Annotated in this window: 39 protein-coding genes and 9 tRNA genes (1 of these 48 cut by a window edge); 30 read left to right on the top strand and 18 right to left on the bottom strand. The window is 39.3% G+C overall.

What is annotated here, in order from left to right:
* Nucleotides 1–541: 541 nt before the first annotated feature.
* From DSZ37_RS15510 to DSZ37_RS15485, 6 genes are all read left to right on the top strand, one after another.
* Nucleotides 542–1486: a DUF6076 domain-containing protein gene (locus tag DSZ37_RS15510; protein WP_146198203.1), complete on the top strand. Its 945-nt coding sequence runs from the start codon at nt 542–544 to the stop codon at nt 1484–1486.
* Nucleotides 1487–1693: 207 nt separating this feature from the next.
* Nucleotides 1694–2815 carry a DUF2971 domain-containing protein gene (locus DSZ37_RS15505; protein WP_109727769.1) on the top strand — a complete coding sequence of 374 codons (1122 nt, stop codon included), beginning with the start codon at nt 1694–1696 and terminating at the stop codon, nt 2813–2815.
* 136 nt (nt 2816–2951) lie between these two features.
* Nucleotides 2952–3950, top strand: coding sequence for a DNA cytosine methyltransferase (locus DSZ37_RS15500; RefSeq protein ID WP_109727768.1), 999 nt, complete (start codon nt 2952–2954; stop codon nt 3948–3950).
* The gene (locus tag DSZ37_RS15495) at nt 3947–4903 is read left to right on the top strand and encodes a HaeIII family restriction endonuclease (RefSeq protein ID WP_109727767.1); all 957 of its coding nucleotides are present in this window, start codon (nt 3947–3949) and stop codon (nt 4901–4903) included. The genes DSZ37_RS15500 and DSZ37_RS15495 overlap by 4 nt, the downstream gene beginning before the upstream one ends.
* Nucleotides 4904–4909: 6 nt before the next feature.
* Nucleotides 4910–6103 (top strand): DUF262 domain-containing protein, encoded by a 1194-nt coding sequence (locus DSZ37_RS15490; protein ID WP_109727766.1) that lies wholly within the window; start codon nt 4910–4912, stop codon nt 6101–6103.
* Nucleotides 6096–7115, top strand: a complete 1020-nt coding sequence (locus tag DSZ37_RS15485) for an MAE_28990/MAE_18760 family HEPN-like nuclease (RefSeq protein WP_109727765.1) — start codon at nt 6096–6098, stop codon at nt 7113–7115. Before DSZ37_RS15490 ends, DSZ37_RS15485 begins: the two co-directional genes overlap by 8 nt.
* A gap of 180 nt (nt 7116–7295) precedes the next feature.
* On the opposite strand, the gene DSZ37_RS18245 is transcribed toward DSZ37_RS15485, so the two are convergent.
* Nucleotides 7296–7499, bottom strand: a complete 204-nt coding sequence (locus tag DSZ37_RS18245; RefSeq protein ID WP_431768070.1) for an AAA family ATPase — start codon at nt 7497–7499, stop codon at nt 7296–7298.
* Nucleotides 7500–7807: 308 nt separating this feature from the next.
* Here DSZ37_RS18245 and DSZ37_RS15480 point away from each other — a divergent pair, with 308 nt between their 5' ends.
* The 4 genes from DSZ37_RS15480 to DSZ37_RS15465 are packed head-to-tail and all read left to right on the top strand — an operon-like array spanning nt 7808 to nt 11279.
* On the top strand, nt 7808–9220 hold the full coding sequence (locus tag DSZ37_RS15480) for an ABC transporter substrate-binding protein (RefSeq protein ID WP_109727764.1): 1413 nt from the start codon (nt 7808–7810) through the stop codon (nt 9218–9220).
* Nucleotides 9221–9274: 54 nt separating this feature from the next.
* The gene (locus DSZ37_RS15475; RefSeq protein WP_109727763.1) at nt 9275–9835 is read left to right on the top strand and encodes a hypothetical protein; all 561 of its coding nucleotides are present in this window, start codon (nt 9275–9277) and stop codon (nt 9833–9835) included.
* Between the two features lie 59 nt (nt 9836–9894).
* A complete protein-coding gene (locus DSZ37_RS15470; RefSeq protein WP_109727762.1) occupies nt 9895–10695 on the top strand; it encodes a hypothetical protein in 801 nt (266 codons plus the stop codon).
* A gap of 11 nt (nt 10696–10706) precedes the next feature.
* Nucleotides 10707–11279 (top strand): DUF5028 domain-containing protein, encoded by a 573-nt coding sequence (locus DSZ37_RS15465; protein ID WP_109727761.1) that lies wholly within the window; start codon nt 10707–10709, stop codon nt 11277–11279.
* 617 nt (nt 11280–11896) lie between these two features.
* Here DSZ37_RS15465 and DSZ37_RS15460 read toward each other — a convergent pair.
* The 6 genes from DSZ37_RS15460 to DSZ37_RS15435 form a co-directional block, all read right to left on the bottom strand.
* Complete coding sequence (locus DSZ37_RS15460) at nt 11897–13126, bottom strand: site-specific integrase (protein ID WP_109727760.1); 1230 nt, start codon at nt 13124–13126, stop codon at nt 11897–11899.
* 103 nt (nt 13127–13229) lie between these two features.
* Nucleotides 13230–13421: a helix-turn-helix domain-containing protein gene (locus DSZ37_RS15455; RefSeq protein WP_028518030.1), complete on the bottom strand. Its 192-nt coding sequence runs from the start codon at nt 13419–13421 to the stop codon at nt 13230–13232.
* Nucleotides 13422–13542: 121 nt separating this feature from the next.
* Nucleotides 13543–13821, bottom strand: a complete 279-nt coding sequence (locus tag DSZ37_RS15450; protein WP_109727759.1) for a DUF6809 family protein — start codon at nt 13819–13821, stop codon at nt 13543–13545.
* A 118-nt stretch (nt 13822–13939) separates the two neighbouring features.
* Nucleotides 13940–14077 carry a hypothetical protein gene (locus tag DSZ37_RS17815; RefSeq protein WP_181380339.1) on the bottom strand — a complete coding sequence of 46 codons (138 nt, stop codon included), beginning with the start codon at nt 14075–14077 and terminating at the stop codon, nt 13940–13942.
* A gap of 58 nt (nt 14078–14135) precedes the next feature.
* Nucleotides 14136–14414, bottom strand: coding sequence for a hypothetical protein (locus tag DSZ37_RS15440; protein WP_109727757.1), 279 nt, complete (start codon nt 14412–14414; stop codon nt 14136–14138).
* Between the two features lie 135 nt (nt 14415–14549).
* Nucleotides 14550–16331, bottom strand: a complete 1782-nt coding sequence (locus DSZ37_RS15435) for a hypothetical protein (RefSeq protein WP_109727756.1) — start codon at nt 16329–16331, stop codon at nt 14550–14552.
* A 1736-nt stretch (nt 16332–18067) separates the two neighbouring features.
* Between DSZ37_RS15435 and DSZ37_RS15430 the strand changes: the two genes are divergently transcribed.
* From DSZ37_RS15430 to DSZ37_RS15390, 9 genes are read left to right on the top strand one after another with little or no spacing between them, the layout of a single operon-like run.
* Nucleotides 18068–18304: a methionyl-tRNA formyltransferase gene (locus tag DSZ37_RS15430; protein ID WP_109727755.1), complete on the top strand. Its 237-nt coding sequence runs from the start codon at nt 18068–18070 to the stop codon at nt 18302–18304.
* A 19-nt stretch (nt 18305–18323) separates the two neighbouring features.
* Nucleotides 18324–19799, top strand: coding sequence for an ATP-binding protein (locus DSZ37_RS15425; RefSeq protein ID WP_109727754.1), 1476 nt, complete (start codon nt 18324–18326; stop codon nt 19797–19799).
* Nucleotides 19792–22551, top strand: coding sequence for a Z1 domain-containing protein (locus DSZ37_RS15420; protein WP_242978645.1), 2760 nt, complete (start codon nt 19792–19794; stop codon nt 22549–22551). Before DSZ37_RS15425 ends, DSZ37_RS15420 begins: the two co-directional genes overlap by 8 nt.
* Nucleotides 22538–23476: a PD-(D/E)XK motif protein gene (locus DSZ37_RS15415; RefSeq protein ID WP_109727753.1), complete on the top strand. Its 939-nt coding sequence runs from the start codon at nt 22538–22540 to the stop codon at nt 23474–23476. The genes DSZ37_RS15420 and DSZ37_RS15415 overlap by 14 nt, the downstream gene beginning before the upstream one ends.
* A 23-nt stretch (nt 23477–23499) precedes the next feature.
* Nucleotides 23500–25620: an AIPR family protein gene (locus DSZ37_RS15410; protein WP_109727752.1), complete on the top strand. Its 2121-nt coding sequence runs from the start codon at nt 23500–23502 to the stop codon at nt 25618–25620.
* 19 nt (nt 25621–25639) lie between these two features.
* On the top strand, nt 25640–27259 hold the full coding sequence (locus DSZ37_RS15405; RefSeq protein WP_109727751.1) for a DNA cytosine methyltransferase: 1620 nt from the start codon (nt 25640–25642) through the stop codon (nt 27257–27259).
* 21 nt (nt 27260–27280) lie between these two features.
* Nucleotides 27281–27718 carry a very short patch repair endonuclease gene (locus tag DSZ37_RS15400; protein WP_109727750.1) on the top strand — a complete coding sequence of 146 codons (438 nt, stop codon included), beginning with the start codon at nt 27281–27283 and terminating at the stop codon, nt 27716–27718.
* Between the two features lie 28 nt (nt 27719–27746).
* On the top strand, nt 27747–28421 hold the full coding sequence (locus DSZ37_RS15395) for a hypothetical protein (protein ID WP_109727749.1): 675 nt from the start codon (nt 27747–27749) through the stop codon (nt 28419–28421).
* A 39-nt stretch (nt 28422–28460) separates the two neighbouring features.
* Nucleotides 28461–31589, top strand: a complete 3129-nt coding sequence (locus tag DSZ37_RS15390) for an SIR2 family protein (protein ID WP_109727748.1) — start codon at nt 28461–28463, stop codon at nt 31587–31589.
* A gap of 72 nt (nt 31590–31661) precedes the next feature.
* On the opposite strand, the gene DSZ37_RS15385 is transcribed toward DSZ37_RS15390, so the two are convergent.
* The 7 genes from DSZ37_RS15385 to DSZ37_RS15355 all read right to left on the bottom strand — a co-directional run bounded on the left by DSZ37_RS15385 (nt 31662) and on the right by DSZ37_RS15355 (nt 33861).
* Nucleotides 31662–31756 (bottom strand) — tRNA-Ser (locus DSZ37_RS15385).
* 181 nt (nt 31757–31937) lie between these two features.
* A complete protein-coding gene (gene rhuM / locus DSZ37_RS15380) occupies nt 31938–32879 on the bottom strand; it encodes a virulence protein RhuM/Fic/DOC family protein (RefSeq protein ID WP_109727747.1) in 942 nt (313 codons plus the stop codon).
* A gap of 125 nt (nt 32880–33004) precedes the next feature.
* Nucleotides 33005–33099: transfer RNA gene (locus DSZ37_RS15375), tRNA-Ser, on the bottom strand.
* Between the two features lie 97 nt (nt 33100–33196).
* Nucleotides 33197–33270, bottom strand: a tRNA-His gene (locus tag DSZ37_RS15370).
* A gap of 115 nt (nt 33271–33385) precedes the next feature.
* Nucleotides 33386–33462 (bottom strand) — tRNA-Glu (locus DSZ37_RS15365).
* A gap of 36 nt (nt 33463–33498) precedes the next feature.
* Nucleotides 33499–33585: transfer RNA gene (locus DSZ37_RS15360), tRNA-Tyr, on the bottom strand.
* A gap of 12 nt (nt 33586–33597) precedes the next feature.
* On the bottom strand, nt 33598–33861 hold the full coding sequence (locus DSZ37_RS15355) for a helix-turn-helix domain-containing protein (protein WP_347504744.1): 264 nt from the start codon (nt 33859–33861) through the stop codon (nt 33598–33600).
* A 553-nt stretch (nt 33862–34414) separates the two neighbouring features.
* Between DSZ37_RS15355 and DSZ37_RS15350 the strand changes: the two genes are divergently transcribed.
* The 4 genes from DSZ37_RS15350 to DSZ37_RS15335 all read left to right on the top strand — a co-directional run bounded on the left by DSZ37_RS15350 (nt 34415) and on the right by DSZ37_RS15335 (nt 36922).
* Complete coding sequence (locus DSZ37_RS15350; RefSeq protein ID WP_109727746.1) at nt 34415–34927, top strand: AAA family ATPase; 513 nt, start codon at nt 34415–34417, stop codon at nt 34925–34927.
* A complete protein-coding gene (locus tag DSZ37_RS15345; protein WP_109727745.1) occupies nt 34924–35550 on the top strand; it encodes a methyltransferase type 11 in 627 nt (208 codons plus the stop codon). The genes DSZ37_RS15350 and DSZ37_RS15345 overlap by 4 nt, the downstream gene beginning before the upstream one ends.
* A 6-nt stretch (nt 35551–35556) precedes the next feature.
* A complete protein-coding gene (locus DSZ37_RS15340; RefSeq protein WP_109727744.1) occupies nt 35557–35946 on the top strand; it encodes a hypothetical protein in 390 nt (129 codons plus the stop codon).
* Nucleotides 35947–36052: 106 nt separating this feature from the next.
* On the top strand, nt 36053–36922 hold the full coding sequence (locus DSZ37_RS15335; RefSeq protein ID WP_109727743.1) for an AraC family transcriptional regulator: 870 nt from the start codon (nt 36053–36055) through the stop codon (nt 36920–36922).
* 50 nt (nt 36923–36972) lie between these two features.
* Here DSZ37_RS15335 and DSZ37_RS15330 read toward each other — a convergent pair whose 3' ends face one another.
* Nucleotides 36973–37446, bottom strand: a complete 474-nt coding sequence (locus DSZ37_RS15330; RefSeq protein WP_109727742.1) for a GNAT family N-acetyltransferase — start codon at nt 37444–37446, stop codon at nt 36973–36975.
* A 189-nt stretch (nt 37447–37635) separates the two neighbouring features.
* Entirely contained in the window at nt 37636–38085 is a 450-nt protein-coding gene (locus DSZ37_RS15325) for a GNAT family N-acetyltransferase (protein WP_109727741.1), read from the bottom strand.
* A 182-nt stretch (nt 38086–38267) separates the two neighbouring features.
* Here DSZ37_RS15325 and DSZ37_RS15320 point away from each other — a divergent pair, with 182 nt between their 5' ends.
* A complete protein-coding gene (locus tag DSZ37_RS15320; protein ID WP_109727740.1) occupies nt 38268–38888 on the top strand; it encodes an MBL fold metallo-hydrolase in 621 nt (206 codons plus the stop codon).
* Between the two features lie 51 nt (nt 38889–38939).
* Here the strand turns inward: DSZ37_RS15320 and DSZ37_RS15315 are convergent, their stop codons facing one another.
* The gene (locus DSZ37_RS15315) at nt 38940–39437 is read right to left on the bottom strand and encodes a methylated-DNA--[protein]-cysteine S-methyltransferase (protein ID WP_109727739.1); all 498 of its coding nucleotides are present in this window, start codon (nt 39435–39437) and stop codon (nt 38940–38942) included.
* 7 nt (nt 39438–39444) lie between these two features.
* Nucleotides 39445–40335 (bottom strand): Fic family protein, encoded by an 891-nt coding sequence (locus tag DSZ37_RS15310; RefSeq protein ID WP_109727738.1) that lies wholly within the window; start codon nt 40333–40335, stop codon nt 39445–39447.
* Nucleotides 40336–40782: 447 nt separating this feature from the next.
* Here DSZ37_RS15310 and DSZ37_RS15305 point away from each other — a divergent pair, with 447 nt between their 5' ends.
* From DSZ37_RS15305 to DSZ37_RS15280, 6 genes are all read left to right on the top strand, one after another.
* Nucleotides 40783–41013 carry a helix-turn-helix domain-containing protein gene (locus DSZ37_RS15305; protein WP_028519945.1) on the top strand — a complete coding sequence of 77 codons (231 nt, stop codon included), beginning with the start codon at nt 40783–40785 and terminating at the stop codon, nt 41011–41013.
* Nucleotides 41014–41046: 33 nt separating this feature from the next.
* Nucleotides 41047–41120, top strand: a tRNA-Gln gene (locus tag DSZ37_RS15300).
* A gap of 119 nt (nt 41121–41239) precedes the next feature.
* Nucleotides 41240–41313, top strand: a tRNA-Cys gene (locus DSZ37_RS15295).
* Nucleotides 41314–41318: 5 nt separating this feature from the next.
* Nucleotides 41319–41394: transfer RNA gene (locus DSZ37_RS15290), tRNA-Phe, on the top strand.
* Nucleotides 41395–41469 (top strand) — tRNA-Gln (locus tag DSZ37_RS15285). It begins immediately after the preceding tRNA gene.
* A 27-nt stretch (nt 41470–41496) separates the two neighbouring features.
* A protein-coding gene (locus tag DSZ37_RS15280) for an RNA ligase family protein (protein WP_242978644.1) crosses the window boundary here: on the top strand, nt 41497–42479 show its 5' portion. The gene runs 64 nt beyond the window's last position; 983 of the gene's 1047 nt are visible here — the first part of the coding sequence; it begins with the start codon at nt 41497–41499; the stop codon falls past the right edge of the window.

Genomic DNA, 42479 nt, shown 5'->3' with positions numbered 1-42479 from the left:
GACCTGCTGTGAACTCACAGTGGTATCCGCCGCACTCCTGCCTGACCGAATCAGAAGCCGCCCGACTGCACATCGGACTCATAGACAACCTAAATGCTCGGCTGCCCCGGCACACTCCCATTGCCTGCGACGGTTTTATCACGCTCGGACTGTGGCTGAGTGTAAGTATCCGTTCCCGACTTTCATCGCTTACTTCACATCTGCGCTATGTGAAACCAGAGATGTTATCGCTCGCTCTTTCGAGGTCATCGCGCATCTCTGGGCTGGTACGGCTCACCGCCCCACCATCGGAAACAACGTAACTCCTGATCCCATATTCAATTTTCAAGTTGCTGTCTAAGTCCGAAGACTCTTCCTCAGTTCCAATCATAACAGACTTTTTTCACATAATAAATGCGAAATGAAACTCAATTGTTTATTTATACTTCCATTTCAATATGATGTGTGCTATAATAGTGGTAACCTATCTTTGGAGGCAAAACTTATGTATCTGAGCCGTGGACTGTACGTTTTCCCAAATAAACATACTATCAGGCGCTTTATGTACGATGGAGAGGAAGCGACTGAGCTGCCTGAGATAACTTTTGAGCAGCAACTGATAGACTTTCTTGAGATCGATCTGACGCCATTCAACAGACTTCTTGACAAACTGAAAGCATATACCAAGGAGAACACGACTCCTGATGAACTTTTGAGCGTGTGCCGAGCTGTTGGATATACCGCTGAGATCTTTTGTCAGGAAGAACCAGTGTACAGCTTTCTGCTGTGTACAAAGCTGTATGTTGACAGTTATGATATATCAAGTTATGAAGAGCTTTTTGAGTATAAGGATCACGCTGTTGAAATGCTGCGAGATATGGTACACACTCAAAACATCTTCTTTACTATCGCCGATGCGTATTGCAGGTTCGAGGGTAGTCACGAAGAGAAGACAACCAAAGCATTCTTAGGCAGGGAAACAATTTTCAAGTGCCAGTTTGAACAAGTCATTGCTCATACAGATGTCGGCACGGAAATGTTTCAGATGACAAGACCTAAGCTGCCATATAGCAGAGGTTACCGTTTTGACAACCTGCCTGCCTATATATGGTACATCTTCCTGCACGCAATGGAATATGATACGAGTTTCAGTCAGTGCGACTACTGCGGACATTTTTTCAAGCCCAAGACAAAGAAAAAGACCCGATACTGTGATCGGGTCAGGGATGATGACGGGCGCACCTGTAAACAGATAGGTCCGCAGCAGATATATAAATTCAGGATAAATCACAGCGAGCTCCTCGCGGACTATGACAGAGCTATCAATCGCAATTATAGGCGTGTCGAGCGGTACGAACTTAAACTCGATGACGAAAAGCTGGGCAAGGACTTGTCCTATAACGATTATGCCGACTGGCTTAGAGATCTCCATACTTCAAAGGTAGCGTTTATGTCAGGGGAGATGTCGGAGGAAGAGTTCAAGGAGGTTATTCATCTGCTTGACTGAATGGGGAAATAGCGCGCTGCAAAACGAGCGTTCACTCCAACAAAAAAGGAGATAAAGACCTTTTTTATTACGGAGGCATAAATGAACACATCAAACAATGAGAACAAACGTTGCTTTTTCCAATTAGCTATGGTATAATTATCTTAGATATGCCAGACAAAAACAATAATCCTACTTAATTTATAGGATTCAAGAAAGAGGTGTAATATGTCATATTTTTATATTAGAGATATACAGTATAATAAGCAACAAATTGCCGGATTAACAATATATAATCATTCCGCTGCATTAAATAAGCCAAACGTTTTATTTAAATATTTTCCAAATACAATTAAGGATATGAACGGTGTTGATCGTAACTTTTCTAAAGAGGCTCTTGCTAATAATACTGTTCACCTTTCAGCACCATCTGAATTTGACGATCCTTATGATTGTAATGTTTATGTGGATTACAACGAGTTTGCGTTACAGAGGGTACGATACTATGCATTATTATGCGGCGTAAACATAAAGCAAGAGTGGGATTATGCTGAAGTTTCACGAAATCTTGCAATGCGCATTTTTATGCATATTTCTTCAGGAGGGAAAGTTGCATCATTATTCGAGTTGGATAAAAGCAATGAGCTGGTCCGTGTTCATCAGGAGTATTTTCTAATTTCGCTGGAAAAAGAACTTTTACAAGCACGGTTAAATCCAAATGCAGATGGCGAATTCTATTATAAAGCGATAAACCATGTAATCGACACTGAATACAATAATATGCAGAAGACCGCAAATCGCTTCAGAGTTTCTTGCTTTGCTCAATCGCCTTACTCTATGCTTATGTGGTCACATTACGCGAATAATCATCAAGGATTTTGCATCGAATATGAAACTCCTGACTACTCTAAAGAGAACGAAAATATATATTTTAATCTTTTCCCTGTTATCTATACAGATACAAGAACGTCACTCACTAAGTTGAGTTTGAATTGGAATGCAACAGGATCACTCTCTCATTCCGATATTTGGGACTTCTATAAATATTGTTTGCTCAGCAAAAGCCTTGATTGGAAGTATCAGCAGGAATGGCGCTTGATTTCTTGTGACACACTTCTCACAGACCAAAACTATAACTGTAAATTCTTCAAAATCAAGAAAGTCTACCTGGGCAATAAAATGTCTGCGAAGGACAGATTGGAAATTATTGATATTTGTAAAAAGCAAGGTATACCTTATACTGGTGTGACAATTGCTTCTGATCAATTCAATATGAGCGATTGTGGCATACTCTGCGAAGATTGTGATAGAGTGAAGCAATACATACAATCTAATTCTTCTACAGTTTAACTTTAAATTCATGGGTTCCAAATTAAACTGCAATTTTTGAAGGATATAGGATAATCATGTCAAAGCTTCTTGCTTTTTCTGCTTTTTTGTATTATACTATATAATGGTATATAGTAACGAATTGGAGTTGTAAAGAATGAACATTATCAGTTTGTTTTCCGGCTGCGGTGGGCTTGATTTAGGCTTTGAACGTGCAGGTTTTGATATTCCGGTGGCAAATGAATATGATAAAACAATATGGGAGACTTTCAAGATCAATCACCCTAAGACGCATCTAATCGAGGGTGACATCAGAAAAGTGAATGAAGCAGATTTCCCTTCTGATGTAGACGGTATCATTGGCGGTCCACCTTGTCAGTCATGGTCTGAAGCTGGTTCTCTGCGTGGTATAGATGATGAGCGAGGACAGCTATTTTTTGATTACATAAGAATACTCCGCAGAGTACAGCCTAAGTTTTTCCTTGCGGAGAATGTCAGCGGTATGCTTGCCAACAGACATAATGAAGCTGTGCAGAACATCATAAAGCTCTTTGAGGAGAGCGGATATAATGTCACTCTCACGCTTGTAAACGCAAAGGACTATGGTGTTGCAGAGGAACGTAAAAGAGTGTTCTACATTGGTTTCCGTAAAGATTTAGGCATTGACTTCAAGTTCCCTGTAGGCTCAACAGTCGATGATAATAAGAAACTCACGCTTAGAGATATTATATGGGACTTGCAGGAAACGGCAGTTCCCTCCGCAGAAAAAAATCATCGTAATCCTGCTGCCGTTAATAACAATGAATACTTCACTGGGGAATACTCACCTATATTCATGAGCCGTAACCGAGTAAAATCATGGGACGAGCAAGCATTCACTGTACAGGCATCTGGCAGACAGTGCCAGCTTCACCCACAGGCTCCCAAGATGATAAAGGTCGGCAAGAATGATTGCCGATTTGTGGAAGGCAAGGAGCATCTCTATCGTCGTATGACAGTCAGAGAGGTGGCAAGAGTGCAGGGCTTCCCTGATGACTTCAAGTTTATCTACGAAAGCGTGAATGACGGTTACAAAATGATTGGAAACGCCGTACCCGTTAATCTTGCATTTGAGATAGCAACAGCGATCAAAAAAGAATTGGAGGCAGTGATATGAGTTCCAAGAGCAACGATCAGGGCAGAGCGTTTGAATATGCCTGCATAATAGAACTGAAAGACAGAATTGAGGACAAGCGTCCTGTCACAGTTGATGAAGAATCAGTCATGGCATCTCTCAGAGCGTGGGAAACGCTGAGCAAAGTGGAACATCAGACTTATCTTCGTGCTGCCGATGCGTTTATTGATACTTTATTTTCAGCCGAACCGCTTATCCTTGAATGTGACGGAGATGATGATATAGTTGTCCTCTCTATCAACAAGGATTCTGATGCCGAGGGCGGTGATGTCCGTGACATCGTAATCACAAGGAAGTCTATCCGCTGGGATATTGGTCTTTCCATGAAGCACAATCACTTTGCGGCGAAGCATTCTCGTCTTAGCCCTAAGATCGACTTCGGAGCTAAATGGTATGGTCTGCCTTGTGATGACAGCTATTGGAATGTCATTAGACCGATATTTGTACGATTGCAGTCGCTCAAAGAAGAAAAAGTGGCTTGGCATGATATGACAGATAAAGAGGATAGCGTATATCTCCCGATAGTCGATGCTTTCATCAAGGAAATGAACAGAGCATATAAAGCTGATAGCACCATTCCGGCAAGGCTTATCTCATATCTACTCGGTATCCGTGATTTCTATAAGGTCGTAGCCATTGACAAGAAGCAGCTCACTGAGTTCCAGTCCTTCAATCTCCGAGGAGAGCTGAACAAGGACGGCAAAAAGACTAAGGCGACACTTATCATACCCAAGGCAGACCTGCCGACAGAGATTATCTCTCTGCGTTTCAAGCCTGAATCAAAGAGTACAGCGGAACTGTATCTGAACAACGGCTGGTCGCTGTCATTTAGGATACATAATGCTTCGACTATCGTTGAGCCTTCGCTGAAATTTGATATTCAGTTCTTGGGTGTGCCGGCTAATATTATTACGGTTAATTGTATGTGGAGGTAAAAAACTATGATTATTGAAAAATACGATAACGAAACATTTCCTGAAAACGAAAAGGTACAAAGTCCTGAAAGTAATGCGACTTTAATTAACGAAAAATACATGAAAGGTGAAACCCGACTTGTCACTGAACAGGCGAGATACCCTCTTCCGACCTTAAAAGAATTGTTTAGCAAAGAATCTACTTATGAATTACAACCCGACTTTCAAAGGAGAAAAGGCAGATGGTCTATCGAGAAAAAATCCAAACTCATTGAATCATTTATAATAAATGTTCCTGTTCCGCCAGTTTTTTTATACGAAGTTAGCTTTGCTAATTATGAAGTAATGGATGGTTTACAAAGAATTTCCACAATAATTGATTATTATAACGACGAATTTGAGCTTGTCGGTCTTGATCAATGGGCAGAATTAAACGGCATGAAATACAGTGATTTGCCAGAAAAAATCAAAGAAGGTATAGACAGAAGATATTTATCATCAATCATACTTCTAAACGAATCTGCATCTAACCCCCAAAAGGCCATGCAAATGAAACAGCTCGTATTTGAAAGGCTCAATACAGGTGGAGAAATGCTTTCAGGTCAAGAAATCAGGAACGCCATATATAATGGCAAAATGAATGAACGTTGTATTAAACTATCTGACAATCCAATATTTAAAAAGCTATGGGGATTAAAAGATAATAATGCTACAAGCGTTGATAAAGATCCTCTCTATAGGAATATGGGAGATGTTGAATTAGTTTTACGCTTCTTTGCAATGCGTTTCTTTGATAAGTTCACTGGCAAACTTGATATATTTTTAGATACATACCTGAAAAACGCAAATTTATTTCCTGACAAAACACTCGATATGTTGGAAAAACTGTTTTTAAGAAATATATCAGTTGCTTATGAACTGCTTGATGATAAAGCATTTAAAATTTACAAATACCGCTATACTTCCTTAGATTGGAGTTCAGAAGCACAGCGAACAATTTATGATCCTATGATGCTCGCACTAACGCAATTACAACTAACTGATGATGAAATAAAGAACGTTAATAAAGATAAACTGAAGCAGGAACTCCAAGATTTTTACAGTAATCATGAAGCTGATTTTGATGGAAAAAAGCAATCACGTTCTGACATACAACATAGAACCGTATTACTTTACAATTTCTTTTCCAATTATTTCAATAGAGAGGTTGAAAATGCTTAATTCATTTAAAATATCTCTTAAACAGTTAGATGCACAACTCAATGAAATAGTAAATTTCATTGATAGTATTAATTCATCTGTTATTTCACGTTCAACAGTATCTTATAATGCAGTTATTATTAGCCTATATGGTTGTTATGAAAATTATGTAAATTCACTTATTGGGGAATTGATTCGTCAAATATCTGACAGTTCAAGTGATTACAATGAAATTCCTACGGACATGATAATAAGAAATTTAAACCTGTCTTCAGACTTCTTAAATGCTCCACAGCGTTATAAAAACTTCGATTTGCAAAATGAAGATGTAATCAACAATATTTACTCTGGTAGAATAACTAATAAATTGTTGTTAAAACATGGCGGAAACCTCTCTATAACCGTTTTGTCGGATTATATGAAAAATTTGGGCATAAAAAATGTTGCCCAATCAATAAAGAATAGTGATGATTACCATAAATACTATTCAGAAAAGAATATGATTTCAGTTGAAAACGCAAAAACATATCTCAATGGACTAGATAACAATACTGTCTTTGCTTCATTAGATGATATTATTTCACAAAGAAATGCCATTGCTCATTCATGGAAATCCGATGAAAAGGTTGATTATTCGATAATAAAAGATGAGTGGATTAAGTTTATTAAGATTTTTTGTAAGTGTCTGTATAATATAGTTATTCAGTTTTATTCAGAATGGCTTGTTAAACACAATAAGCTATTTTGTCCATTAAAATTTCAAATATATGGTTCTTCTATTGTTGGTTTTTTTGATGTTATACCTCATTGGAATGGAAATAAGGAAACTATACTCATAAAATCAAATGACAAAATCCACGTTGGCAAAATAATGAATGTTAAAATATTCGAAAGCCATAAAGCATCAATGGAAATTGAAGGTTGTAGTCTACAAAAAGAAAAACCTGATAACTATTCATTTTATTTTGATAAAGCATTTCTTGAAGGATATACAGACAATATCAAACAATTAGAAGAACAACCAGCAACTTAATGCATAAGAAAAAGCAAGGATAAATGCTTTTTAGGGAAGAATCCCCGCTTTATATTCATTGAACATCGGTTTACAACTTTTTTGGGGGAATACTCCACTTTTGGCACTAATTTGTACTAAAATCGCCTGAAATCGTTTGAAGTTACTATAATCGGTGCTTCAATAATTTGAGAAATACTGCTATTTTCGCCTTTTACTAGTAACAGACAAACACACGTCCAGTGCTAACCAAGACTTGCCTATCTTCGGCGCTCCTGCAAGAATATACAGTTCCGGGTGCATCATTTTGTAGATAAAGTACTCCTGCTTTTTTTCAACGGTGTTGTCACAATGTACTCGCTGTTGAAGAAGACGAACCTGTACGTAGCTTTCTGCTCTGTACAAAGCTGTATACTTCAATTGCAAATCCTTTTAAAAAGAACATTAAACAGAGGTGAGCTTTATGCCCAAACCATGGAAAGAAACTCCTTATATGTAACGCTATGCTACAATTATTATTGGATTAATCTTGACATTAGTAGCATATTATGATAGAATAAAAAAGTATTCAACCTAATTATGTATTATACAACTCAAAAAACGTTTCAATTATTTTTAAAAAACATCTTAATTTGTATGTAAGTTAATATGAAGACTAAAGGTGTATTTTATAATCAGAATACACCTTTTTTATTTTATGCAAGGAGATCACTATGTTAACTTTATCAAAAAAAATCTTTCTAATTTCATCAGTAATTGTTCTATCATCTTGTAGCTTTGTTAAGAATAGCAGTTCTAACATCAGTCAGCCGAATGTTTGTAAAATAGTTGATGAAAACATTCCAGAAAATGACATTATTATAAATATGGCGGTACTTGATTTTGATAATTATAAATTAGAACAGGAAGTTTTAAAGGAATTCAATGAAGCAGATAATGGATATCATATAAATGTTATTGACTATGCAGAATTCTATGATTTTAATCCTGAAGAATCGTCCGATATTGGTGAATCATATACAGCTGCTGATATGAGAATTGTTCAGGATATTCTCAACAAAGACGATATAGATATGACATTGAATTTATTAACCATTGAAAGAGTGTTTTCATTAGCGCAGAAAGGCGCATTTGTGGATTTCAATGAATTAATAAAAAGTGATACTGATAAAAATGCTATAAATTTAAATGAACATATTTTAGAATTATGCGAAATTGATAGTAAATTATATTATATGCCTTTTGGTTATTCTATCAACACTTTATATGGATATGAAGAGTATGTTGGCAAAATTGATGATTGGAACATCTCATCAATGAAGGCAAATTGGGAAAAAATGCCAGAAGGTTCTTTGTTTAGTAAGCAACACATGGGTGGAGTTGATACTGCATCAGGCATTTTTTATGATCTTTGCATGAATTGCGTCCCTTCATTTATTAATTACAAAAATAATAAATGTAGATTTGACTCAGATGAATTCATTGAACTTTTGGATTTTACAAAGGAATTTAAAGCAGATGGACTTATAGACAAATCCAAGTTTGTAGCAGAGGAATACTTTTTATCAACTGCAAAAATAGATAGCTTTGAATGTTTTCAAGAATATCTTTATGACTATGGAAGAAATAAAAAGATCTCATTTGTTGGTTATCCCTCAACAGATTGTAGCAATTCTTTTGTATCACTGTATGGCGATGCAGAAATATGTGCAAAAGCTTCTAAGGAAGTCCAAAAAGGTGCGTGGGAATTTATTAAGCTTTTGATTTCTGAAAAAATACAGAATAAAATGTTCTTCCCTGAAATTATTGAGGATAATAATATAAGCTTAGGATTCCCGATAAATAATGATTCTTTAAAAAACAAAGCAGATGAGCTTATTTCAAATAATAATTATAATACAGTTATATATATAAATGGAAATGAATGTAATATGGGGAATTTTACAAGCGAACAATATGATATATTAAAAGAAGTCATAAATAATACAAATCATCTTGAATTTGAAATAGGCGGTTTATATAATATTATTTATGAAGAAGTGGAATTAATGATCGATGGCGATCAATCTTCAGCACAAACAGCAAAAAACATCCAAAGCAGAGCATCTATACTACTTAGTGAATAAAAAGCATATATGGACCTTTTTTTATTGTTGATGCATTTTCATAAAGGAGAAAAAATGAAAAAAAGAATTATTAAAATTGTTGCAACTATCACATCATGCATAGCCATTGCTTCAAACGGAATAATGATTGCATCAGCATCAACTAACGATCAGGGCTGGTCTACCAATAATTATTCCTCAGCATGCCGGTCCCATGGACCCAAAGATGATTATTCCAGTGTCTATATTTGTAATGATGGATACAATTATGCAAAAGGAAGAGGATATTATTATGATATAGGTCCTAGCGATGTGAAGGTTACTATTCAGGGTGCAGTGGAATATTATCGTCCAAAACAGCGTGATTGGGTAATTGACAATAAATATGATTGTGAACATTATAATGGCGGATATATAAAATGCAATAATCTGGACTTAGGCGCTGGTTATGTAAGAAAAATCTATCAGTATGTAAAAGAAAACTATTGGTCAAAGGGATATAAAAACTCAAAAGTCAGTGCAAATTCTAAAAGATGTGCAGTTTATTTGTGTGTGACTAGTTATGATGGTTCTGCAGGAACATGGAGCCCGGATACAGCCGGTGAATGGTATTACTCGCCGATTGGAAATCAGTAACAAACCCAAAAATAAATTCAACTAACAATAAAATGCATCAACGATAAAAAGAGGTTCATATGTATAAAAATAAAACAAGAAATAATCTTATAATTGTTTTTTTCTGGATCATTCCCTTGGTAATACAAATATTCTTATCTTTAGTCTATACTTATCATGCAGTAAAAGACTATCATGATTATATTGGTATAATAACTAAAGATACTTTGATGAATCCGCTTATTCCACTTAATAGTGCTTTTACATATTGGATTGGCGGATTAAATAGCAGCTACGTAAAAAATATTTTTATCTATATAATGTTTTTAGGAGCAATAATACCTGTTCTTGGCTTTATATTATTAAAAAAAGAAAACAAGACAAATAAAAATAATTCATACTTGAAAATTTTTTTTATTAGTGGAGCGTTTTCTTTTATTCCTTTTTTTATTAATTTTATTAGTATTCTGTGCTTTATCCCTGCAATTACTCCAGATTCGGTATATGATATTTACTATGATGTAATAAAAAGAGATTTTTTAAGTGACTTATTTTATTCTAATCCTTTTATTTATGAAATGATATATATCTGCTTAATATTTTTATTATGTGGATTATTAGGTATGTTAAGTTATAATTGCTATAAGGTTTTTAATGAGTTTTGGCTTGCTTATTTTATTCCAGAATTACTATTATTTATAATTCATGTAATAAATATTCATTATTCTTTTTCAATAAATATCTCTCCATTAATATATTGTAGTGCAGCAGTTACAACATTTAAGAATATAAAACAATACTGTATTGAAATAGGAGTATTGTTGATTTTTACAATTGCCACTTTTATAATAAATAAAAAACGTTCAATATCAAATAAATAAGGTGATTAAAAATGTGGAAAAAAGTTCTTTTGGGTTTATTGCCCGTTATCACTGTAATTTGCAGTATTCAAATACATTATGTTAATTCACACAGTATTAATGTACCAATATTCTATTACAAGATGAATGAAGAAGTAAGATTCGATGATAATTATAATGACACTAGCCTTGAATCATCTGATGGTTATTCAATAACTGTACTTGGACATGAACAACTGAATATTGACTCTTTTATAAAAAAATATAATATCATAGAAGAAATGGGGCTAAATCACTATGATTATATAAGTATCATACATGTAAAAATAAAGAATTGCAATAATACAAATGGCTCTAGATCTGGCATAGATATGCGAAATCTTATACTTCAAAACGGTTCATATATCAACTTTTTTTCTCAAGTATTATATTCATACATTAATACTTATCCCGAAACCAAATTTTCTTTATCCGAAAACAACGAAATGGAATTCTGGATACCTTTTGTTCTTACTAACAAAGATATAGATCCTGAAGATTTTAATTCAGGTGATTCTTTCTTGGTAATTTCTTTATACCCCCATAAATGTATGATAAAACTATAATTTTAGTTATTTAACATGCGTATTTACATAATCTTTTTATTAGTAGAAAAAGCTACATAAGATGCCGCCATTGCATTTAACCGCATTAGAATATAGGTATAAGTTCTCGTTTATCAATGGAAACATAAGCTATGTATATCGAGCAGTTCGGCTTTTGAGCAAAACAATAAGAGCATTAAGGTATTCCATGATTATGCAATAGGCAACTTGATATATAAGAAAAAAACAGGGATAATGCTCCTATTTCAGATTCATTATCCCTGAATATATTCATTGAACATTGGTTTACTATTTGGAGAGAATGCGCCACTTTTGGCACTTGTTTGGCACTTATCGGTACTAAAAATCGTCTGAAATCGCTTGAAGTTACTATAATTGAAGCTTCAAAAATCCGCAAATTACAGCCTTTTTCGCATTTTACTAAAGACTACTAAAATGCTCAGAATTAATTCAATTCCCGTACGGGTCACCATTAATTGGTTACTGCAAATGGCTATTCTAAGCCATTTGCAGTTTTTTATTATTTTAACCAACTACCCGTAACCACTTACTGACCACTTATTACCACTTTTAACTATTTTCAGGTGTGCCGCAGAGTTCTGGCTCTGCGGTCATTTTTATGTCCTGAACTGCTCGCCGCCGCGGTTCTGAACGTCATATTTCACGCACTCCGCAGGCTGATGAGCGAACTTCAGAGCGTTGGTGATAGCCTCGCAGTTGCGAGCCCTCGCCTCCTGGAACATATGGGAATACAGGTTCAGAGTTGTTCCTACGACGCTGTGTCCCATATCAGCCGAGACCGCCACCACGTCCACTCCCTCGAATATAAGCAGACTCGCGTGCAGGTGACGCAGGGAGTGTATATTTTTGAAGGGCACTCCCACACGTCCGCAGTAGCCCTTCAGCCACTCAAACGGTGTCTGCGGATTCATAGGCTCGCCATTCCACTTCGTGAACAGCCTGTCATTCTCCACCCACTTTGTCCCGAGCCGTCGTGCCTCGATAGTCTGCTCCGTTCTGAACCGCCTCAGCAGGTCCATTATTATCTCGGGCATCTTCGATACACGCTTAGAACTCCGCGTCTTGGTGGTGTCCGTGTATATTCCCTTCTCCGCGGTATACTGAGAGGTACGTCTGACGTGGATGAGGTCATTTTCAAAGTCGATGTCCTTCCACTCAAGCCCCAGCATCTCGCTGCGGCGGAATCCGCTGTATATCGCAAGCATAAGGTACAGCTGATACTTCATCGGCTCATTGTCCAGATTGGCGAACAGCGTCCTCACCTCATCCAGCGTGAATATCTCCTTTTCGAGCTGCTCCTGCTTCGGTACGAACACTCGCCTGCACGGATTGTCGCTGAGCATACCCATTCGTATCGCATATGTAAACACATCGCTGATGAAGCTCAGGTGGTGGACCGCTGTCTTACGCGAGAGTGGTTTGCCTGTAGTCTCGTTCCTGCCGTTTATCATCATGTCGGTGATGAATCGCTGAATGTCGCGCGCAGTTATCTTGTCGATCCGCTTGTGTCCCAGAGCAGGATAGACACGCTTGGTGAGCTGTTTCATTCTTGCGTAGGAAGTTGGTCTGAGGTTGATCTTCGCGTACTCCTCGAACCACTGCTCCGCAAATCGCTGGAACTTTATCGCCGAGGTTATCTGTCCCCTCATGCACTCTTCCTCGAACAGCACCGCCATTTTGTTGACTTCCCTCTCAATCTGCCGCGGAGTCATTCCGGGCTCGGGATAATAGCTCCTGTACTGGTTGTGCTGTTTGCCGTCGACTCCGTAACCGCAGGAGACTCTTATTTCATACGAACCGTTTTTTCTTTTTCTGATAGCCGCCATATATAAAACCTCCGTTCAATAATACGGCGCGTTTCTACCAAGGACATCATACCACAACGCGGCAGAAAAGTCCAGCGGAAACGCGCCTTTTCTTATTATTTATTTACGCAGTCTCCCCACGCAGATACCTGAGGAACAAGTCCTTGTTGATTAGATATTTCTTGCCAGCCATGATGTGCGGCACCTGATCGTTTATGCACATCTGACGCACACGGTACTCTGTCAGCCCCTCCACAAGAGCCGCCGCCTCCTTTATGGTCAGCATAACTATTCTTTCCTCGTTGTTTTCACCCATTCTATTCTCCTTTCGCCGAACGTCAGTTGTTCTCACGAATGAATACTGTGGTCATTATTCTCACTCCCTTCAAAGGTCAAATGGGCACGGCGACGACCGTACCCATGCCATTGCTATAATTCTATTTCAGATTATCGCTCCTGCCGAACAGCACATCTATGACAAGTTCGGCGCAGTCGCGGAAGCCCTGTATGTAGCTCTCCGCTACCATCGTCTCGGACAGCATTCCCTGCATATCCGTTATCTCGTTAAGCAGTTTCTTATCGTCAGCCGACAGCCGTTTCTCCAGTGTGTCGCACATTTCAAGCAGCTCCAGACTTCGCTTTGCATAGTCAGAGTCCTTTCTTACATCGTGCTGACACGGTATGACGTTTCCATAATACAGATCCTGCAACTTCATCGCCGCGTTCACCTCCTGACCAACAATCATACCACAGCTCGCCGTCGAAATCCATTCACCAGAACCACCGAATGTTCGCTGTTGATTTCGAGCAGAAGCACTACACAACAATCAGCTTTTATTCTTCCTCACTGCGCTGATATCTGACAGCACTCTCGAAGTTTATGATACCGTTGATACGCCGCACCTCGTCTGTGACCATTTCACGGAGCTTGAAAAGTGTACTGTCCTCGATATCATTTATCGCCGCAAGCATATGCGTCTGCGCACCGACTTCAACAGCAAGCTTGAATATCGCACGAGACACCCTCTGCTCAGTCCCCCATGATATATCCCTCAACGATATGCTCTATATGCGGCGCAAGGTATTCGATAAGTTCAGGTTTGTTCTGCATAAGGTGTGTGCAGTAGAAGCGGATAGCTTTCTCCATGAACTCAGTTTTTGTGCTGCAATTATCCGACTTATATATGCTCTCCACCGTTTTCATAGTCTCGGGATAAACGTACAGCGGAAAGAGTATTTTCGGAGCGTAGACTCCATCATAATTTGCCGAAACATCGGTATTTTTCTTGCTTTTTGTATTTTTTGACATCAGCATTTTTCTCCCTTTTTGATTTTGACTCCAATCCAGTAAACTCACAACCTGTGAAATATCGGCGGGCACTGCCCGTCCGATGTGGAACGGCGGGCGCTTTGACGCCAGCCTTTATCCTGCAACCCAAAAATCTCAGCGATTTCCGTTGTTTTGGGCTTCTTCCATATCGGGAGACATTTTCGACTTATCAAGCACCGCAACGCTCATCTGACGGTCATCGGTCACACGGACAGTGGTCGTGTTGCGTTTACCCTTCACCACCATGATACCGTCATCGACCAGCTGCTGTATCAGACTATTCTTGCCAATGGAGAAGCTCTCACCCATTTCCTTCGACAGCTTCACCACCTCTGACAGCGCCGCATTCATGATTAGGTAATAGTAGTTGTCGTCATCGAAGCCGATGAAGCCTTTTCGGTTCATATCGCAGTCGCTGCCAATGACGTTGACACTGCACCTGCCGCTGTCGAGCAGACTTTTCAGCTTGTCGCAGAACTGATACGAATAGTTTTCGTTCTCGACTATGCTGTTGTTTCGCACAGAGCTTGTAACTATTATGTTCCGGAAAGAGCTCTTGTAGTTCTCCATGTCCTGCACACCTATTTCTTCTTTTGAATTCAGGAACGCAAGCAGAAAGTCGAAGCCTATCATCAGATGCGCGAGAGTATCGGGAACTCTTGTATGGAAGTTTTCACACCTTGCAGACAACTCCGCTGTTACTTTGGCGCGGTATTTTTTGAATGTATCTGACAAGCCCTGCACGAAAGTATTTTCATCGCAGAGATATGTTTCGCGCAGCCAGTCAACGTAGTTGTGCATTATCGACGCAAGCACTCCGTCCGCTGCAAGCTGCTGATACTCAGTCATCAGAGCAAGATCTATGTCGTCTGCTTTCATCTCGACGATGAAGTATCGCGCAAGACCGCTCTGAGAAATCTCAGGAACGTACTCCGCAGTGACAAGACACATACCCGTCGGCGGACGTGACGGCTGCAGCTCTATTTTACTGTTCAGCCTCGCGCGACCGATTCTGTCACCGTAGAAGCGCGCGAGGTTCTGCGCAGTGCTTTTCATTTCAGAGTCGCCGTACACACCATTCGGGTGCAGGTCATCGACGCAGGTGAGAACGTCCTTCAGCGAATAGATGTTGCTGAGAATGCTGTTTGCCGTATCGTGAAACGACATCGGGAGCGTACTTGCAGTGAAGCTCCCGAAGAACGAACACATCAGCGCCGCAGTCGTTGACTTGCGCGTACCTGTTTTTCCGACCAGTGCAGTTATGAATTTCGGTTCGCAGCTTGCCGCTTTCAGAAAGTGCTCCAACGGAGACAGGAACGTTACCGCAAGCAGCGGAAGCATTACTCTCTGCGGCAGCAGACCGTTTTCGAGCATTGCTGTAAGATAGAACAGCTTGTCCGCACTGGCACTTCCGCTCCAATGGTAAGCATTCAGCTTGCCTTGCAGCTCCACGGTGAACTGACTATCCGCAGACGGCATCAGAAACTCGTACCGATTATCTATTTGCCGCCAGCCTGTCTGACTGTACACCGTCCTGAACTCGACATCAGCTTTCGTGCTCATTATCGCATGACGTATCTTGCCGAGAGTATTGTTCGCAGGCGAATACGAACCCAGCGAGCCCCACTTCTCTATGAGCCATTTCATGCTGCTCATCTCGTCTGCGGTGACTGTGACTGTCGGCATTGTTGTTCCGTTGGAATGTACTGCTCCGACCTCGAACGCTTTGCGGCACTCACTTCCGTCATCGAAAGTTATCTCAGATTTCAGTACGGGAACGTAATCGCACAGCCTGACCATTGTGACCTTTCCCTTCCGCTCGACTGTTTCGTAAAGGCAGCCATCTTTGACACAGTACGGCTCGTTATAAATGTTGTTGTCGTAGTTTTCGGTCATCCTATCATCCTTTCTTTTCAAACTCGCTTTATTTGCCCTCAATTTCGCTCCGAGAGCTCGGGTGGTGTAGTTATTCCTCCTTCCTCCGCAGAGCGGCACAAATCGCGCACAAATGCGCGACACGGCGCCTGCCTCAATTATTTTACTAACAAACTACCAAACACTGTCAAAGCACCTGATACAGAGCTTTTCCGGCGTTAGCAATTTACTATCGCAGAACTAACAACTACCGATTTTGCTATCGGCAGAAGTAAAGATATATCGGCATTTAGACGCTCTTGGTAGCAAGTTAGCAAATATTATGGTGGAGTTCCTGATGTAATCATTTTTCACCTCCTGAGCAAACAAAAAAGCGCACAGCAGTCCGTGACGAACCACTGTGCGCTTTAAATTTATTTTTTGACAATATAAAAAGGCAGAGTGATGCCTTCGCATTACTCTGCCTTTATCAACTTAAACACGAGCACGATAGTCTGCAAAATGGCATAGTTAGCCCCTTGATCACCATTTTTGTAAACTAAACATCTAACAATTGAACCATCATAAGTGACGGTTCGTACCCCCGCGGAGGTACCTTATCATGACTATGCGCCATGACGTTTTCCTCATTCCGAGGCTTCTGATATTCTCCTACAAGCATACGCCTGCACCCTCCGAAGCCGGGAACACATCAGCCGAAGGTCGGCCTCAACCTTCACATAGCTCTTTGTCTCTCTGCCCTTACGGAGTCAGAGCCGCACGTGCGGATGGGCGCGCAAGCCAGCTGTCATTGCCATAATAGGAGCGGGTGGGGAGCCCCCATGGGCAGTTTCGTTGGATACATAATACGAGCTGTTGAATTACTGCTCGGTAGCCTACAAAACTGGAATTGGGAGTTCCAAGGTACTCAGCTAAGTTCTGTTGGTCTTCCTTGACACGACTCGCTGAGTCTCTCCTACCGCCTTCACGCATTTATCGCTCGCTCTTTCGAGGTCATGGCGTACGGAAGCTCGCGGCTTGTCGGTTTTTGCCGGCACCGGTCTTGCTGCACACTGATGTGTTGATATTCAATTTTCAAGCTGCTATCCCATTAAGGGACATTATCATAATAGCACAGAACGTAAGTTCTGTCAAGGGCATTGAAGAAACTTTGTTCGGTTGCACAAATGTTCGATTTTTTAGGTAGGTCCTCAATGTGCATTGCGCACAAGCACCTGAAATACGCTCCTATTATTTTGCCCTCTACTTATAGGGGAATGGGAGAGGCATTTTGCACAGTCATTTTTCAAATCTTTGGATAAACGCACAAAAAACAGCACCTGCAATTGTTTATGTTGCAAGTGATGGTACAATAATTATTCTTTTATAGCGGTTGCAGTTGTTGCAAAAAACGCAACAACTGTCCTCCTTATTCTCACACTCAAGTCGAGAGTAATGTGCAATTTTTGCATCTTTCTTCTCGTAATCACTGCTCTTGAACTGTTGCATATTTTGCAATAGTTCATTTTAATAATTATCACCGTCCAATTATTCTCATAGAATGATTTGATAACAGCCTATGAGTTTCGTGACATATTAAGAATTGGTTTATACCCCTTCGATAATTCATTCCCTAATTTATACATCGCAATATCAAAAACAAGCTATTTCAAAGCTCGCATTGTTGACATAAAAACCTGTTTGTGATATAATATATTTTGAGATATTGTACAAATTGTGCGGCGATATTTATCTTTTTTGCTTGGAGGTGCACGAATATGGCTCAATTAGATATAAACAACATTAACAAAATTGAGAAACAAAGGAACTCTGTTCACGAAAAGGTCTATACAACGTATACATCGTTTGAAATGTATGGAGAAAAATACATTCAAATTGACACATATGGAAGATCAGATCGTGAAAATCCTGGAAAAATAAGTCAGTCATTGCAATTAGACAAAGAAACAGCTAAATATTTAATTGATCTTATTCGTAGAGAACTAGATCTATGACCACATAGAGGTTAATAATATGAAAATTATTGAAATGCCCCCTTTCGCACCTGTTCTCATGGAATCTACAAGAGCTATAGGCTATAATTTAGAAGCGGCTGTCGCTGATATTGTTGATAATAGTATTGCTGCTTCAGCTGATAAAATCAGCATATCTTTCTCTCCTTATGACGCTGTTCCGTATGTTTCAATATTAGATAACGGAATAGGAATGAGTGAAATAGAAATTGATAATGCTATGAGATACGGCAGCCAAAGTTCATTAAAAGTTAGAGCTGAAACAGATTTAGGAAGATTTGGTTTAGGTCTAAAAACTGCTTCTCTTTCACAATGCCGGTGTTTGACAGTTATATCTAAACAGCAGGACTGTCTCGAGGGGCGAAGGTGGGATTTGGACGAAGTTTATAGAAACGGTTCATGGTCTTTAATTAAGCTTGAAACGGCGGACATCAATAAAATCGCTCAATATACCACACAATTAAAAGATCTTGATCACGGTACATTGGTAATATGGGAAAAATTAGACAGAATGCTTGAAGGTACTACATCGACAGATAAAACAATGAATAAACAAATGGATTATGTGCGAAATCATCTTTCCTTAGTTTTTCATAGGTATTTATCGGGAGAGACCGGAATTAAAAAAGTTGCTATCAGCATTAATAAGCAGCCGCTCATCCCTAAAGATCCTTTTCTTATCGGTAAAAGCACTAATTTTCAGGCTGATGAAAAATTCATAATTGAAAATCATCCTGTCCATGTTTCGTGTTATATGCTGCCTCATATCAGCAAACTGACACGTCAAGAAAAAGATGAACTTGGCGGAAGCGAAGGTTTAACAAAGAATCAAGGTTTTTACATATACAGAAATAAGCGTTTATTAGTATGGGGAACCTGGTTTCGCTTTCACAGGAAAGACGAATTGTCCAAATTAGCCCGAATAAGAGTAGATATTCCTAATGCTCTTGATCATTTATGGACACTTGATATAAGGAAGTCTTCCGCAATTCCTCCAGATGTAATAAAAAAGAATCTTGAACGTATTGTTGAGCGTATTTCAGAAGGAAGCAAACGTGCTTGGACTTTCCGCGGCAAACGAGAGATAAGTGATAAGGGAAATCATCTTTGGAATAAAACACACATAAGAGACGGCGTCGTATATAATCTTAACCGAGATCATATTTTCCTCAACACACTATGTGAATCTTTAGATTCAGCTCAAAAGTCATTGCTTGAGAATTACCTGAAACTTGTTGAAGGAAATCTTCCATTAAATCAGCTGTATGTTGATTTGAATAATGAAGAGCAGGTAAATGTCAAAAAAGAAAAAGATGCTGAAGCGGAAGCCTTGGAATTTGCAAAAATTATACTTAATAACATTAAGGATAACCCGTTGCGCAGTCAGCAAATTCAAATAATGATACAAACAGATCCATTTTGTAATTATAAAAGAATAGTTGAGTTTCTTACAGAGGAGTTAAATAAAAATGGCTGATTTAATGTTTTTTGAAAAGCTTGTTCGAACATGTATAAGCACTATTGCTCCCAATAGGGCTCCCAAAGAAGACGAGTTGCTGCAGGCATGCAATATGGTAAGACCTATGCTTCCTGATATTACAGATACCGAAATAGATGCAGTTATAAAAAAACTGCAATCAGCTTTAGATGTTGAAATGGATATAGGTATTTCAATTGAAATGCCTTATACTCCGTGGCTCAATGCATTAAAGGCCAAAGAAAGCAGCGATTACTGGTATTATTGGAACAGATATGTTTTATATCTCGAAGAAGATATGCAGCGTCCGTCTAATATTATTGCAACAATTGACAATGTATCTGATAAAATAGTTGATCTTGCCGGAAATCCTAAATCAGAAGGTACGCTTCACAGGCGCGGTCTGCTCATTGGTGATGTTCAATCTGGTAAAACAGCGAATTACATAGCAATCATGAACAAAGCCGCTGATGTCGGATATAGAGTAATAATACTTCTGACAGGAACAGTTGAAAGTTTAAGACGTCAAACACAGGAACGTGTTGACGAGGGATTTATAGGTCGAAGCAGCAAGGCTTATTTGCAGCGAAACAGCCAGACTCTTCGCAAAGGAGTTGGTTTAAAAGACGCCAACAGATTTGCTACAGGTTTCACTACGGAAGCAAGCGATTTCAAAAAAGCGACACTTAACAGCATGAATGTCAATCTTGACAACATGACAAAGGAACCTGTTGTTTTCGTTTTAAAGAAAAATGCCAAAACTTTAGAAAACCTTATTGGCTGGCTTGAAGATAATAAAAAGAGCAACGGAAAAATAAATTATCCCCTGCTGCTTATAGATGATGAGGCTGATAATGCCTCTATAAATACTAAGGATGACAATAATCCTACAACTATCAACCGTCATATCAGAACTTTGCTCGGCTTATTTAAGTCAAGTTCGTATATTGCAGTTACCGCTACTCCTTTTGCAAACATCTTCATTCTTCCGGAAAAAACTGAAGAGATGGAAAATGATGATCTGTTCCCATCAGATTATATATATTCACTTGATGCTCCAACAAATTATATAGGCAGCAACGAGCTTTTTGGCGATGATGCTGCTTATTCTAAAGCGCTGGAAACCCTTAATGATGCTGGTGATTATTTCCCATATAAGCACAAACAGGATATTCCTGTAAACTCACTTCCTGAGAGCTTATACTCTGCACTAAGATACTTCGTATTGGCAAATGTTGCACGCGATATTAACGGTGATAAAACTGCCCACAGATCAATGTTAGTTAACGTAAGCCGATTTGTAGCAGTGCAAGATAAAATCAGCAAAAAAATAAATGAATGGTTATTCGAATGCATGCAGGATATCAAGCATTATTGTATGCTTGATGAAGAAGAAGCCTGCAAGAATCCTTTTATCGCCGCTCTCAGAGAGGATTGGTATAATACTAAGTATCCGTTCTTTGAAAAATATGCGATTCCCTGGGAAACAATTCAAAAAGAATACCTTTACAGCGCTGTTTCCCCTATTGAAGTCAGAACCATAAACCAGAAAAGCAGTACAAAGATGCTGGATTATGCTATGTATAATGATACCGGGCTTAGAGTTATCGCTGTTGGCGGCCTCAGCCTTTCCAGAGGCCTCACACTTGAGGGGTTGATGGTAAGTTATTTCCACAGGAATACCCAAATGTATGATACTCTGATGCAAATGGGCCGATGGTTCGGATATAGAGCTGGATATGAAGATTTGTTTAGAATTTGGATGCCTGATGACGCAATAGGCTGGTATGCTCATATAACACAGGCATCCAATGAACTCCGCGAAGAAATATCCAGAATGACCCGTCTTGGAGCTATTCCAAGGGAATTCGGATTAAAGGTGCGTGCACATCCAACAACTCTTATTATAACCGCAAAAAATAAAATGAAACATTCAGAACGCGTTGAGCGTTGGATAACATTAGATGGCACTTTCTTTGAAACGCCGCGTTTTCGCCCAAATATTGACACTATTAGAAGCAATCGCAACAAAACTGACAGCTTCTTGAAAGACATTATAACACACTGCGGAAATCCAGTCGCAAATGGTAAACAGCCTCTGTTTTGGAATAACGTTCCAAGTGATATCATCTGTGATTATTTAAGCAAGTATAACAATCATCCGATGAATATGGAGGCCAACTCAGACACTTTAATAAATTATATTAAAAAGAATGAAGAATTCAAAACATGGGATGTTCTTGTATACACAAGCAAATCTTCAGAAATATCACACAAAATATGCGGTTGGCCAATACGCCCCACTAAAAGACCATTCTCAAGAAAACCCGTCCCATACAGTGTATATGGAACAAAACTTAGAATTGGCACAATGGGATTAACTAAATATGGACTTACAGAACAACAAAAAGCTGAAGCAGAAGATGCTTTCCGCGAATATAAAAGAAGTGAATACGAGAATAAGTATGGCAATGCTGCTGAAGAAAAGCTTAAGAAAATGAGTTTCCCTGACAGGGCATATCTCATCAAAGGCAGAAATCCTATCATTATAATTCACTATTTGCTTCCTGATTCAGAAAATGCTATCGATGATTTTGACATTAACAATGATCTAATTGTTGGATATGGCATGGGATTCCCAAGATCTGCAGGATCAGAGCCAATGTATGCTGTATATTATCTTAATCTTGTTGAGCAAAGAGAATTTATGGATGATGAGATAGAGGAGGATCAATTCGATGACGAAGACTGAGTTGAGTTCTTTATGGAAATCTGTCAATTCTCACGGCCATAACAACGTAGGGCGCAGAATCGATCCAGCACATCCACTAAGTTTTTTTGTATCGTATGACGAAGATGAAAATATGCAGATAATGTTAATCTCACCCTACCTGCCCCAAATGCCGTTATCAAGCAAACAGATAAAGGTTAGAGCAAATGAACGAGCTGATCATAAATATGCAATTTGTCTTTCTCTGACCGATAATTCTTTGAAGGAAATGTTTATAGCCTTATGCTGGGACTTAGTTGACTGTTCATATAACATTCCTGATGACAAAACAGGAGTTGTCCGAGTTATAAACAGATTTAAAAAATGGCAAAAATTGTTCGAAAAAGAACGCTCCAACGGCATGAACGCTAATCAGGTAAAAGGACTTATTGGTGAATTAACAGTTCTTAAGGACATATGCATTCCTAAGTATGGAGCCGCTGCTTCTGTCGAAGGATGGATGGGTCCATTATATTCAGATAGAGATTTTACATTATCAGATGTATGGTATGAAGTCAAAACCGTATCGTTAAGCAAAGACACCATAACTATATCATCTCTTGATCAGCTTGATATATCAGATGATGGTCTGCTTATCATATGCAGAATAGAAAGGGCATCAGAATCCGAAAATGGTGCTTTTACATTAAATACTCTTATCGAGGAAATAGAGCGTATTATTGCTACAGATCAAAGAATTTTAACTGTTTTTAGTAATCGGCTTACATTCTGCGGATATAATAAGGATGAAGAAACATCAAAAGAATATTACAAGAGTTATGAATTAGAAAAGTACACAGTTAACACATCATTTCCGAGACTTAGACGCAGTGAACTTCCTAATTCTATCACTAACGGAAGTTTTGAACTAAGCATACCTGCAATAAAAAACTGGAGAACAGATTAAAATCTCCATTGGGGGGGAAGACTATGCAAAACTTTGAAGAATACAGAAAAGATTTCCTTGAAGATACTCTTGCAACAGAAGAAAGCGAAGCAAATGGAACTGTAGCGAGTTTTGTAAAAATATGTGCTCTTAAGCTGTTTGAAGGAGATGTCCTTCCTGAATACACTCCCTGCTACTATCAAGGCAGCGGATATAGAAATGCTGCATTAAACGTTAATGGTTACGCGTTTGATGAGCACGATGGAGCTTTTTATTTACTCGTTGCGGCTTTTTCTGGCAGTACTGAAAGTGAAACTCTTATAGGCAGTGAAGCAAAAACAACATTAGATAGATGCAGAGCCTTTGCTTCCAATGCTATCGAACATGATCTTGCATCAAGAATTGAAATCAGCACTGCTGCCTATGATCTTGCCTCATACATAGCCGATCAGGCAAAGTATATTTCAAAATTTGTAGTCATTCTCTTAACGGATATGTCTCTTAGTGAGAGAGCTAACATCTCTGAAGGTACATCATCAAAACGAAAAAAGAGCAAACGAACTGGTGTACTTGATGCAGAACCGATACTCGATATTGAAGTTGAATACCGAATATGGGATATGCCAAGATTTTACAGAATTTTTGGCAACGGAAACGGACACGAAGAAATCGAAATCAATTTCAATGATTATATAGAAGGAGGCGTTCCTTGTCTTCTTGCAAACTCTGGTGAAAGCAATGATGAATGTACAAGCTATCTTTGTACTGTTCCTGGAAATGTCATTGCGGATCTTTATGATGAATACGGAAGCAGAATGCTTGAAGGTAATGTTCGATCTTTTTTAGGTAAACGCGGAGTCAACAAAGATATTAGAAATACGGTGTTAAATGAGCCAGAGCGATTCTTTGTTTACAACAACGGCTTAGCCGCAACCGCTATTGAAACAGTTGTTGAAAATGGGAGACTGATTTTTGCTAAAGACCTCCAGATTGTAAACGGCGGTCAAACAACTGCAACGCTCTCATCGGTAAGACGAAGCAATGGTGCCGACTTATCTAAAGTGTTTGTTTTGATGAAGCTAACGCAAGTTAAACCAGAATTGGCAGCTACCATGGTGCCGGTTATCTCTAAAAGCGCCAACAGCCAAAATCAAATCAAACCCGCTGATTTCTTTTCAACTCATGAATATCACATTAGGTTGGAACAAATTTCAAGGCGTAAGTTTGCTCCTGCAAAAGATGGTGCACAGCATGAAACTCACTGGTTCTACGAACGCGCAAGAGGTCAGTATATACAAGCAACCATGAATATGACAAAGTCTGAAGAAAGGAAATTTGCAACACAAAATCCTAAGGACCAAGTTGTGACAAAAACTGATTTAGCGAAAGTTCTTAGTGCTTGGGATGAATTTCCTCATATTGTCAGCAAGGGAGCGGAATCTAACTTTTCCGAATTTGCTAAAAGAACCGAAGCACAGTGGGAAACAAAAAAAGATGATTTTAATGATAATTATTTTATGAATGCTATATCATTAGTCATAATTTATCGAACTACTGATAAACTTATACCTAAACAGGAATGGTATGAGGGTGGTTATAAAGCAAATATAGTAGCATATTCTACCGCACTGCTTCATCATTTGATTCACGAATGGTTTCCTGAAAAAACAATTGACTTGCAGAAAATCTGGCAAAAACAAAAGTGTCCGGATGTGTTAATAACACAAATGATGATTATAGCTGAAAAAGTCTATTATTCCATTACAGCTGATGATAGGCCTGTAGAAAATGTTACACAGTGGTGTAAACAAGCTGCTTGCTGGGAAAAGATTAAAAATATAGACATCCTCCCTGTAAACGGATTAAATGCTATTCTTCAAGGATATGAAGAAGAGAAAAATACTAAACGCGAAGCAAGAGAGCTTCGTAAAATTGAGAATACTATTGATTCACAAAAAAGTGTACTCGAACTCGGTGAAGAATACTGGAAACAATTAAATATCTGGATCAAGCAGCACAATTTAGCAACAGCTACTGAAGCAAAAGCTCTCAGCATTACGATAAAGATGTCTATGGGTTATTTCCCAGATGACAGACAATGCAAAAGTTTGCTGTCACTGCGCGAAAAAGCTGTTGGAGAAGGTTTCCCTCCGAAACTAAAATAAATAATAGGTGATAAACAACATGGGTAAATATAAAGTAGTTGATTTATTTGCAGGTGCAGGCGGACTTAGTCTTGGATTTGTAAAAACCGGAAAGTATGACATTAAGGTTGCATTTGAAAACAATCCAAATATGCAGGAAACATACCGCCGCAATCATCCTAAAGTAGATGTTAGAGGTGATGTATGCGCTGCAGATTACAACGAAATAAAAAGCAAATACGGCAATATAGATGTAGTAATAGGTGGTCCTCCTTGTCAAGGTTTTTCAAACGCAAACAGACAAAAAAATACTGCAGTTAGCCAAAATAATATGCTAGTAAAGCAGTATGTTAGAGCAATAGTTGAACTTCAGCCTAAAGCATTTATTATGGAAAATGTAAGTATGCTTAAATCCGATGTACATAGATTTTATTTAGAAAAGGGCGATGAAAACCTCATCAAAAAGTATAATATTAAAGTGAAAACTACTCCTTTAAAACTGCTTGACGAGAAGTTCGCCTTTGATGGTATGCTTGATATTATCGAAGATAGATACGCTGTTGTTGAACGTATTTGGGATAATGAACTATACTCCGAACTAAATATAATCTATAAATCTGCCAAGAGTAATAATTCTTCTAAAGCAGCCGAAAAATTCAAAAAAGTATTAACTAATCATAAGAAAAAGATATCAAAGCTATCCGAAACATTTATTAATGAAAATGAAAATATTGATGATTACATAAAAGGCGTATCATGCAACGCATTTCATGCAGTTCTGAATTATTATAATGGCTCATTAGCCTTAAGCTCCATAAAAGAAGCAATTGAGCCCGCTATAATGATTCAGAGAATGTTAAGCAAAACACTCGAAATATTTGATAACAACTTGCTTGTTGACGAATACAGGACAGAAAATGGCTTGTCAGCTGTTATACGGTCTTTTGCGGTATTTGATTATGTAAAGTCAGTTTTAGAATCCGATGAAAATGGATATATTCTCAAAGATAATGTTTTATGTGCAGCAGATTATGGAGCTCCTCAAAAACGAATGCGTTTTGTTGTTATGGGAATAAAAAAGAGCATTTCAAATAAAGCGGTATTGCCAAAGCCAAAATTTGACGAAGATGAGTACAAAACAGTTCGGGACGCTATTGGGGATTTGGAAGAAGTTGAACCTTTTATAACGGTGACTGATGACATTGGCAGAACATTAAATGATACTCCAAATATGTCTGATCTTGCAAAGAAACTTCATGATACTGACTTGGTTATGAACCACATCATTACAGCTACAACCGAAACTGCGCTGAAGCGCTTTGAAGCAATAGGTCAAGGACAGAATTTTCACTCTCTATCAGACGAAATGAAATCTAATACTTATACTGATCCTCAAAGAACTCAAAGCACTATCTATATTAGACTTCAATATGATGAGCCAAGCGGAACAGTTGTTAATGTAAGAAAATCAATGTGGATTCATCCTACTAAAAATAGAGCAATAAGTGTTCGTGAAGCAGCTCGCCTCCAAACCTTCCCGGACAGCTTTGTTTTTTGCGGAACTAAGGATGTACAATACCAGCAAGTCGGCAATGCCGTCCCTCCAATAATGGCCTATGCAATTGCAAAAAAACTGGCAAAGCTTTTAAAACAAAAATGAAATAAATTAGCAGGAGAAAAAATGGCTGATAATCATAGCAAAGAAATTCGAAGCATGAATATGTCTCATATTCGCAGCAAAGATACAAAACCTGAAATAATTGTCAGATCTTTCCTTCACCGCAATGGCTTCAGATTCCGAAAAAATGATAAAAGATATCCTGGAAAGCCTGATATTATTCTGCCAAAATACAAAACTGCCATTTACATTAATGGCTGCTTTTGGCATATGCATGACTGTGAAAACTTTGTATGGCCTAAATCCAATACAGATTATTGGACAAACAAGCTCATTAACAATAAGAATCGCGATGTAAAATATCACGAGCAAATGAAGGAGAACGGCTGGCACGTTATTGTTGTATGGGAATGCGAAATTAATGAAAACAGACTTTATAAACTAATTAAGGAAATAAAAGGGATATCAGTTTCTGTTGAAACAGATACTTACTCAAATTGATTGTATTATTCTAAGGGGGGGATAATCTATGAGAATACTTTTTTGCAATATTGCTTGGATGGAACGATATGACGGCAATGAAGACGGTACAGATAAGCCTCATGGCGGAGGAGCGTATGTTGAGCTAACAGGCGACGCTCACGAAAAATACAATTTTACCTCGGAAGAGCTATTATTATCAGACAGCAGTACTGCTGATGAATATTGCCTTGGTTTTGTTGAAACTAAATCAACCAACGGTACTACAATTAACCAATTAAATATCGAAAAAATTTCTGGCTGTGAACATATGAAAAGAGAAGCAGCAGTTAATGATGTTCTTGTTGTTTATTGTGCTAAATATCCTTTTTCAAGCACAAATGAAACATATGTGGTTGGATGGTACAAACATGCTACAGTGTATAGAAATTATGAAACCTGCCAGTTCTTTTCAGATAATAATGAAGTTGTATACACTCAATCATATAATGCACTTGCAAAAAGTAAAGACTGTGTGCTCCTTCCGAAAATAGAAAGAAGGAATCAAAAATGGCGAGTGCCGCGAAAGAAAAAATGTATGTCTTATGGTTTCGGTCAGTCTAATGTTTGGTTTGCTCAAGGGGCAGACACCAATCCAAAGCTTAGAGAATTCCTTGATCGTATCAATAAACAAATCGAAAACTACGACGGCGATAATATGATAAAAGCCGTTAAAAGTCTATAACTTATTGGTCTTGTGTTCATTTTTTGGGGGATAAAAAATATGGATAAAATAATAGAACAGATTGAAAAAATACGTGAAATCAACAAACAGCATAAACTTGTTATTTTTGTAGGTGCTGGAGTGTCACGCAATTCAGGTGTATGTTCGTGGCTTGATTTAGTTAAAGACATTGCAATAAGAATTGATTATAACGACATTTGCGAAAACTGTAAAATGAAAAATTTAATATGTTCTGAGTGTGGAGAAACACTTGAGTTATGCAGTTTTGATAATTATAAATGTCAATACAAACGCAATTATTCGCCAGACGAATTTTTAAAAATACCTCAATATTTTTATGAAGAGAAAGGCGAAGAACAATATATCCAACTATTAAACGAAAAATTTGGAGGAAACTATACACCAAATATAATCGACGATATAATTTTTGAAATTAAACCTGAACACATTATAACAACGAACTATGATCATTTACTTGAAGACACTAAGAATATAAATGTTTCAAAATATACCATTATAAAAAGTGATAAAGAATTGCTAACTAAGCCTGGAAAGCACTATATTATAAAAATGCACGGAGATAAGGACGATTTTGATAAGTGTAGAATTAATAATATAGTTCTCAAAGAAGATGATTATCTTAAGTATTCACACACACATGAAATAATTGAATCTTATATTAAATCACTTCTGTTTGATAAGACATTTATGTTTGTTGGCTATTCTCTAAGCGATAATAACTTAAAACTTATAATGAGCTATATAGATTATTATGCTAAGAGTCAAGGTATTAAGAATCGCAGCCCACATTATTTGATTACAAATAAAATCGAACATAAAGAACGTGATAATAAATATTGGAAAAATAAAAATGTTGAAGTTGTGGATTTATCTACACTATCAAACTTTATGAAGGAAAAGACCCCATGTGAGCTTAGTATATATGGTAAACCGCTTTTTTCTTTTCTTACCTATATTAAAAATTATAATCTTCCGTTTTATGAAGATAAAAAAGAGCAATTAAAATACACACTATTAAAAAGCGTTAATTCTGTAGAACCATTCAACCGAATCAGCTATACCACATTATTATCAATCTGTGCTTTCTCACACGGTGCAGAATTACAGAATGGATCATTAATTATTTTTGATGAAACAGAATATAATAACTTACTAAATATTCTTGAGCAAAATGATTTAGACAGCTTAAAAATAAAAAATTGTTTCATTAAGTCAGGCATATACTCGATTCATCATAAAAGTAATTTCAACGCTCCTTTATTCTATCGTTTTGCAACAGATGAAGAAAAAACAGACGAGCTATTAAATTTATCCATGATGTGGGCATATCCGGAAATCATAAACCGATTGCCTACTATAAACAATAAATTTGAAAGAGCATATTACAATTCTTTAATTTTTAAAACAAAAGACAACATCTGTCTTGATTTATTATCAAACATTGAAGCAGAAGTAAACAAACGAGATTTCAAATACTTGACACTTAGGGACAAGTATGAAATATCGATACAAAGATTTAATCAATTTGCAATTCGTACTTTAGACGAATACAAATATCGTGAATATTATTTTGAAAAAGAACGAAAAAAAGAACTAAGAAAAATTAATGATTCTGAAAAATCAAAAAAAGAAGTAGAAAAAAATGAATCAAAACTTTCAGAGAAATATGACAAAAACTCGGATAATTTAAAAAATGAACAATGGAATAAACTCAATATCTTTCTTGATATTGCTTCAAAAGAAAGTAGAGCATTTGAATCTATAAAAAAAATCTGTGGCAATAACGGAGAAGAAATAAACAAATTAAATAACCTTCTTCTTAAACACGAAGAATACTATATGCGTAAATCCACAATTGCAAAATATGGCGGAACAATCTATGGAGATTTATTTAAACTTCAGGCAATTGTATATGACTATTATTACTTCTATAAGAAGAACTACCTGATACTTGATTGGTTTAATAATGTTTCAAAAATGTGTGAACCTTACATAAAAGCCATTCTATGCACATATTATCCGGATGAATATCAATTTTCAAATCCTGCTTTTGGAAGGACACGTGTAAAACCATACCCATTTAATCTCACAGATATTAATATGATAATACGCCATGTAAAGTATAAAGATTTTGATTCTTGGCTATCATATTATAAAGTATTTAATTTATCTTTAATTGATGATTTACCAATTACTGAAATATTTGATAATTTCTGTATATCGATACGTTCTTTTTGGCTTACAGAATATGCAGAGCATATTAATCTGTTCGGTAAGATACTATCATTGATTGAGCTTTCAAAAGATGACTGCCACAAAATACTACTTTCATTTTTAAAACTTGTAACACCTGATGATAAGATAAGCATCGCAATGCTTCGGACTTGCCTTAAAGCATTATGGCTTTTTGTAAACAAGCATTATGATGCTGACGATTCTTCTTACCATCAATTACTGGAGCTACTTATAGATGAGTATTTATTGACAGATCCTCTTAATATGAGAAATGATTACATCAATCTAATACACACACTTTCACCTCAAGCAGATAAAAAAATATATGATAAATGTTGTGCTATAATTGACCAAAATGATTCAGAACGTAACAAAGCATATTATCCGTATGTTTTTAAGGACATTCTTTTAAAACATGAGCCCACTAAATGGAGTAAATGGATAATTGACAATCTTGAACATAATTGGACTGACGAAGTATTTGATTATCTTGAGAAAAAGATTATTCCTTATGACGAAGTTGTTTCAAAGTATTTTGAAGATAAACTTAATGGTATAAAAGAAACTCCTGGTGTAAAAACGTTTCCTGACAATAAATCAGAGCTTATTAATTCGATAGTGATTCTTCACATTCTTGGAATTATACCTGATTTGGACAATATGGGCTATCTCAACCAATATTGCAACGAATATGCTTATCTTGATTTTTTGTTGAATCCAGAATCATTTGATTATAGTAAAATAAATACCGCTGATTATATGTGGTGTAATTTTATAGCAAATGATAAATTTAGAGAAAGAATACTAGAGCACAAATCTGAATTCTGGAGTAAAGAAGATGAAAAAAGGATTGAGTTAGGCTTTGGTGGGCCTTTTGAGAATCAAATAGCCTACAAATATTTATTCGATTAATTACATTTTTCTTGTCTTATATCAATATGACAAATGCTCCGCCTGATACATCATCAAACGGAGCATTCTTTTTGGCGGTCACACTGAGACTTGAACTCAGACATCGGAATGTTCCGATTACTCACAGTTTAGCAAACTGCTACCTTACCAGTTAGGCTTACGCGGCCGTATCGAAGACAATATCATGCATGTATCAAGTAAAGCTATCATAACCGAATTATTGGAAATTACCTTTAATAATGGGAACAAATTGCATGAATACCAATTGCCGCTTGATGCTCCGTAGCATTTAAGCAGGAAACAAACGAACGGCTGCACCAAACAGTACAGTCGTTTCATAAACATATCTTATTTTATCATACAATTCATAATAACGCTTATCATCATTTCCTTTTCAGCAGGCTGAGATTCAGCTATCATGATGGTCAGCGCCGCAAGGGTCTGGTCGGCAATTGCCTTTTCTGTCTTGGCTTCGTCAAGGAACAGAGCATTATTCTTGTCGAGAAAATACAGGAACATCGCTGCGGCGATTCGCTTGTTGCCGTCAGAGAATGAATGGTTCTTGGTGACAAAATACAGCAGATTTGCAGCTTTCTCTTCGAGTGAGGGATAAATCTCCACGCCTCCGAATTCCTGATAAATATTGGCAATGCTTCCCTTGAATGAGTCATCCTTTTCATTTCCGAAAAGATCGCTGTCGGAAGCAAATTTCATCTCATTTATGACTTTGCGGCACTCGTTATAATCAAGCACATAAACCGCTTTGCTTCCTGTCGGCTTCTTCATGGTCTGGTGATCATAGTCGTCAAGCAGGTCGAGAGCGGTATTGAACTTCTCAATCACCGACAGTACCTGTTTTGCATCAAGCTGATTTTCTGCTCGTTTCATAATGCGTATGACCTCACCTATCTGTTCTATACGCTTATTATTCACAGCATAGCCCTTGATTATGTACTCCTTCAACACTCCATTCGCCCATTTGCGGAACTCTACACCGCGCTGAGATTTTACGCGATAGCCGACGGAGATTATCACATCGAGGTTGTAGTAATCTACCTGATAAGTTTTACCGTCTGCGGCAGTTGTCGCAAATTTTGCGACAACTGAATTATCCCCTGTAAGTTCCTCTTTTAAGGCATTGTTGATATGCTTTCCGATCGTTTTTATATCACGGTCAAATAATTCCGCAAGTTGTGCTCTGTTAAGCCATACGGTATCACCGTCGGTATTGACATTGAGTTTGACTGTGTGGTCTGCAGTTTCATATAAAATTATCTCGTTTTTATCCATTAATATCACCTGCCGATTTGCAACTGCTTGTTTTTACCATTATACTACATCATATACCAAAAAGCAATACTCCAGGTTATACTAAAACGCTCCGCCTGACACATTATCAAACGGAGCGTTCTCTTTGGCGGTCGTACTGAGACTTGAACCCAGACATCGGAATTTCCCGATTACTCACAGTTTAGCAAACTGTTACCTTACCAATTAGGCTTATGCGACCTTGTATAGATTTTGACTGTCCGCAATGCTGAATGTGCGGAGGTTTCTCGCGTTCCGCAAAAAGTGAAACGCAAGACCGCACGCGCCGAGCTCGACGCTGGGGTAATCGAAGAGAATCGAACTCTCATTTTCAGAGCCACAATCTGACGTCCTTCCATTAGACGACGACCACCATAAATATATTTGATGTAAATAAACCTCCGTAAGCGAAAGCAGACTATCGCTTTTGTACGGGGTGAGCGAGCTTGCGAGCGTCAACGTGGCTGCGGTCAAGCTGGCTCAGCTTGTGGTGACGGATGCGGGGCTCGAACCCGGCATTTAGAGATTGAAAGCCTCTTGTCCTGACCTATTAGACGAATCCGCCATATATCTCCGCTCAGAAACTAACGGAGATTTTTATTGGTGGGTAAGGTAGGACTCGAACCTACAGCGTTTCTATGTCACGGATTTACAGTCCGCTGCCTTCACCAATTCGGCGCACTTACCCATATTTCGCCACTCAGACACGAGTGACGATTATTATTTTATCTATCGGCACATCAAACATATCCGCAAGTATTATCAGATTATCAATAGTAGGTACAGCGTCCCCACGCATCCACTTGAATATAGCCTGTGGAGTATTGAAACCGCATCTTGCCTGCACATCAGATATTTTGAAACCTTTGGATTTGATGATATTCTTGATATTATTACCTGTTGCCTTTACGTCGATTATCGGCATCGTGAGCATCTCCTTTCCTTGAATTATGATTTCAGACATAGAAAAAACACCGCCTGCTTACATACAGACGGTGTTTATCATTTGTATGGATCACAACACAAAGAAAGTGCGTTTCCGAAATGACTATCCACTACGTTTATCTGTATGCAGCACAAATAGAGCCTCTTCACTCTCGTGATAGAAACTTTCTTCATAGTGTTCGCTATACAGATAGACCATAGAAAACTGTTTCATTTCGGGTAACTCCTTTCGTAATAATTCTTGTTACAGAGGTCGATTCCGACCGTTTCTGTTCTGACTACACCAGTATTATAACATAGCTTTTCGTAAAAAGCAAGTAAACTACAGGTATATTATAATAATAGCAAAATGCATTTCCTGCACATTACTATGAGTTGTTGTATTTTCTGCAACAACTGAAAAATGAACCGTTGCAAAAAACGCAACTGTTCCTGCTAAAATGAGTTGTCGCATATTTTGCGATAACTGTCGACAGATCCCGTCCCGTTACAGACAGGAGCTGTTTTTTATTGAAAAACTCCCCCGGATATGGTATAATTATGGAAACTATCGGAAAGGAGCCGCGGCTACTATGATAATACTGATAACAGGCGCTTCGCATACAGGGAAAACGCTGCTTGCACAGAAACTGCTTAAAAAATACAAGTACCCTTACCTGTCTATCGACCACCTTAAAATGGGGCTTATAAGAAGCGATCAGACCGAGCTCACTCCCTATGACGACGACAAGCTGACGGCATACCTCTGGAATATCCTGAAAGAGATGATAAAGACTGCCATTGAAAACGAACAGGATCTCATAATCGAGGGCTGTTATATTCCCTTTGACTGGAAGAACAGCTTTGACGCCGACTATCTGTCGCAGATAAAATACATCTGCCTTGTTATGAGTGAAAGCTACATAAACAGCCATTTCAGCGACATTGTCAGCTTCGGGAACGCTATCGAGAAAAGGCTCTCCAATGACCTCAGTATTAATGACATAATACAGGACAATCAGGAATATCTCCGTGGCTGTATCAGGTACGGGTTCGATTATTTTCTGATAGATGATGAATACGATTTGGAAAGGTGCTGTATATGACCAACCCATGGGAAGAAATAAGTCTTGACGACTACGAAAAGCACATGAGCCTTGATTCTGTGCAGCAGCTTCAAGTGCTTGATTCCATAATGAAGGAGCAGTTCTCCGCCTACCCTGTGGAAACTGCGGCAGTTCTGGGAATTGCAGGCGGAAACGGACTTGAACACATTGACACCGACAAGTTCCGCACAGTCTACGGTGTGGACATCAATGCGGACTACCTCCGCGCAGTATCTCAGCGATATACTCAGCTTTCGGGAGTTCTGAAATGCCTGCACATCGACCTTATAAACGAGGCAGAGAAGCTCCCGCAGGCACAGCTTCTGATAGCGAACCTGCTTATCGAGTACATCGGCTACGGAGCGTTCCAGCGAGCCATTTTGCAGACTGCTCCCGAGTACGTTTCCTGCGTGATACAGATAAACACCGACGAGGAGCAATGGGTGTCGGAGTCGCCGTACCTGCGAGCTTTCGACAGGCTTGACGAGGTTCATCACCAAATGGAGGAAAAGGCTCTCACGGCTGCCATGAAGGAAATAGGCTACTCGCTGATATTGCAGAAGTCCGAACCGCTCCCCAACGGCAAGGCACTTGTGAGGCTGGATTTTAAAAAGGAAGGGTGATTTAATATGTCAGAAATAAATGAAATATACTATGAAGGTTACGAAGGTGAACCCGAAATCTTATTTATCATCGAAAATAATGGCATTAAGCGTAAAATGCTTGGTATCTGGGACGGATTTCTGAATGACATTCTTTCTGATGTTAAACCAACCGATAAAGGCTGGGTTGGTATCGCTTATTACTGGCATATTGGAATGTTTGAAGATGAACATTGGCTTAGGGACAAGCCATGGCGCATAGATGACCTTTCATCAGTCTACAAGCAATTAACATCAATAAATCATGATATGCGTGTTTTTCGGTATTATGATACGCTCGCTGTACTTTGTAATATCATTGATCTGATAAAAGAAGCTATGGAAAACAATGAGGAAGTATTAATCTATCGTGATTGAATAATGTTCAAACATATAAACGTATCTGACACAACAAGCCACAAAATATCAGGACAGCAAACTCTCACGATGTTATAATATAATTACACTAAAGGAGGGAAAACCAATGAACTTAGCCACAGGTATTCAGAAAGCTATCGACTACATCGAAGCGCACATCACCGACGAGCTTGATATGGCGGAGGTCGCAAGGCAGGCGGCTTGCTCGCCCTACTATTTCCAGAAGATATTCGGTATACTGTGCGGTATCACCGTAGGCGAATACATCCGTAACAGGCGGCTCACACTTGCCGGCAGTGAGCTGATGAAAACGGACGCAAAGGTCATCGACACGGCGCTGAAATACGGCTATGAGTCGCCTGAGAGCTTCACAAGAGCGTTCACTCGCTTCCACGGCGTAACGCCTACTGAAGCAAAGCGCGAGGGCGGCAGGCTACGTTCATTTTCCCGTTTCAAGGTGCAGATCATTTTGAAAGGCGGTAATTCCATGAATTATAACATCGTTAAAAAGGAAGCATTCACAGTGCTTGAAAAGGTTGAGCAGCACACAGTTGTTGGTGAGCAGAACAAGAACACTATCCCCGAATTCTGGGGTAGAGCCCACTCCGACGGCACTATCACAACTCTGCTTGAACACGCATCGGACAGCACTTTTATCTACGGTACCTGCTACGGCAACGGTCTCACAGACGCCGAGACCTTCGACTACGGTATCGCTGTGGAGTGCGCTCCCGATACAGTCGCTCCCGAAGGCTTCCGTGTAAACACTATACCTGCAAGAACGTGGGTAGTTGCTGAGTGTACAGGTCCCATGCCCGAGGCTATACAGCAGCTCTGGCACGAGCTTTGTGCGGAGTTCTTCCCCACATCGGATTACACTCCCACCTACGAAATGGACATCGAAGCTTACCCCGACGGAGATATGCTGTCTCCCGACTACAAGAGCCAGATATGGATTCCTGTTGTGAGCGAGTAAAACAAGTTTTGCCCCTGAACGTTTCAATTAACGCTCAGGGGCATTGTGTTTTATTCTGCTGTTGATATCTGCTTTTCCAGAACGAACCGAGCAAGCTCAACATTACCGTCTGTTTCGGTGGATACTATACGGAATCCGCATTTTTCGGTATAGAACTTAACATTTTCTTTCTTGTCCACAGGTGTTACTAAAGTTATCTTCTCCCAATCCTCATAAAGAGTCTTTACGAACCTAACCGCTTGTGTACCTATTCCTTTTCCCTGATACTCAGGAACAATGCACAGGCAAGTGATCTCATACACTCTCATTTCCTGCATTTTACAGGAAACGCACCCAACAGGTTTATTATCGCATAGTATGATATATTTCGGATTATCTCTTATTGAAGCTTCCATCATTTCTATCGTTTTACCATAACCGGGACAAGCACCAAATCTCCTGTAATCGCTGTAAAATGAAGCGTTATAGATATTTACCAGCATTTCTGCATCTTCTGTTTCAGCTTTTCTGTATTCTATCTTCACAGTTTATCAGCTCCTTAAAAACCGATTATATTAGTAAACATTATAGCATAGCATTACTGCCGTGTCAATAAAACACCGCTGTGCGGAGTTCTTCCCCTGAACGTTTCAATTAACGCTCAGGGGCATTAACATCTGTTTTGCTTACTGAGATAAATCAGTATTTATGTGAGAACCTGAATTAAATGAAGTTCACTTTCTCGTCTTCCTGTAAAAAACAAAACCGTCCTCTTCTTTTATGATCTGATACCCTAATTTTTCGTAAAAAGCGTTTGTCCGTACATTCCAGCTTGGAGTGTCAAGATCAAACTCCGCGGCAAATGGATAGTTCTTTTCTATGCACTCCATTAAACGAATTCCATAACCTTTTCTATGATAGACGCTGTCGATGAAAATTCTGCCAATGTACACACTGTTTTTTGTTTCATCCGAAAATATGACGGCTGCTCCCACAATATCTTTTCCTATCATTGCTTGATACAAATGCCCCTCTTGAGCCATCTGTTTATGCCATTCTACCGAATCATATCCGGGCGGACAGTCACCTTTTGCACCGCCGACATTTACGTCTGTTTCAAATGCTCTGACAGATATGTCTACAATTGTTTTTATCTGGTTTTCTTCTGCTGTAACAATATACATTCTACTTCCTCAATCGTCTTACAAATCTCGATTTATATTAGTAAACATTATACCATAGCATCGCTGCTGTGTCAATAAAAGCTCTATAATACACAGTTTTTATATGAACAACGAAAAATTGCTTGCTATCCACGCCGATCTATGCTATAATTGTAGAAAAATACCGACAGGGAGGTCTCACCATGCTTGATTTCATAACCATAAACGAACAAAGCAGTATCCGCGTTGACGAAGGAATGATCATTTACTCCGATCCCTACAACATCAACGGCGCACCGCACGATGCTGACATTATCCTCATCACACACAGCCACTTCGACCACTACTCCCCTGATGATATCCGCAAGGTGATAAAGTCCGACACTGTTATCGTCTGTCCGGACACTGTAAACGAGCCAAAGGAGCTTGGTCTGACCGTGAAACAGGTCACCGCAGGCGAAAAGTTTGAGGTCCTCGGTATCAGATTCGAGACTGTCCCTGCATACAATATAGGCAAGCCCTTTCACCCCAAGTCCAACGGCTGGCTGGGATACATCATCGACAGTCCCGACCACGGACGCATTTACATTGCAGGCGATACGGACATCACTCCCGACAACAAGCAGTTGAAGTGCGACATTGCGCTCATTCCTGCCGGAGGTAAATTCACTACCGATGCTTTACAGGCTGCGGAGCTCGCTAACACTATCCGTCCAAAGTACGCGATACCTATCCACTACGGAACAGTCGTAGGAAGTCCTGCTGACGGAGAGAAGTTCCGAAAGGTTGTGGACAGCGGCATAGAGGTAGTTTTAAAAATCTGATGATAAATATCGTGAACAGTAAGAAGGCAGCCATTGCGGCTGCCTTTTTCATTATATTTCGTACTTCTCAAGTTTCAGAAGGGCTGTCTTTTTATCAATTCCGCCTGCATAGCCTGTCAGACTTCCGTCCGCTCCGATTACTCTGTGACAGGGAATTATAATGGAGATAGGGTTATGTCCCACGGCACTTCCGACTGCCTGAGCCGACATATGCTCAGCACCTTGCTGATTTGCGATGATATTTGCTATCTCGCCATAGGTCATTGTCTGTCCGTAAGGTATCGTAAGAAGTATGTCGTACACTGCCTTTCGGAACGGCGTTGTGTGCAGACTTATAGGCGGAGTGAAGCCCGGCTCTTTTCCGCCAAAATAAATATCGAGCCAGTTGCAGGTCTGCGTAAATATCGGCAGCTCTGCTTCGGTGCCTTCCGATATGAGCTTATGGGGAAAGTATTTCTGCCCGTCGAACCATAAGCCTGTCAGTGCTTCGCCGTCACTGGCGAGGGTGATACCTCCGAGCGGAGAGATGTAGTGAAATATGTTATTCATGCTTTCATCACCCCTGATATCTGATCTGAAAATAATCAAGATAAGCTTTAAAGCGGTCTTGCGCTGTCAGTATGGTATCCGTCAGCCAGCCACGTTCCTGTTCCCAGTTCTTTAGTCCACGATAGTAGAACATCTTCAGATCGTCGGATACTATAAACGGAACTATATTATGCCGCAGGCACTCCTTCAGCATTATTAGCCTGCCGACTCTGCCGTTGCCGTCCTGAAATGGATGTATGGACTCAAACTGATAGTGGAAGTCAATTATATCTTCAAGCGCGATTTTTTTCAGGTCATTGTACTGTGATACGAGCTTTTTCATTTGTGCAGGCACTTCATCGGGAGCAGCAGTCATTTCGCCGCCGACCTCATTAGCGAACTTCTTATACTTGCCAACTGCAAACCATTCCTTTCTGCTGTCGGCAGTACCTGTTTTCAGCATCTTGTGAAGCTCCTTGATAAACGCCTCTGTTAAAGGCTTTTCTGCGTTCTCAATAACATAGTCGATACAGCGGAAGTGGTTGACCGTCTCGACGATATCGTCGACGTTAACGGCTTCATTTTCAAAGTCTAAAGTGTTAGTCTCGAAGATATAGCGCGTCTGGTCGTGGGTTAGCTTGCTTCCCTCAATATGATTGGAATTATAGGTCAGCTCTATCTGTAACTTGTGATAGATACCACCGTGCTGATTACTGCTTTTCTGCTCTCTGAGAACCTCAAGCAGTGTCTCTGGACGTTTCAGTTTTCGGCGTCCCGGTCTGACAGCATCGGCAGGGATTTTCCATGTTTTGCCGATAAGGACAGCGCCTTCGATGCGTCTTTCCGCACAGTAGTTGCGGACTGTACGCTCGGATATCCCCCATAATTCAGCCATTTCGGCTACACTTCTGTATTTCACGGTATCACCTCCATAGTTCTATTATATCATATTATCGGCAAAAAATCAATGATAATACACAGAAATTCTTGCCGATAAAAACTATACCACAGGTTTACTTGACATTTCCGTAATGCCGTGATATAATGATGTCAACACAAGGGAAAAGCTTCCCGGAATTCTTACTAACGAAAGGGTGAAAACAGTGAACGCTATCATGAACAACGCTGTGTCTGCATACATTTGTGCTTTTGATTTCCAGCAGTCAAGCTATTTCTTCCAGCAGGAGGATAATGGCTCAGTTTTGCTACGCACAGGACAGAAAAGTGCTTGTTCGGTCATCCTAAAAAGGTGAGCAGAGATAGTGTTGCATTGTAAACCATCTTCTGATAGAACATAGCCGTCTGTGTGCAGTATCAACTCACACAGGCGTTTTTTATTATTCTATTCAGAAAGGTGGTTATTTTTATGCCTATAGCAGCTCCGACTATCGATATGATAGCAACAGGCGCAAACATCAGAGCTTTGATAAAAGGCAAAGGACTCAAGGTGGCTGATGTACAAACAGTATTCGGCTTCAACACGCCGCAAGCAATATTCAAGTGGATGAGAGGAGACGCTATGCCCTCTATCGACAACATAGTCATACTGGCACATATACTTGATGTGCCTATTGACGAGATAATTATAACTAATTAGGCACTCCCGCCCATGTCGGGCGGGGCAAGATGATTCCGCTTCGTCTAATGGTAGGACATCTGCTTCTGACGCAGAAGATGTAAGTTCGATTCTTTCAGCGGGAACCAGCGCAGAGCCTGCGCCTCCGTCCACGTTGACGCTCGCAAGCTCGCTCACTCTTTTCAGAAAGCATAGTCTGCTTTCGCTCACGGCAGTAGTATCTAAATTGTAACATATACACAACGATGACTGTGTAGCCAAGTGGAAAGGCAATGGACTGCAACTCCATGAGCGCAGGTTCGACTCCTGTCACAGTCTCCATTATTGCCTCTGTAGCTCAGTTGGTAGAGCGCAGGTCCGAAGAACCTGGCGTCGCAAGTTCAACTCTTGCCGGGGGCACCATTCCGTTTCGTCTAATGGGCAGGACATCGGTCTTTGACTCCGATAATGGAAGTTCGAGCCTTCCAACGGGAACCACAAAAAACTATGAAAGGAATGATTATTATGAGCAGAAAATTAGCAAGTATACAAAGAATATGGAAGATAGAACCTATCGAAGGAGCTGACAGGATAGAGCTGGCTTATGTTCTTGGCTGGCAGTGCGTAGTAAACAAGGGACAGTTCAAGCCTATGGACTTAGCCGTATATTTTGAGATAGACAGCTTTATTCCCGTCAGAACTGAGTTTGAATTTCTGAGAGCGTCCAGCTACAAAAACACTGACATCATGGGTGAGGGATTCCGTCTGAAAACTCAAAAATTTCGAGGACAGGTATCGCAGGGACTTTTGCTGCCTATAAATATATTCCCCGAAATACCGACTGACATTGAACTCGGAGCAGATGTTACCGAAATACTCGGAGTCCGCAAGTGGGAGATAGAGGAACGTGCTACTTCCGGCGGTACTGTCGTAGGGAACCTGCCGAGAAGTATTCCTCATACCGATGAGACAAGAGTGCAGGCTGCACCTGAGCTCATAAAGGAGTTCACAGGGCTTGAATACTACATCAGCACAAAAATGGACGGCAGTTCCCACTCTATCAGTATAGATGAAGACGGTTTCCATGTTACAGGTCATAACTACGAGTACAAGGATGATGGCAACAGCGATTTCTACAAGCTTGTCAACGATCGCGGCTACAAGGAAAAACTCGAAGCCTTTATGGAAAAAGAAGGACTTACTTCTATCACCGTACAAGGAGAGCTTTGCGCTCCGGGTATACAGCAGAACCGTCTGAAGCTCAAAAGACCTGAGTGGTATGTTTTCACTGTAATGGAGAACGGCAAGCGTGTAGAACTTGAAAGAATGCTTGAAATATGCAGTGAACTGGAGTTCACGACTGTTCCGATAGAAGAGGTCGGTACAGACCTGCCTGCTAAATACCCAACCGTTGAAGCTCTGCTTGAACGAGCAGACGGAAACTATCCTAACGGCGGTAAAAAAGAAGGTATCGTTATTCGTCCGACTGAGCCTGTATTCAGCAGCAA

The sequence above is a fragment of the Ruminococcus flavefaciens genome (assembly GCF_900116855.1).
GTDB classification, from domain to species: domain Bacteria; phylum Bacillota; class Clostridia; order Oscillospirales; family Ruminococcaceae; genus Ruminococcus; species Ruminococcus flavefaciens_R.
The sequence above is the reverse complement of the archived record's forward strand: the minus strand, read 5'-3'. Positions and strand labels throughout refer to the sequence as shown.

Bases quoted from the DNA above. Each gene is read 5' to 3' on its own strand.
- DSZ37_RS15510 (WP_146198203.1), top strand. From the start codon at position 542: ATGTACGATGGAGAGGAAGCGACTGAGCTGCCTGAGATAACTTTTGAG.
- DSZ37_RS15505 (WP_109727769.1), top strand. From the start codon at position 1,694: ATGTCATATTTTTATATTAGAGATATACAGTATAATAAGCAACAAATT.
- DSZ37_RS15500 (WP_109727768.1), top strand. From the start codon at position 2,952: ATGAACATTATCAGTTTGTTTTCCGGCTGCGGTGGGCTTGATTTAGGC.
- DSZ37_RS15495 (WP_109727767.1), top strand. From the start codon at position 3,947: ATGAGTTCCAAGAGCAACGATCAGGGCAGAGCGTTTGAATATGCCTGC.
- DSZ37_RS15490 (WP_109727766.1), top strand. From the start codon at position 4,910: ATGATTATTGAAAAATACGATAACGAAACATTTCCTGAAAACGAAAAG.
- DSZ37_RS15485 (WP_109727765.1), top strand. From the start codon at position 6,096: ATGCTTAATTCATTTAAAATATCTCTTAAACAGTTAGATGCACAACTC.
- DSZ37_RS15480 (WP_109727764.1), top strand. From the start codon at position 7,808: ATGTTAACTTTATCAAAAAAAATCTTTCTAATTTCATCAGTAATTGTT.
- DSZ37_RS15475 (WP_109727763.1), top strand. From the start codon at position 9,275: ATGAAAAAAAGAATTATTAAAATTGTTGCAACTATCACATCATGCATA.
- DSZ37_RS15470 (WP_109727762.1), top strand. From the start codon at position 9,895: ATGTATAAAAATAAAACAAGAAATAATCTTATAATTGTTTTTTTCTGG.
- DSZ37_RS15465 (WP_109727761.1), top strand. From the start codon at position 10,707: ATGTGGAAAAAAGTTCTTTTGGGTTTATTGCCCGTTATCACTGTAATT.
- DSZ37_RS15460 (WP_109727760.1), bottom strand. From the start codon at position 13,126: ATGGCGGCTATCAGAAAAAGAAAAAACGGTTCGTATGAAATAAGAGTC.
- DSZ37_RS15455 (WP_028518030.1), bottom strand. From the start codon at position 13,421: ATGGGTGAAAACAACGAGGAAAGAATAGTTATGCTGACCATAAAGGAG.
- DSZ37_RS15450 (WP_109727759.1), bottom strand. From the start codon at position 13,821: ATGAAGTTGCAGGATCTGTATTATGGAAACGTCATACCGTGTCAGCAC.
- DSZ37_RS17815 (WP_181380339.1), bottom strand. From the start codon at position 14,077: ATGCTTGCGGCGATAAATGATATCGAGGACAGTACACTTTTCAAGCTC.
- DSZ37_RS15440 (WP_109727757.1), bottom strand. From the start codon at position 14,414: ATGTCAAAAAATACAAAAAGCAAGAAAAATACCGATGTTTCGGCAAAT.
- DSZ37_RS15435 (WP_109727756.1), bottom strand. From the start codon at position 16,331: ATGACCGAAAACTACGACAACAACATTTATAACGAGCCGTACTGTGTC.
- DSZ37_RS15430 (WP_109727755.1), top strand. From the start codon at position 18,068: ATGGCTCAATTAGATATAAACAACATTAACAAAATTGAGAAACAAAGG.
- DSZ37_RS15425 (WP_109727754.1), top strand. From the start codon at position 18,324: ATGAAAATTATTGAAATGCCCCCTTTCGCACCTGTTCTCATGGAATCT.
- DSZ37_RS15420 (WP_242978645.1), top strand. From the start codon at position 19,792: ATGGCTGATTTAATGTTTTTTGAAAAGCTTGTTCGAACATGTATAAGC.
- DSZ37_RS15415 (WP_109727753.1), top strand. From the start codon at position 22,538: ATGACGAAGACTGAGTTGAGTTCTTTATGGAAATCTGTCAATTCTCAC.
- DSZ37_RS15410 (WP_109727752.1), top strand. From the start codon at position 23,500: ATGCAAAACTTTGAAGAATACAGAAAAGATTTCCTTGAAGATACTCTT.
- DSZ37_RS15405 (WP_109727751.1), top strand. From the start codon at position 25,640: ATGGGTAAATATAAAGTAGTTGATTTATTTGCAGGTGCAGGCGGACTT.
- DSZ37_RS15400 (WP_109727750.1), top strand. From the start codon at position 27,281: ATGGCTGATAATCATAGCAAAGAAATTCGAAGCATGAATATGTCTCAT.
- DSZ37_RS15395 (WP_109727749.1), top strand. From the start codon at position 27,747: ATGAGAATACTTTTTTGCAATATTGCTTGGATGGAACGATATGACGGC.
- DSZ37_RS15390 (WP_109727748.1), top strand. From the start codon at position 28,461: ATGGATAAAATAATAGAACAGATTGAAAAAATACGTGAAATCAACAAA.
- rhuM (WP_109727747.1), bottom strand. From the start codon at position 32,879: ATGGATAAAAACGAGATAATTTTATATGAAACTGCAGACCACACAGTC.
- DSZ37_RS15355 (WP_347504744.1), bottom strand. From the start codon at position 33,861: ATGTCTGAAATCATAATTCAAGGAAAGGAGATGCTCACGATGCCGATA.
- DSZ37_RS15350 (WP_109727746.1), top strand. From the start codon at position 34,415: ATGATAATACTGATAACAGGCGCTTCGCATACAGGGAAAACGCTGCTT.
- DSZ37_RS15345 (WP_109727745.1), top strand. From the start codon at position 34,924: ATGACCAACCCATGGGAAGAAATAAGTCTTGACGACTACGAAAAGCAC.
- DSZ37_RS15340 (WP_109727744.1), top strand. From the start codon at position 35,557: ATGTCAGAAATAAATGAAATATACTATGAAGGTTACGAAGGTGAACCC.
- DSZ37_RS15335 (WP_109727743.1), top strand. From the start codon at position 36,053: ATGAACTTAGCCACAGGTATTCAGAAAGCTATCGACTACATCGAAGCG.
- DSZ37_RS15325 (WP_109727741.1), bottom strand. From the start codon at position 38,085: ATGTATATTGTTACAGCAGAAGAAAACCAGATAAAAACAATTGTAGAC.
- DSZ37_RS15320 (WP_109727740.1), top strand. From the start codon at position 38,268: ATGCTTGATTTCATAACCATAAACGAACAAAGCAGTATCCGCGTTGAC.
- DSZ37_RS15315 (WP_109727739.1), bottom strand. From the start codon at position 39,437: ATGAATAACATATTTCACTACATCTCTCCGCTCGGAGGTATCACCCTC.
- DSZ37_RS15305 (WP_028519945.1), top strand. From the start codon at position 40,783: ATGCCTATAGCAGCTCCGACTATCGATATGATAGCAACAGGCGCAAAC.